The organism is Vibrio sp. 1F255 (assembly GCF_041439145.1).
Lineage (GTDB): Bacteria > Pseudomonadota > Gammaproteobacteria > Enterobacterales > Vibrionaceae > Vibrio > Vibrio crassostreae_C.
Genome location: NZ_JBGONQ010000017.1, coordinates 1 through 57671 on the forward strand (window position 1 = coordinate 1; position 57671 = coordinate 57671).

Sequence of the window (57671 nt, forward strand, 5' to 3'; positions counted from 1 at the left end):
ACATTACGTTAGACGGAATTTACGCTGAGCTTAGTGCTTAAGGTTCTGTCTATGATCGCTAATTATTCTGTATTGAGTGGTTTATTAACTATCAGGACGGGACAGGCGATACAAAAAAGCCCAACAGATCGTCAGTGAACGTGTTGGGCTTTAATCATTGGTGCTATTGGAAAGGCTTAGTGAGTGCGGCGAGGGCCGTTACGTACCAAGTCTTTACCGTTATCAAACACCTCTTTGGTGATCCAGCGAGCAAGCAGAACTTTATGGCTGCTATTGAATACAGCAACGAAGTGACGACCATCTGAATTATTGGTTGCCATGCCTACACCTTCAACGCCTTCAAGGCCTAAACCGCCAGCTTCCACTGAAATTAGGAATTGCTCTAGTTCTTCTAGAGACTCAATAATATCAAGTTCGTTGTTCATTTTTATGCTCTCTTGCTGTGAGCCAACATCGTATTTAGGGCGCTTTAGTGCTGTGCTCGAATGAAGATATTGGCTGGTGTTCTTTGTTGGATGCGTACTCTACAGGTCATAAGAGGGGATTGGAACTCTCAAATATTAGAAGCAGGCTGATAATTTGCGAATTTTTAACATAACATACGTTTAAATGCTTGTTATCCATATTCTTTTTACTACTATTTATAGGGTCAATTTAGACAGTGATAGGAATTAATATGATGAAGGTTTGGCGTTGTCTATTGTTAATGTTGGCGTTTGTCGCATTTGGAAGTTATGCGCAGAGCGTTGAGAAAATCGCAGAAGTACAAGATCAGTTAATGCTCGATCTAGCAACATTAGAAACGGCGCATGATGCTGAGAAGCCCTTTCTTGAAGATATCTTAAGGCGTAAGAATCAGGGCCTACGCGAAGAGATTTTTTCACAGCTATCGTCAGATAAAAAAGAGGGGCTGGATGTCACTCTTGCTCAGCAGGTCGAACTGCTACAAAAATTGCTGTCGTTGAATGAAACTAAAATCGTTTCAATGAGTAAAGAAAACCGTTCAGCTGAAGGTGACGCTAAAAAACGCCTTGAATTGCGTATTCAAAAACGAATCGGAATGATGGATGTCTATTATCAGCAGCTTGCTAAGACCTTAAATTGGTCGAAAGAGCGTGGTGTTGATGTTGCTGTTCCTGAAGGTGAGCTCAAAACGGCACTTGTTTCTCGTTCTCAATATCTTACTAATGCAATTCTATACACGGATACACAACGTCAAGATTTAGAACGCCGGTTATCTTATGTAAGTGAAGAAGAGAAAGCGACGATTAAAACTGAGCTTGAACGCTTCAGTGAGCGAACTAGCGTTATGGTCGCGAGCTTAGAAGAAACCATCACGCTAATGGAACCGTTTGGCGTGGATGTGACTTCGTACAAACGTGTTTTGCTAGCGACGACAGGTGACATTAACGCCGATGTGTTGGATGTTGATGTTGCACTGGAGCTGTTGGATGGTTGGCTTCGTTCGTTCAGTTCATGGGCTTTTGAAAATACCCCTTCTTTTATCGTTAAACTTGCTCTGTTTCTCGGTATTTTGTATGTAACTCGCCTTATTGCTAACGTGGCTCGCAAAACCGTTCGTAAGAGTGTTTCGCACTCTAAAATGGACTTCAGTGTATTGATGCAGGACTTCTTTGTATCCATCGCATCTAAAGCGGTCGTGTTTATTGGTTTGCTTATCGCACTGTCTCAAATAGGGATAGAGCTAGCACCTCTTCTTACTGGTTTCGGTGTAGCCGGTGTCATCATTGGTTTCGCATTGCAAGACACACTATCTAACTTTGCATCGGGTTTGATGATCTTGATCTACCGTCCTTATGACGTCGGTGACATGGTTAAAGTGGCAGGCGTGCAAGGCACGGTAAAAGACATGAGCTTAGTATCGACGACTGTTCAAACCATTGATAACCAACGCTTGGTGATCCCAAACAACAAGATTTGGGGTGACGTGATCAACAACATCACGGCAGAACGTGTAAGACGTGTTGATATGGTTTTCGGTATTGGCTATTCAGATGATATCGATAAAGCGAAAGCGGTATTGAACGACATCATTCTTGCACACCCTCTAGTGTTGAAAAAACCAGAGCATATGATCAAGCTTCATACCTTGAATACGTCTTCTGTTGATTTCGTAGTACGACCTTGGGTTAAGACTGATGACTATTGGGATGTGTACTGGGATGTAACGGAAACCGTGAAGAAACGCTTCGATGAAGAAGGCATCACGATTCCATTCCCTCAACGAGATGTGCATATTTACAATCACGAAGAGAGCTAAGCGAAAGAGCTAGTACGAGAAGTAATTTCGAATAGAGCTATTACGAAAAAAGCTAATACGAAAAAGCTAAGCATGGCTTAGAGCCATCATTCTTAATGTGATATCAAATGGACGCTGAACAAGCGTCCATTTTTATTGGCTGCCGCTTATGTTGAGCTTCATTCTTTTATGTCACTCAACCACCTTAGAATTACGTTATGATGGGGTAGGCTTAATCTGGAAAGTTGAAATCGAATGGACGATTCACAGCAAAAAACGAATACTAGAAATACAACGGTAAGAAAAGCGACGCGAATTGAAAGTGTTATGAACTCTGCGATGTGGCATTTAACTCAGAGAGACATGACGGAAAGCGAGTTAGTGGCGAAGCTCAAAGTGAAAACCGACAATCAAGAATGGATCGATGAAACTCTAGGGACATTGAAAGGCTTCGGGTATCTCAAGTCTGACCAAGTGTTTGCAGAACAATTCGTGGAACAAGCTTTCTCTGGTGAATTCGGTTCTCGATACATTGTCGAAAAACTGAAGAAGAAGGGGCTGACCGATTCAGTGATTTCTGATGCAATCCATAAAGTGTCGTTCGAAAAGTCTATTGATGAACAAACCATCTTGATAGACCGAATCAACCACTACTATTCAAGCTTTACCATGAGCCGTGAAAAGCTGGTTGCGACACTGCAAAAGCGTGGCTTTAGCTATCAACAAGTTAAGGTAGCGATTGACCAGCACCCACAAGCGCATCAACTGAAAAGTAACATTCAAATTAAGGCCGAGAAAGCCGATTTGGAAAAAGAGGTGCTCAAGTATGCTCGTAAAGGCAAGGGCCTGACCGCCATTCAGCAAGAACTTAGACAACGACAAATCGACACAAGTGAGCTGTCATCGCTCATCGACCGATTGATTAATGAAGAGCAGCTAGATTTCTATTCTTCTTGTTTAGAACAGTTGCAGAAGAAGCCTTATGACCTAAACGATCATAAAGAACGCTCTAAGGCTTACGCGATGCTAAGTCGAAAGGGGTTCTCTTCTGACGAGATCAAATTTGCATTGAGTGAAGATAACGAATAACTAAGCCGGAAAAATTTCCTATTGTAGTATGTTGGTTTGTCCTAAGTAACTATTGGACAAAACCTTGCCAGTGTTTTTTCTAAATTAGAAAACCATCAATAACTACAGGTATGGCAAATTTACTTGTGAAGTGCTAGTGCGGTGAGTAGCATCGCGCTAGCAAAAGTATTGGGTTAGGTGCGCACTAAGTGCCGTTATGGTAAATCACCATCAGAAAGATGTCCCATATTAGTACAAGGTGCTACACGCAAAACCTTCGTTAAACATCTGTTTTTATTTGTATATTTTTCTCTTTCAATTTTTGAACGAATGGAGCAAATTTTGTGTTAACTACTGCGCCCGAGTTAGCTGAACCAAACGAAGATACCGAATAAGTATCTATTTGGATGACTTTCATTTTTACATCTTTGCCTTGAGAGACCTTCACAAAATCGGAGAGTGGCATTACAAGTCTACGAGTTGACCAATCACCATACTTAGTTAATTTTCTGGCCTCTTTTACATTTTCGATGATTTGACCATCAACATTAAATGCAACTCCCATGACATTTGTAATGCCACTCACACCGACTTCAAGAAAGACCACATTGGGAAATTTTTGATTCCATTGAAAACCTAAAGTGTGCCATCCTTCAGATAAGCTAGAGGAGGCGCTAACAGGGGGCTGCTCAATACGAAGTGAACCATCAAATTGATCCTGATGGATAGACACAGAAGGTGTCATTTTGTCATTGAAACCTGCACATCCAGAAATCAAAGAAAATACAATTGCGAAAAAAGCTATCTTACTACTCATCTCTCACCTTTATTATAAATCATTGATATTATTAAATATAGCTCAATATCGATTCTAGTTTTTTCTTTGCTAATCCCTCAGCTAAATCTTTACTGACTTTAGCGATAGTAGAAAAACTAGCTTCTTTGAAATCACTTTTGATTGAATTCCAAACACTTTCGTCACGAAGGTTGTCGATGAACTCGTGACCATCCCAAGTTAGCTTATAAATACGAACGAATGGTGGTTCAATTCCTCCTAACTCTTTACTTATCGAACCCTCGACTAGCCCTTTCTCAACAAGTAGAGCCTCATGATATCGAACCACACCACCATCATACTTATCGAGTTTATAGTCATTCGGACTTTCTTCTATCGCGAGTAATAAGCTGCGAATTAATTCCATATCTCGCTTCAAAGTAACTCTCCAGTAATCAAATAAGCGCATATTGTAATGCATTGACACATCAACATAAAGTCGGTGTTCATTATTCCTATTATGTTCAATCGGCGTGACTCCGTAACGAAGAACGGCTCCCAATTGGGAGCCGTTCTTGTGTCTAAATCTGGGTTCGCACACCAGTACAATGTTCAATACTATTCTACTGACATATTCATGTTTTGTTTGTTTTTGGTTTCTGCAAAATTCACAACGACACCATTTTCTAACAAGATATCAATCGTGTGCGTTGTGATATCGGATGTTGTTTTCATTGTAAAAGCTTGGGATGAAGCACTACCTCCAGTATAAGAATACACCCACTTTTCACCAGTTTCGCTGATTACTGTTTTTATAGACGGTTCACCAAAAATTCTGATTAGATCATTCTTAGTTGTCACCTTTTTCTCTATTTGAGAAACCTGTTCTTCAGTAAACTTTGTTCCATAATCTGCATATTTCGGAGCATTCCGCTCAGTCATTTCGGGATTATCCGATCACCCATTTCGGTTTAAACCGATCACTGATTCCGCGATTATCCGATCACTTAGAGTAAAAATAAGAAGAGAGAAAAAAGGTAGGATCTGGTGATCGGAATAAACCGAAACAGGCGATCGCAATCACCGAAATACGCAGCTATCTGGGTGTGGTTTGTGTGGTGTAATGCGCTCTACGTCGATTTTAGAGCCTCTAGCATTGATTTTTAATAGCTAAGTAGCGCATTTAACATAAGGGGCATTTCACGCACTTATTCCCACTGCTTTGTTGATGCCTGATCGAGCATTTTGAGATGACCTATTGCCATTGCTGAGGATGAGAAATATTTTATCGCTCTTTCTCTCATTTTTTTCTTATTTAGCTGATGGGTAAGTGACATCGCTTTGATAAATTCGTCTTCATTCTCACACAGAAACCCTGTTTCACCATGTACTATCAATTCACTCATTGCCCCCCTGTTGTATGCTATTACAGGTGTTCCTGATAGCATTGCTTCAATAATTGTTAGCCCAAAAGGTTCTTCCCAAGATATTGGAACAAGTAATGCTTTTGCGTTTCTTAACAAGTCTTTTTTAAAATCACCATTCACAAATCCAACTGGTGTAATTAATGGATGCCATTTAAACCATGTTTCTGGTGAGCCTAGTCGGTGTCCGCCAGCCACAATCAAATTTGATTTTGTTTTCTTTGCTACTTTTATTGCTGTCTGTATTCCTTTTTTACTTCTTTTTACTTTGGCTAAAAAAAGAAAATATCCTTTTTTTTGTTCGTTATATTCAAATTCTGATTCTGGGATTCCATTATAGATGTAATTAAAATTAATTTTATTTTTATTATATTTAGACTGAGATGCGTGGCTTTTTGATACAAACACAGTATTACACTGAATTCCATCTCCTGCGTGGCAGATAGATATAAAGTTTTTATATCTATCTCGTAACTTAAATATTATTTCCGTGGATAATCCTCCATGATATTCTATGTCTGTAATATCTTTTGGGATTAATGTTGAAAGTTTTTGTAAATTACATTTCGCTTCATCTGTCAATGTAATGTGAGTATATTGTTTTGTTGAGTAACCTTCTGGAGACAATACATATATTTTAAATCCCATATTGGATTGTTCTTTTGCTAACCAATCAACCAATCGGTTTGCACCACCACTATTTTTATTTGGTGGTAATGGCTGGGAGTGTATGTGAAGAATACATCTAGTCATGCTTTTTATCCTCTAACGAAAATAGAAGTCTATCACGTTCATTTTTTAAATAAGAATCCAACATTAATAGGATCTTTTGTTTGTACTCGTCATTTTTTGACATCCTATCTAATACCATCGTCCCTAAAAGAATCTTTCGTCTTGTGTCATTCTTTCTGTTTTGAGCTTTAACTCGTTGTGCCTCTTTTTGTATCTGCTCTTTCAGTTGCTCTTGTTTTCGCTTTAGCTTTTCTAGTTTTGTTGTCATGGTCAAATCCTGTTGTTGATACTTGGGTATTTTACCATCACAATGCTGTGAAAACACATTTCTGATTATGAGGAAATGCGCACTTATACATCGTACCGATGTGTGCGAAATCACTTCGTGATTATCCGATCACCCATTTCGGTTTAAACCGATCACTGATTCCGCGATTATCCGATCACTTAGAGTAAAAATAAGAAGAGAGAAAAAAGGTAGGATCTGGTGATCGGAATAAACCGAAACAGGCGATCGCAATCACCGAAATACGCACATAATCAACATTGGATGTATACACACAAGCTGACAACATCGAGGTTGCTAAGAGTAAAAATATCACTCTGAATTTTGCCATTTTTTTCATATCAGACCTAAAAACGCTAAAAAATTAAGGCATAGATAATAACAAAGTTAGTGCATAAACTAGGTGTTCATTATTCCTATTATGGTAAATGTGCGCGTTTGCTATCAGAAACAGCCCTCAGACCACCTCAAACGCTCTTAGCGAAGATTTTAGACACTTGACAAGGCGGTATGCTTCCATAACGCCTTGTAGGTTTGTGACGCTTTAAGATCGGTTTGTAGAGCAAAAGTCATCGAGTTGCTTTGAACTAAGAACTGCACTCTGATACCCAGTTTACGTTCTTTTTGAGTTTGGGTGTCAGATTAGTTCTATTAGGCCAAAAACCACTCGACTGTGAATGCAGACTTTTTGGCTAAACCAATTTAGGGGCAAAAATGAGTTATGTCACTACTCATTTTTGCCTTTTTCATTAGCATTAAAACTCAATCTATCGACCGTATTGCTCAATAATAAAGTGCTCAAAATCATCACACATTTGGTCATTCGACTTTGCATTATTCGCTAATTCAGTTGCTCCATCAACGATCGATACCTTCGCATTCAAATCCGCGACTGGTGCACGTTCTCTTGTCGACAGCTGTTTGATTTTTTGCTCCTCAATCGCCCAAGCCTCCTCTGGCGATAAGTTACACTCGTCAGCGAGATATTTGGCATTAAAACCTTCCCCAGTCAGGCTTTCGATTGTACCGTTATGGTTCACGCTATTGCCTTTATGCCAATAGTGTTTCGCCAACAAAGGCCCGATCTCTGGGTTATCTGTTAAGTAACCAAACTTGTCGGTGAAATAAGCTCGTGTTTGATACACCGCCATATGAGCCAATAGATAACCTTGGTATGAGCAAGATGCTTCATCAGACAATAAGTGAGGGATCGCCATCAGTGGACGAGGGCTGCAAGACAATCCAAGAATTGCCTTTTCACTGCTACGAGCAAGTGCCGTGATTTTTTCAGGCGTGAGGTCTTCATCAGCTAATTCGTACAGGGCTCGCTCGAAATATGGAACCACAAGAATGCTGCGTTCTTGGTAAGCTCGGAAGGGCTGTTTATTGTCGATGATGGCTTTAATTAGATCATCTGGCACAGGTTGCCCGTCCGCATTTAGAGCGTACTGTTTTAGCCAGTCAGCGTCATTTAACAAGCTGTCGCAGAACATGGATTGTGTTTCAGCATAAGCCATCGAAGTCGGCGCAAACTCTTGAGAGAAACAAGGGGCGTTCATTTTTACATTAGCAAAATGCGCCGCGTGACCACCTTCGTGAAATAGTGTGTTAATCCCATCATAGCCACTGCCTATTTGATCGGGCTTAGCGTTGCTAGTGAAATTAACTTGGGCCGCAACCCAAGCATCTTGGTCATAGAAAGAAGGGATAGGGCCATGGCAGAAGCCATTAGGGTATTTTCCTTTGCGATCAAGTAAATCGAGTTTCAATGTCGCTTGAGAGTATTCAATGTTGAGGCGACCAAAAGACTCTATCCAGCGTCTTAATGATTTTGAGAACGGAACATACGGGTCAAGATCATTCATAACGTCACCTGCAAAAGAGTAGGTAAAGTTATGGGCTTGAAGTGCATTCTCGCCTTTCTGCTCTGCCAAATTGGCTAGGCTTTGCTGATGGCTATCACGCGTGCGTGCTTCGAAGTCATCCAGAATCGTAAACAGTTGTTCTGTCGTCATCTGTTCGGTTTTTACCACCGAGTAATCAAAGAAGGTTTTAAACCCCAGTGATTGAGCAAATTGGTTACGTTTTTTGATCAGCTCAATAAAGCCGTTAGCCAGCAGCCATTGCTCTAAATCTAATAATGCTTGATGTGCAGAAAGCCTAACTTGTTCATTACCATTACTTCTAACGGCTGAACCTAAAACGGGCAGCGATCCTTCTGTTTCATCACCTGTTTCATTTACGTAAGTCATTACATGATTCTGTTTTTTCTCAAACAGTTCAGCCTCAAACTTTATGAGATCGGATTTAAGCTTCTGTGACTGCTCAGACTCAATAGCGTGAGATCTAAAGGTCGCCAACCAACCATTCAAGCCTGTCAGCGTACTCTCTTTTTCGAGAGGATCTTGAATTTCATCAATAGCAGCGAGTTGCGTTTCGATAGCAGTAATCTGTTCGGCAGAGCTTAGAAATTCCGTCCACTGAGTCTGCGCGAGTGTCGAGCCATCGTGGTCGTCATTGATGCCCATATATGTATCCCAAAAGAAGTCTTCTTTCGCTTTATGAGTCGCAAGATACTTTTGATTCAATTGGTTGAGATAGTTCGTTGCAGTCATGACATTCCTTGAAATTTAACCAGTAATTTCAACATTATGACACATTCATTGAATGTATTTTGTGACGATAGATATAACTGAATGCAGTCACAGCCTATCGGTTTACTTTACAGCGTATTAGTGATAATTAACTGTTAATGGTTTGTTGTTTGCTAGTATTAACTAAAGAGAGTGTGCTGATTTCTCCGGCTTTTTATTGAGTAAATTGATGTTCTCAAGGTCAGCGTTTTTGTAAGGAAGAGGTTTAGGATGGATCCTATTTTATATATCGAAGTTGGTGGTGTTGTGTGGCAAGTATTCCCTGATGGGACTTGGCTTCAATTACCTGCTACGCAGCCAAAAGTTGAAGGCGTGCAAGTCGTCAGTATTGAACCTCAGAATTTACAAGAGGCTCAGCCCCTAACCGAACCACAAATCGCCGCAGTTGAACAACAGTTGGAAAAGGTGGTCACCGAACTCGTCAACAACATTGAAAGCGCACCTCAACAGCCTAACTCAGTAAATGACCAACCTAGTTCCAGCGCCTCATTTATTGTTTATGTTCGTTCCACCTTAGATGAAACGCTCGCTGAGGCGGGTTTTGATACGCGTCCTGCAGAATATGCCGACGAAGATACAACCTCGAATGAGGGTAACCTTGATATTCTGTTACCTAGTGCACTATTAACCGTTGATATTTTGGATGGTGGAGACGGTTACGAAAATCAGTTTGAAGTACCAAGTGTCACGATTACGGGCACGGCAGTGGATGTTCGAGACGGGCGTACCGTTGTTCTGACCATCACTGATGTTAACGGAAACACAGTAACCACCACAGCCATCACAAGCGATGAAACGTATGTCGTCAATGGCGTCGACCTCTCTTCATTGGAGGAGGGGGATCTTCAAGTCGATGCTGTCATTGCTGATGATTTTGGCAATAGCATTGCAGCTAACGATTCCACAATCAAAGACACATTAGCCAACATTGAGGTTGACTTCGATGGCTTTGGTGATGAGTTTTACAATCAATTTGAAATATCGAATGGGGTGCTAGTTGGTACGATTGCCAATGTAGAAGATGGGCAAACCATCAACATTTCAATTACCGATAGCCAAGGAACGATACAAGAATACACAACGGAAGTATCCGGCGGAACTTGGACTCTGACTCTTCAAGACTACTCAAGCTTTGCAGAAGGTGAGCTAACCGTTGTTGCCAATACTATCGATATTGCTGGAAACCCTACAACAGCGACCGACACGATCGTGAAAGATACGCTAGCGGACATCACCGCTGCGGTTGATGATGGTGGCGACGGTGTCCTCAATAGCTTCGAAATTCAGTCGGCTAAATTCTTTGGTACGGTACAGAACGTAGAAGATGGCCAAACGGTCAATATTCGTATTTCTGACAGCACAACGAATGTCATTGTTCTGACGGCAACTGTGATTGATGGTGCTTGGTCAGTTGAAGGCGTGGATCTAACCAGCTTTTCCGATGGTGGCATTCAAATTGAGGCTGACACTGTTGACGTTGCCGGTAACCCTGCTTCTGCAATAAATAGCGCAGGGCAAATTGTTATTGATACTGTTTCGCCTGTTATAGACATTGATACGCTAGACGGTTTTAGTATTTTGGCATTTCGTGGCGGCCAACTTACAACCATGCAAGGCACAACCAATGTTGCCGAAGGTCTTCCTGTTTATATTGAAGTTAATGATGGCTCTCAGACTCTTGTGTTTGAGGGTGTTGTTGATGCATCAGGTAATTGGGTTGTTGAAAATATAGATGTCTCGTCCCTAAACTTGGCGTCAGAATGGACGGTTGATGCCAAAGTTTTCAATACGGCAGGCAATCAAGCTATCGATGATATGCCAAGCATTATACTGCCCGAGTCGGTTGTGTTCTCAGAAACTGTTGTCGGGATTTTTGGAAATCAAACTCAGACCTCTGATATTCGCATCGATTATGCGGACTTCTCTTTTAGCGATGATCAAAGCATCGCAGAGTCACTAACTTCTCAAACCCTATCGATAACCGTTGCTGTATCGGCTGATAAACAAAGCCTAATTGGCACACGAAGCGATGGGCAAAAAGTATTCGATGCGTCAATTTCCGGCAGCAACGTAAATATCAATTTTTATAAGGCGATTGATCAGGAAGCTGGGTTAGATTCAATTCTGACGGCTCTGCTCATCGAAGGTTTGCAAACCGATGCTGATGGTACAACGGAGTTAGTGATAGGACGTTTACCTATTGTCATCAAAGATTCTGAACCTCTGGTTTTTGATGAGTCTTATCAAATGATCGAGGGTGAGATTGCGTCAGGGAACGTGTTGAATAACGACATCGATTTGGATACTCAACTTACGATAAAAAGTGTTGAAGTTGATGGTACGACCAAGACGATTGTTGGTGGCTCTCCGGTTTCATTTGCTACTAGCGAAGGCACCTTGACCGTATTTGCGAATGGCCACTGGACGTTCGTCGCCAACAGGAATTTGGACCACACAGTTGATCAGAACATCACCTTCAACTATGTTGCTGGCGACATCAGTAATGATTTCGGAAACGGCACTGCGGTCATTGATATTTTTGATGGTGATGCAGGGCTAGTTGTTGATGGGACAACGACCAGCTCTGAAGGTGATGTGTCTGATGGAATTCAAACTGTAGTCGGCCAGTTTACCGTTTCTGCTGGATCAGATAATCCAGATCCCGCTTCTATTGTATTTAATGCTAATACTCTGGTGCAGTTAGACGACTTGGGCTTGACGACCGGAGATGAGAACTTTCCTCTAACCTACACGTTAGCGAATGATGGTAAAACGATTACCGCACAAGCAAATGGTGAAACGATATTCACGCTAACGTTGAGTGCAGTCGCTAGTGGTATCGATGTTCTAGCAGATGTCACATTAGTGTTAGAACAGCCTATCAACCACCTGTTCAGCAACGACTCCATCACCCTGCCACTTATTATTGATGGAACGGATTTAGATGGCACTTCTTTAAAACAAGGGCAATTCGACTGGATCATCCAGGATGGAGCCGACCCAATATTAACTTCAACTAGCAATGCTGCTGTGGACGAATCAGATCTTGTTCACGGCAGTGTTTCAGATACTGGCACTTTCAATCTCAACGTCGGAAGTGACTTTGTTGAGTCTGTATTTTTTGATGTTGGAGATCAGCCGCAGTTGTTTAGTGGGGGTGTACAGATCATCTATGTGGTCTCTGCAGACGGAAATGAACTTACTGGTTATGTTGGCTCTGAAAGTGCTGAAAATAAAGCGTTCACCTTGAGCTTTACCTCTCTGTCAGGTGAGACCGATACTGATGTCACTTACACCTTTGAACTATTCAAGGGCCTCGACCAAACGAATGGAACCGACCAAATTCCTTTTGTCATCACAGCAAAAGATGATGACAACGATGAAACTCAATTAACCTTGAACGTCTCGATTACGGATGGTGGGGAGCCTACGATTGGCTCTGTCATGGTCGAGTTGAGTGAAAACCCTGTTGCTGATACAACCCCGTCTGGTGTTGGAACAACAGCGAGTGCAAGCTTAGCCGTGAGTGCGGGAAACGATCCACTCGTGTTCTTGGGGTTAGATGTGACAACTGGCCAAGCCGTTCTTGATAGTGACGGTGAGGCGGTGACACGTAATGGTGAAGCATTGTCTTGGCGAGATAATGGGGATGGAACGTTTGATGCGGTATTGTCGAATGGCGATGCTGTTTTCCAAGTGAGACTTCCTGAAGATTTTAGCTTAGAAGCCAATGGTTCCACGAATGTCACGGTTGAGATTGATTTGTACCAGTCAATAGACCACGGAACCGGTGTGAAGGACACAGAGCTGTCGATTCCAGCCTCAATCGTCACCATCGATTCAGACGGTTCACGAGATACACAAGAATCTGATATTAAGATTTACGATGGTGCAAACCCTAAAATTACTGTTATCGGAAGCATTTCTGTTGATGAAGACGGTCTGCTTGGAGACAGCGAACAGGTTGGTGTTGAAGATTCTAGCCCTTCGTTAGGAATAATCGAAGGTTCCGATGATGTTGTCTCTGTGACGGTCGACACCGCTGCGTTTGATGCACTTTCATATTCGAGTGCAGGGAAAGACATTTCACTGCAAGCTGTCGATTCTGATGGTTGGTATTACGGTCAAGATTCTGATGGAAACAATATATTTAGGATTCGTTTTAATACTGATGGGACAACAGAGTTCGACCTTTATGCACCTCTCGATCACGCCAATGCTGATGGAGAGAATAATCTAGCCCTCAATTTTGAACTGGTGGTCAACGATGCGGACGGCGATAGCTCTGATCCTGCTATCTATTCAGTCAACGTTACGGATGCGGTTCCAACTTCACGAAGCGGTTTTATTGAAATGGTTGAGGGTGATGACCTCAATGGACAGTTCCTAACCGAAGAGTTCGCAGGTGCCGATGGCGCAACTATTGTAAGTTTCGATTATCGCGGTACTACCTACACCTTTGTGGATGCTGATACCCCGATAACGATTGACCTAATTAACGATTTTGATAACGGAAGCGTATACGGCCAATTTACCCTTTCACCTGATGGTAGCTATCAACTAACCACGAATCCCAATGTAACGACCAATCCTGCCGATCCTAAGATCGTCGATGATATTGATTATTTGGTTCGCGATGCCGATGGTGATGAGGTCACGAGTACTGCTGAGCTTATTCTGGATGATAACGAAGGTTTTATTCGTTATGAAGATTCTGAAACCACAGAAGACAATGACGCGATTATCGTTGTAAGTGTGGCAACCGGCGATGTCGACCAAAGCGAAACCGTTACTGCTATCGAGTTCTCAGAAGCATCGCTAAACGGTGGTAGCTTGTACCTTGATGGGGTGTTGCTTCAAGTTGTAGACGGCAAGGTCACCTTGTCTGGAAGTCAATTGGCAGCGATTGATAGTCAGTTCACTGGGCCTAATGGACAGTTGACTTATCGTCCCGCGCTTCATGAATCCAATACCACCTCAACGGTTATCCTAGCGATCAACGCAATCATTAGCACTGATACGGATCCTAAAGAACTGACGGCTGATGTTGCAGTGTCTGTTTTACCGGTGGCTGATGCACCGGATTGGTCGGCTTCCGTATTCTCCTATCATTCAGTAGAAGATGACTCAGACCCAGTCAGTTTGGACATAACAGCTCAGCTGGTGGATCAAGATACGTCAGAAACATTGAGCTACCAGATTAGTGGGATTCCTGACGGCTTGAATTTGACGTTAAATGGCAACGCAGTCAAAGAAGGGAAATCTTACACACAGGCTCAGATTGATAAAATGGAAATCAGGGCTGACGACAACCTAGCGGGTCGCTTTGAGTTTGAGATTACTGCGGTTGCAACAGAGTCTGGCAATTCATTCGCTGACCCAGATGATAAAACGGCAAGTATTGTACATACCGTTACTGTCGATATTTCACCTGATGCTGATACTCCTCATGTGTCTGTTAAAGACTACAAGGGACTAGAGGATGAAGCTATTTACCTCAAAGACGTTATTGAAGGCGCTTTGGCGGACACCGATGGTTCTGAATCGTTAAGTTATATTATCCAAGTTCAAGATGGCTGGTCTGTTGAAGGTGATGGTACCGCAAAGATAGGCAATAATTCCTATTCAGTCACTGCCGAAGCTATCGCCAATGGTGTTGCTTATATTCAGCCTAAAGAAGACATCAGTTCCTTTACTGAAGATCTGTCAATAGACGTAACAGCAATAGCGACTGAGTCGACGATCGATTCACTTATTCCTATCAATGGGCAAGCGTCAAGTGATACAAAAACCATCAATATCTTTTTGAAAGGTGTTGTGGATGAACCTATCGCGGTAGACGGTGGTAATGGTCATTGGCAATACGACAGTGACAGTAAAGTCATCAGCAACCAATCGGTCTTGAATGAAGATGGGTTAATACAGCTCGACTTCCTCATACAAACGACGGATGACGATGTTTCAGAAGAGATCAACATACTGCTTACTAACATTCCTGAAGGCACTTTGCTGGTGGATGCGTTGGGTGAACCAGTCTCGCTGACGATTGCGTATGTTGATGATGTGACAGGGCCCGTATTCCAAGTTTCTAACGCTCAACTGGATGATCTGTATCTCAAGCCAGTTCTTGATTTTAGTGGTGAATTAGAACTCACCGTTATTGCTATCTCAACTGAGCCCGATGGTGATTCGGGCGAGTTTCCTATGACACTTAAAGTAGAGCTAGCGCCGGTCGTTGATCAAGAAGACGGTCAAGTGGTCAGTACTCAAGGCATCGAAGACAGTCAAATCGGCCTGAACCTTGAACCTTCAGTGAATCAGGATATTGATGGCAGCGAATCCTTGACGGGATATGTCATTGATAGCCTACCTGCAGATCTCACTCTTTATTTTGATGGGAGTGTTATTCAGGTCCCAGCTTCAGGCTTAGATTTGGATACTCTACTGGACTCAATAACGCCAACGCTTTCGGATCTTCTAAGCAGCGGCAGGCTTTCTGTTACAGCGACAGAAGATTTAAGCGGAACATTCTCAATTCTTATCACCTATGAAGTCACGGATACCTCTCCAACTGGTGCAACGGATATTAAAGATATTACTGGTTCTATTAGCGTGACTGTAGATGCTCGTGTCGAGCTAGATACTCGATTAGAAGGCTCTACAGAGCTGTTACAGAGTACAGACGGCTCGCCTGTTGATATCTCTAACGCCGTGACGTTCGTCGACGCGGATATCGATGGGTCAGAGTACCTCGATTATATTTTGATCGAGATTCCCGACGGCTATTCGTTGATTGTTGAGCACCCTAATGGTGCCGCTCAAGATAGCTCTGGGAATTGGATCATATCTGCGGATGGGTTAACGAGTGACTCTTTCCAAGAACTCGCAGCGTACATTTTAGATAATGCGACGATTTCCAGCCCAAGTGATACTCCGGTACTGGATATTGTGGTTCGTGCTCGTGTGATTGATGGTGATGATGCGAGATATATTGATGCGACTTTCCCGCTGCAAATTACTGGTCATGACGGCGGTGGCGGTTCTTGTGACCCTGTTGGCCCACCAAGCCCGATTCAACCCGATGGCGAAATTAAAACACCTGAAGGGGAAGATATTGATCTCACTGGCTTGCTAAACACCGATGTTGGCAGTGACCCAGACAATGAAATCTCTTTCTATATTCCTGCCGATTCACTTCCTGAAGGCGTTGAGATCTCCGGTGATGGTGTGATTGCTGAATACGATGCTTCTGGTGAGATCGTCGGTTATTCAATCACTGCAGATGGACTTTCGAAACTAACGTTAACGGGCTTGGATGAAGATTTTGCAGGGTGTATTGATTTCACCATAGAGACAATTGAGACCTCACCATGTAGCGGTGATACGGTGACGACGGCCCAAACCATTAGTATCCAAGTTCTGCCTGTGGTCGATGACATTACGGTTGAAGCCGACTCCACAACCATTCAAGAAGACATCGCGACAGACCTTAACCTTGAACTGGTTCTTGGTGATAGCGTTGAAGATGGACAATTAATCACTGGTGAAGGCAATAGCGCTACCGGTAAAGAAACCGTTAACTCTCTAACGGTGAGCATTTCGAATGGAGCGACCTTGTCTGAAACTCCAACTGACACCGGGTTGTTAGTTGATAATGGCAATGGTACTTGGACGGTAACGGATCCTAGCCGCTTGAGTGATGTGTTAGTTACGCCACCTGAGCATTACAGTGGTGAAATTACCCTCACTGTGACAGCAAATATTACCGATGAAGCGGATTGCGTGACAGAAACGGATACGCAAGATAAAACGACGGTCGTGACTATTACTGTTGAGCCAGTCGCTGATGCGGCGAACTTGATAACAGAGGATATTATCGGAGATGAAGATAATTACATTTCGTTGTCATCACTTAGCGCAGAGCTGATTGACCAAGATGGTTCTGAAAACATGTCGCTTTCGTTGAAGGGAGTTCCTGAAGGCGCAGTTGTCGCGATTAAAATCGGAGACAACTATGAGTTGGTTCCAAACAATGGTGCTGATGGCGGTACCTTCGATGGAAACCCTACCTATGAGTGGCAGTTAGATCCAAGTCAGTTATCTAATCTAGTCATTCTGCCACCAAGAGACTTTAGTGGTGACATTAATCTGTCTCTAGAGGCGATTACTCAAGAAATTGGTACGACGGATATCCGTTATACACAATCTGAATTTACTGTAGGTGTTAACCCTATAGGTGACAAAGTTGAGTTCTTCGATTTACCTGAACAGCTCACTGGAAGTGAAGATGATGGCATCGTGATTCCTCTTGATGCCAATAGCTTTGAAACTAACAGTGATGAGTTTTTAGCAATTACGGTAACAGTGAATGGAACTTCGGACCCATCAGGGTTAGTTGGGTTAGACCGAATTCGAATTGGATCAGAAACCAGTTCTTTCACCAGTGTTGGTGGCATCATACAGGCGACGATCCTCGTTAAAGCAAGTTCTGTTGATGAGCTCGAATTCTTTGCAGGCGATGCGTTTGGTAACCTCGATATTACGATTACCGGCCGAACGGTTGATCAAAATACGGTACTCGGTGAGTTAGTGGTCGACACGGGTGACCCGAGCTCGCAAGACATGACGCTTATTATCACACCAGAGCCTGATGCACCGTTATTGAGCGTTGAATATTCTTCGATCGTGGCAGAAGCAAGTGGCACGATTCCTCTTGGTTTAGACCTTTCTCTTGTAAACCCTGCTGATTCAGAAGTGGGCTTCATTACAATTCATGATATTCCCGCAGGTTTGACGTTCTCACATGGCTCTATGGTCTATGGTCAATATGTGGTGGACTTGGCAGATGTGCCTAACCTAGCGATTACCGGGGGCTACAACAGTGGTGATCAATTTGACCTAACGATAGAGCCGTCTGCTGAGATAGGCAACAACCAAGCGGTAGGGTTGCCTCAAACGGTATCGGTTGAATTTGTTGTTGAAGGGGATTCTACGATTACCGCGACAGATGATAACGACCTGCTGATTGGCGGGACGGGCTCAGATAATTTTGTGTTCGCCTCTTCAGGCTTAGGGAGTGCAGAAGCACCAAGCTACGATGTGATTCAAGATTTTGATGCGTCTCCAGATACTGATGCAATTGACCTCTCGGGTATTTTGGGAAGCCTAGGGCTTAATACAGGGCTAGGGGCAACACAATATCTAGATTTAGAAGAATCTGGTGAAGGCGTGACCATTTCTATTAAACCTAATGGCGACGAAGACGTTCAACAAAACATCTTAATAGCCGATGTCACGTACGACGATCTGTATCAAGGTGACAGTAGCAGTGCATTAGAAGCACAAATTTTACAAAAAATGATAGAAGACAATAATTTAACGCTGTAAGTTGGATGTACAGTCTATAAAAGGAAGTTTAGATTGGTAGAACAAAAAGACAGCTGGCTAGGTTGTGTTGAATGGTTATGTGAGCATTTTAATGTTCGCAGCCATCCTTCCAAAATAGTGTCTGGCCTACCTTTAAATGAAGGAAGGCTCAATGAATCCCTTTTCCCAAGAGCCATTGAGAAATCGGGGTTAACGCTGAGCCACGTTAAAAAAGAATTACTGACTCAATGTCAGTTCCCCGTTGTTGCTGTTAATTCCGCGACAGGGAGTCCCGTTGTCGTCACTCAAGGCTCCGGTGGCGACTTTCAAGTATTGGATTGTGAATCCAACTTAAGCCAACAAATTCTCCTTAAAGACTTAGTCATTAAAGTGGATGCATTTGTTTGGCAAGTGGGTGCTCAAGCGCTTGATGACGCCCGTGTTCAGGCACATGAGCGCAATGACAGTAAATCCAACACCCGTTGGTTGTGGCGGGTGGTCAAAGAAGTGAAGCCTTGGTATCGCGATCTGTTTATCGCTTCGTTCTTGATCAACGTGCTTGCGCTAGTGGTTCCGTTATTTACCATGAATGTGTACGACCGTGTTGTGCCAAACCAAGCGTTTAACACGCTTTGGGTATTAGCAGCAGGCGTTGGTATCGTTGTTATTTTTGATTGGGTATTGAGAAGCTCACGAAGCTCTGTGACTGATATGGCTGGGCGCTATATTGATAACAAGTTGTCTTCTCAGCTGTTCTCGAAAGTCCTTGGTATGAAGCTGGAAAATCGACCTCAGTCGGTAGGCGCATTTGCCAGACAGCTTCAAGATTTCGATAGTGTTAAAGATTTCTTCACTTCTATTTCTTTGGTTACTTTAGTCGACCTGCCATTTACCTTGCTGTTCCTGTTCCTTATCGGTTGGCTTGGTGGTGCAATGATGTTTATCCCAGTCGCAATTATGCTGGTATTGATTGTGCTGAGCATTGCGATGAAAGGTAAAGTCGAGAAAACATTCGATGAAACCGCACGTTTGTCGACACAAAGACAAGCACAGCTGTTTGATTGCTTAACAACCCTTCCGGATATCAAGCAAAACAATGCTGAAGGAATCACTCAGAAGCGTTGGGAACAGACTATTTCATCGCTCTCTCAATGGCAGACTCAATCTCGTCACTATTCCAATATCGTGACTCATTCCATTCAGTCGAGTCAGCAGATCGTTACTATCACTCTCATCATCTTCGGCGTGTATCAGATCTCTGAAGGCTTGCTGAGTATGGGTGGTTTGATAGCTGTGGTGATGTTGAGTGGACGTGCTGCGAGCTCAGTGAACCAGCTTTCTCTTCTATTGTTGAGGTTTCAACAAACCCGTTCTGCAGTCGAAGGTTTGAATCAGATCATGGAGTTACCGCAAGAAGAGTCTAAGCATCAAGTGATTGATAAGGGTGACTTTGACGGTGGGGTTAGGCTAGATGAAGTCACGTTTACTTATCCAGAGACTCAAAGCCCTGCGTTGAAAGAGATTTCTCTTGATATTAAGCCGGGTGAGCGAGTTGGCCTTGTTGGTGCCGCTGGTGCAGGAAAAACCACGCTTTTATCGATTGTTGCTCGACAGTATTTGCCTACAACAGGGCAAGCCTTCTATCAAGAGATTGATGGGCAGTTATGGCCAACCAGTGTCTTACGTAGCGGAATGGGTTGGGTAGGGCAAACCACTAATTTGATCTTTGGCAGTGTTTACGACAACGTTACTTTGGGTGCGATCAACGTTGATGAAGAAAAGCTAAGACAAGCTCTTCAACAGTCGGGTTTGAATGGTTACATGGGGCGCCTAAGCAATGGCCTTGAAACACCTGTCGGTGAGGGTGGTCGGTTACTTTCTGGTGGTCAGCGTCAAGCCGTTGCCATCGCGAGAGCTCTGTATCGTTGTCCAAAGTTATTGATCATGGATGAGCCCACCAGCGCGCTAGACAAGAAGGCCGAGATTCAGTTCTTTAATGCACTTCAAAGTATGCCGAGAGAAACCTCAATGCTAATCAGCTCCCATAAGTCTTCATTCTTGATGATGTGTGATCGAGTGATTGTATTGGATAAAGGTCAAATCGTGGCAGAAGGTGAACCTAAAGAAATTCTCTCTTTACAGAAGAAAAGTGTACCTAAAGGTACGAGCCGGTTTAAGACGGTATCTGTGGTGAAGGGAGGTCGTCATGAGTAATGATATTCAATGGACCAACAACCACTTAGCATTCCGCTCTCGAAAGCTGATTTGGTTGAGTGCTCTACTCATTGTATCAATTATCGGTTGGGCTACGTGGGCAACATTAGAAGAAGTCGTGATCGGTGAAGGTAAAGTCGTTCCAAGTCTTTCGGTGCAAACCATTCAGAGCTTAGAAGGTGGACTGGTTCAAGAGATCATGGTGCGACAAGGCCAATCTGTAGTGAAGGGGCAACCTCTAGCTAAGTTAGAAGACACACGTTTTAAGGCGGCGTTTTTAGAGTCGGCTCAACAAGCGGATACCTTGCTTGCTCAGCAATTAAGATTAAAGGCTGAGCTGTCGACGGTCGTTTTAAATAACGATGCGAAAGAGTGGTATGAGCGAGTGGTCTTGGTGCCTCAAGATATTGCGGTTGATGTATCAAGCCACCCTGCGTTAATGAATGCCAAGGCGAACTACCGAGAACGTTTAGGACAGTTGAAGTCTGAACTGGAAGAGGCGGCACTTCGTATCGAGCAACAAGACCAAGCTCGTGTCGATACGTTTAATAATATCCAGACTCTTGAAAGCAGCCTCGAGATTGTGATTCGTGAGCGCAACATGCTGAAAGACGTGGTAGCGAGCGGTGCTGTTGCGGAAGTTGAGCTACTTAAACTCAACCGTGATGTAGTCAAACTCAAAGGTGATATTGCTAGCTCAAAAGTAGCAGCGCAGAAGCAGATAGCTGCCTACTCAGAGTCGATAGCGGATCATCGAAGTATCGCTTTAGATTTTCGTACCAAAGTGCAAGGCCAGTTGAATGAAGTGGCGAGCAAGATAGCGCAGCTGAACGAAAGCCAGCAGGCGATTGCCGACCAACTCAAGCGTACTGAAATTGTCGCGCCCGTTGATGGCACAGTCAAAGAGATCTTTGTGCGTACCATTGGTGGTGTAGTTCGTCCCGGCGAGCCGATCATTGAGATCATTCCATCAAACAGTGACCTGATTGTTGAAGCGAGAATCTCTCCGCAAGATATTGCGTTTGTTCATAACGGGTTAGGTGCAACAGTGAAATTCACGGCCTACGATTTCGTCATTTATGGCGGACTTAAAGGCGAGGTGATTTACGTGAGTGCCGACGCCTTACAAACGGAAGACGGAAACGCCTATTATCGTGCCCATATTCAGTTAAACGAAGACCAGCAACAAAACTCTGCCTTTAGCATTATCCCAGGGATGCAAGTCGCGGTCGATATATTAACCGGAGAGAAAACAGTATTGAGTTATTGGTTAAAACCTATTTTACGAGCTAAGGAAAACTCACTTCGTGAACGATGAAGTGGGTTAAAGCATAAATATAAAAGGAAGTGTAATGCATTCAAAATTCTTACTCTCTTCTTGCTTGCTAATGAGTGGGCTGTCTCAAGCAGCTTCATTAGAAGAGTCCGTGGCCTTTGCCATCGACTATAGCCCAGAGATATTGGCGCAATACTCCCGATACCAATCGGTGGTCAGAGACGGAGACGCGGCGAGTGGTTTGTATATGCCGCAAGTGAACTTGTACGCGGCAGCAGGTTATGAAGAAACGCGCTACAACAGTGGTAGCAAACTTGATACCGATGATCGAGGCCTAACGAGAACGGAAATTGGCGTTAAAGTATCCCAGTTACTATTTGATGGTTTTAAAACCACATCGAATGTCGATCGACTGACGTTCGAAGCAGAAGCTGAGCGTCTAACTCTGATTTCGCGAGCTGAAAACGTATCGTTAGATGTGGTGAGAAATTACCTCGATATCCTAAAAGCAGAGACGCTACTTGAATTGTCTAAGCGTAATGTAAAAGAGCACCAAGAGATCTATCAAGATATCCAAGATAAAAAGAGCAAAGGCTTGAGTAGCAACTCGGATCTGGCTCAAATCTCCGCCCGTGTCGCGACCGCGCAGTCTTCACTTATCGCCGCTCAGAACAACCTGTTTGATTTGCAAACTCAGTATCTACGCTTGGTTGGCAAACCTGCGGTGAACTTGGTTTACCCCCGGTTTGATTACGCTCTATTACCAAGCTCAGCACAGGTCGCACTTGAACAAGCTGTCGAGAATCACCCTGAAATCAAAGCCTCTTTGCTTGATATCGACGCGGCTCGTAAAGAGATGCGCCGCGAGAAAGGGGATTACTACCCAGAACTAAAACTTGAGCTTCATGCCAATAAGAATGACAACGTATCTAACCCGCCAGGCGGTGTCGATGAAGATGCACGTATCATGTTGACGATGGATTATGACCTGTTTAATGGCTTCTCTACCGACTCCAGGGTTGAATCGTCAGCTTGGCGAGTGGAAGAGGCAAGGGCGATCCGATTACGAACAGAGCGTGAGGTTCGAGAAGGTACACAACTGGCTTGGAACGCTTACAAAATGCTTGAGCAGCAAAAATCCTTACTTCAACAGAATGTTGATGCAGCGAAAATTGCAGAGCTTGGCTATATCCAGCAATTCAATGTTGGCAGACGAAGCCTTCTTGATGTACTGGATGCAAAAGTAGAAGTGTTTTTGGCTCGAAGAAACTTCATCAGCACTGAATATGATCAAACGTTAGCGGCTTATCGAGTGTTAAATGCGATGGGTATGTTGACGTATGCGTTGAGGATTGAACATCCAGAAGAGTGGCAAGGGGAGAATAAGTAATGAGATATTTTAAACTAGCGCTACTTAGCTCTATCTTGCTAATGGGATGTGCAGAAACGCCTGATACGACAATGACACGCCACCAAATTGATGACTTAGCGGATAATGACCGAGATGGTGTGATTAACCAGCGAGATTTATGTGCCGATACGCCAGAAGGTGTAACGGTAGACATTAAAGGGTGTGCCAATTGGAAAATTGTCGAAGACGTTGAAGTATTAAGTGTGGCATTTGATTTTGATAAGTATGACCTTAAACCTGATCATACCGCTGTATTAAATGAGTTGGTGCGTTTACTAGGAGAGCAGCCTGATGCTTCGGTTACCTTGGTCGGAGATACCAGTGCTGAAGGTACAAACGTGTATAACAAAGCATTGGCCAAGAAAAGAACGGGCGTGATTCGAGACGCATTGATTGATAGAGGCATCAATGGTGAGCGAATCTTTGAACAAGAGTTTACTCAGATAACCAGCTTAACTCAGCATCTTCACAAGCGTAAGCGTAGAACGATCGCGGTGATTAAAACAGAAAGCATGGAAGTGAACCCATCTTGGAACATCTTCACTTCAGAAATGCAGCTCGATAGTAATAGCGATGTTGAGTCTAAAACGTCGATTGATCCAGTAGGAGGCCAGTAATGAAATGTCTAGCTAATAAATCGGGCTTGCTGCTTGCTGCTGTACCTGCGTTGTTCTCTGTATCGACATTTGCGAATGATGCCAGTGACATTGGTTTGGTCGCGATTGAGCCGAATATGCAGGGGCTTGTAGAAGATCTGCTTAAGAGCCAAGAGATCGACTTAGAAATCTTGTTGAGTGACAGCGTCCCAGAACAGATGATCATGCAGCGCTCGCGTGTTGGTATCACTTCCAAAAAGTGGACTGACAAAGAGATGGCAAGGTTTGATATGCGTTACGGTTATAGGCCAACAGAGCTGATGTTTACCGCTGACGTGATTGCGATTCTAGCCAATGAAAATAACCCTGCGACATCAATCACCGTCGCTGAATTAATTGATGTGTTTGGTTGTTCTAACGATCCTAAACATCCAAAATGGTCAGCAAGTAGTGATATTCGTAACGGTGAAAGCCTAGATACTCATATGTTGCCCTTTGCCATTGATCACAACCTGAAAGGCCATACTACCTTTTCAAGTTGGGTCGAATGTGGAACAGAAGGAGAATATGCCCATACTCAGTTCTTAGCGGATTTACCTGATCTGATTAATAAGATTGAAGACGAAGATGCCGCCATTGGTTACACCGTTTACTCAGATCAGATCTCTGATGTGAAATGGTTGAGCGTGGTTGATAACCTAGGTGTGAACTACGACCTAAACAAAGAAACGATCCTCTCTGGTCGTTACCCGTTAGCAACGGTTTATTACATGTACTTGAATATTCCAGCGCATCGCAAAGGCTTTACGGAACAAGAGGAGTTTTTTGTTGGGCTTACCTTGTCACAAGATCATCAAGTCGTTTTGAACCAATACGGCTTCATCAGCTTGCCGCCAGAAGCTATTCAACGTAACAAAGTCAGATTGTCGCTTGAAGAGCCTGCTATTGAAGGTGGCTACAAGTAATGGGTATGTTATGTTGTAACTGTTGTGGGAGAGTGATATTCTCTCTTTCGTAATGGTTCTCAACGTGACGGATTACGTTATTCGGTGATGAAATTATCTAGCGGGCATGTATGCCCGTTTTTTTTTCGCCTAAAATTTTCGACTCGAGCAGTTGTTTGTCGTTTGGTCACGTATAATGGACACTTCATATAGCGCTAAATAAGCCCAGTCGATGAAAATCTTTCAAGTTCTAATCTTGCCTCTAATGCTGTCCCTCAATGCTATTTCATTTTCAGCGCAAGCAACCGAAAGCTGGTGGCTAAGAACAGTATTTAACAGCAGCCCAAGTCTGCCGAATTCTCAAAACTATATTAATGATATCGAGTTGATGGATTGTGGTGAGATCGAAGGTACTTTGTTGTGCAGTGACTTAACCCAATATTACGACCTGGATGTGTATGTTGAACTGGAGTTGGGGGACTCAAGTGTCGAAACGGTTCGCTTAAACCTGCCATATTCGGACCTAAGTTACACAAAGCTTCAGGCATACCTTCGCCAAGATGGCTTTGCTCTCAGTTCAATTCGTATTGGTGAAGATGAATTCGATGTTACAGCTCAACTCGAACAAGCTCGAAATGAAGGTGTTGGTTTCGATAAGGTGGATAAACAGCTGGTCGAATTCATCAACGCGCCTCACGGTTCAGCAGAGCAACTGAGTGTGTGGAATGTGCCTAGCTTATCTTCTTCTAGCTCTACTTCTCCTTGGATTCAGTTACAGAGTGATGGTGACAACTTAACGGTTGAACTTAATCGTTTTTAATTGCTCAAATTTATAGATAGTTTCGTTATTTATTAGGCTAAACAAGCCTTTCAGGAGAACGGCTCGCGGGCAGACAGCAAGTTATAATTCATTTAAGTGTTCGTTTTTCTGCGGCTCTCACATTTTTAATAAGCGTTTAGCTTTGCCATTTGTTATACGTTGAGCCTTCGGTAAAACGAGCTTAGGATACGTTCAGTATTGATAAAGGAGACAACCCATGGTTGCAAGAGTAACGATAGCGCCACAAGGCCCAGAACTTTCTGAGCTGGTGCAAGGATACTGGCGTACAGCAGAGTGGGGCATGACCCCGCAACAACGCCTGACTTTCCTGAAGCAACATATTGATCTTGGCATCACAACTGTTGATCACGCGGATATTTACGGTAACTACCAATGTGAAAAGTTGTTTGGTGAGGCGTTAGCGCTTGAACCAAGCCTTCGTGATGATATTCAAATCGTCACCAAGTGCGATATCAACCTATGTGGTGACCACACTCCAGATCGTAAGATCAATCACTATGACACCAGCGCGCAGCATATTTACCAATCAGTAAATAACTCATTAGAGCACTTAGGTGTTAACGATATCGATGTATTGTTGATTCACCGCCCTGACGTGTTAATGGATGCCGATGAAGTAGCAGAAGCGTTCGCAGAGCTACACAAAGTAGGTAAAGTTAAGCACTTCGGTGTTTCTAACTTTTCACCGCGTCAGTTCGAACTGCTTCAATCTCGACTCGGTAAGCCGTTAGTGACCAACCAAGTTGAAATCAACCCATTGAACTTCGAAGTGGCTCATGATGGCACGCTAGATCAACTGCAGATGAACCGCATTCGCCCGATGGCGTGGTCTTGTCTCGGTGGTGGTAGCATCTTCAGTGGTGATTCAGCGCAAGCGGTTCGCGTTCGTGATGAGCTAGAGGCGATTCGTCAAGAAGTCGGTGCAGACAGCATTGATCAAGTGATTTACGCTTGGGTTCGTCGTTTACCATCTAGTCCAATTGCAATTATTGGTTCTGGTAAGATTGAGCGTGTGAAGACGGCCGTTGATGCACTGAAAATCGAGCTGACGCGCGAACAGTGGTATCGCGTATGGGTTGCATCTAAAGGTCACGGTGTGCCATAGAAAGCAATTCGTATAGAAGTTAAAGCCAGCTAACAAAGCTGGCTTTTTTGTGTTCGCCTAACATGTTTCTCCAAAACTGTGATTAAGGTGGAATAATTTTCAAAAACACTCATAATGCACTCTGTTTTTCACCAGTTGGATATTTCCATTGAGCACTTCAAAATTCTCTTCAATCGCCCTTAAACCAGAGCTTCTAAATACGTTAGATTCTCTTGGTTATACTGAAATGACGCCGATCCAAGCGTTAAGTCTTCCTACTATCCTAAATGGCAAGGACGTTATCGGTCAGGGTAAAACGGGTTCAGGTAAAACAGCTGCTTTCGGTTTAGGCGTGCTGCAGAACCTACGCGTTAAGCGTTTCCGTGTTCAGTCTTTAGTGTTATGTCCGACTCGTGAGCTTGCAGACCAAGTAGCAAAAGAGATTCGTACTCTTGCTCGTGGTATTCACAACATTAAAGTGCTGACACTATGTGGCGGTATGCCAATGGGCCCACAGATTGGTTCACTAGAGCATGGCGCACACATTCTTGTGGGCACACCTGGTCGTATTCTTGATCACCTAGAGAAAGGCCGCATTGACCTGTCTGAGCTGAACACACTTGTGTTAGATGAAGCGGATCGCATGCTAGAGATGGGTTTCCAAGACGCTTTGGATGCTGTGATTGAAGCGGCGCCAAAAGAACGCCAAACTCTGCTATTCAGTGCGACTTTCCCTAAACAGATCAAATCTGTTGCAGACCGCATTATGCGCAATCCAGAAATGGTGAAGGTTGAATCAACACACGATCACTCAAGCATCCAACAACACTTCTACAAGTTAGAAGGTTCTGAAGCTCGTGATGACGCTCTAGAGTTGCTGTTACTTCATCACCAACCGGAGTCTGCGGTTGTGTTCTGTAACACTAAGAAAGAAGTGCAGAACGTAAACGATGAGCTAAGCCACCGCGGTTTCAGTGTTATCGAACTTCATGGTGACATGGAACAGCGTGAACGTGACCAAGCTTTGGTTCAGTTCTCAAACAAAACCATCTCGATTCTAGTGGCGACAGACGTTGCGGCTCGCGGTCTTGATGTTGATAACCTAGATGCTGTGTTCAACTTTGAATTGTCTCGCGACCCTGAAGTTCACGTACACCGTATTGGTCGTACTGGCCGTGCAGGAAGCAAAGGCGTAGCGATCAGCTTTTTTAGTGAAAAAGAGATGTACCGTGTTGCTCAAATTGATGAGTACATGGACATGCCAATCGAGCCATCTGAACTGCCAGCAAAACCAATTGCTAAGCCGTACTACTCAAACATGGTTACCATCCAAATTGATGGCGGTAAGAAAGCTAAGCTTCGTGCTGGTGATATTCTTGGCGCACTGACGGGCCAAGGCGGCATTGATGGTAAATCAGTAGGTAAGATCAATCTGTTTGCAATGCGTGCTTACGTAGCGGTAGAAAGATCTGTGGCTAAAAAAGCACTGAACAAAATCGAATCAGGTAAAATGAAGGGTCGTCAATTCCGCGCCCGAATCCTGAAGTAATTCGAGACTGAATCCCTTTGCTGCGATATGTCTAATTAACGACATTGCTAATTAATGGCATTGCAGTAAAGGGTGTTCCACAAAATGCCACTTAAGTTTCTTATCTTAGGTTTATCGACCTAGTCCTCTATACCAAAGCATTATTCATCGGGTCTTATCGAATAAAGATCGTTGATATGTTTTCCTTCGCTAAGATACCAAGTCATCGCTTCCTGTCGATTGTGAACCAATATCGTGATTGTGGTTATTGAACCATCATCAAAATAACAAAGCTCATATTCTAAATCGCTTGGATGATCAGGAATAGCGGCCATAGCTTCCCTCCCAAATATCAATCATTTTAAATGCGTCAACCCAACTCATTTATAGGGCTCGTATCACGTAAAATGAGTAATAAAATCAAGTTACATCACTGCCATTAATTATTTTTAGTTTAATCATTTGCCTAAATAGCTAGATTAGCAAGTTTGGATCTCAATTTATCTCAAAGTTTTTACGACCACTGTTTATTAAGACTACTTTTATAAGAGCTAGAATTAGCGTTATAAAAACTGGGCTAACCTTAAAGGGATGAGTTAATCGGTTTGTGGCTTTGTTGAATGTCGTGAGAGGGTAGAATGAGAAAGTGCCGGTGGTTAGTTTTAGTGATCTGTTTTCTATTTACTGGGTGCGGGACCAAGTTCGCCTATAACAATATAGGTTGGTTTGTCGTTAGCTATATAGAAGATTTTGTTTCCCTCTCAAATAGCCAAGAATCAGAGCTTGAAGAGCGATTAGATATATTACAAAAATGGCATAAAGAAACTCAGCTACCTCTGTACATCTCGCAATTAGAAGCGATTCAAAACGTAGATCGGTCGGATATGAATCCCGCTTTTATTGTGGGCCAAAGTGAACAAACGAAAGAGCATATTCGCACAATCGTCAATAAGTTCGCTCCAGATATTTACGCCTTGAGTATGCAGCTTAGCCCTAAGCAAGACAGGGAGTTTTTAAAGAACTTTCGTGAAAAGCAGCAAGACTATTATGAAGAAAGGTTGTCGTTGAACGATGCCGATTCGAGAGAGCGATACCGAAGCAGAATAGAAGAGCGCGCAGAACGGTGGTTAGGTTCAGTATCGAAAGAACAAAAACAGATTATTTTGGCTTGGTCTAAAGAGTGGGTAAATACCAATAGCAGTTGGCGACAATATCAAAACAACACCTATCAAGAGCTAACGACGCTGATGGCAAAGAAGAGCGATCTGCATATTGCTCAGCCGATTATCATGAAGTTGCTTTTAAACAATGAAGCTTATTATCCTGATGAACTTGAGTCACAACTCAACCAAAATATGGAAACATCAGCCAAGTTTTTAGTAGATATGGCCGCGACCAGCAGTAACAAGCAGTGGGCGTATTTTATGAATGAGTTAGAAAGCCTCAAAGGAACGTTGGAGTCATTGCAAGAGTAGAGCGTTCTTTTTAAAGGCTAGCGGTCATTATCGAGCTAGCCTTTCATCAAACTGAATTTCGGAACCTAACCCCTGTTGCTCATCAGTAGTTTTGGAATCGAACCTTTGGCTGTCCTAGATATTTTCTGCATCAATTGAAAGCTTGGCTGTTGAATGCCGTGATCACTTTGCAATTCATCAATCATCAATAACCACAACCTTGCTGTCATTTCTGAATCGGCTAATGCTCTGTGGAAAGTGCCGTCGTTATCTATGCGCTTGAATCGAACTAGGTCGCCCAACTTATGGGTCGGAGCGTCTTGGATTAGCCGACGAGCAATCAACATTGAGCATGCAAACTGTCCATTGTAATCACGTCCAATATTGTCTAATTCTGCGTCGAGAAAGCGTTTATCAAACGAGGCATTATGAGCCACAAGCTGACTGCCTTGGATAAAGTCTGCAAACTCATCCATCACTTCGCTGCAACTGGCCGCAGTGCTTAACATACGGTTACTGATCCCGGTATAGCTTTCAATGAAGCCACTCACACGAAACCCTGGATTCATGAGTTGTTGGAAGGTGTCGACGACTTCGCCGTTAACGAGTTTTACCGCACCGATCTCAATCGCTCGGTCGCCCATATTGGGTGATAAGCCTGTGGTTTCGAAATCGAGAACGATAACGGAATCTGCGGAGTTTGGAGCCATCGTGTTTCCTAATTGCTGTTTGGTAGTATCGCTTTGTATGGGGCGTTTGGTGTTGCTATGGGTAAATCAGTTATTTGCTATTGCTGATAGTAAGTTCAGTGTAACCCGTCGAATCGTCATGCTCTCTGTTGAAGGTCAAGGTATCGTAGCGGTGAACAATCAATTCAGCCGTGGTCGCGATAATCGTCCCTTCAAGCAAATGCCCACCAATTACATTGCCATTCTCATCAGCAACGGAGATATGAATATGCTGGTGGTTTGGGGTTAGCGTTGCCATCACCGAGACTATTTCGAACGGAGCTTGAACTAGCTTGGTGTTGTTGGCATTAGCTAAGCGAATATTGAGTTGAGAAACACATCCGACACAAGACGCAATAGAGCCCGCGGAGATATTGTGCGCTGTCACTAGCCTCTGGATCTCAAGCTTTAGGTCTTGGCCGCGGGTTAATCTCGTTGCGATAGGAGTAATCATCTCATACCTCTGTTTTATCTGTGTATCAAAGAACAAAACGAAGCCGCATAGGGCTTCGTTTTATTTTCATTTTGGCTAATGCGACTTTTCTTTTGGTTAATGCAACTTTGCATTTTCTGTCGCTGAAATTACTTAGTCTTGTTGCTGTTCTCTTTTCTTCTTAGGAACGAAGTTCAATACTGAGATTGGCACTTCTTTGCGTGGTTCGAAACCTTCAACAACGCGACGTTCAATCAAGTGACCCAGACGCTTTTCAATAATGCACAGGTTTTTGAAGTTATCTTTCGATAGGAAAGATATCGCTTCGCCAGACGCATCAGCACGGCCTGTACGACCAATACGGTGAACATAGTCGTCCGCTGGGAAAGGCATGTCGTAGTTTACTACGCGGCTTAGGTTGTCGATATCGATACCACGAGCAGCAACACCCGTCGCGACTAAGTACTTTAGACGACCTTTCTTGAAGTCAGCCAGAATCTTTTCACGAATCGCTTGGCTACGTCCACTATGGAAAGCTTCCGCTTGAATACCACGTTTCTCAAGTTGAGCAACCAACTTAGCAGCGCCGTGCTTGGTTTCGATAAAGATAAGCGCTTGGTCCCAGTTGCCTTCGGTAATCATGTGGCTCAATAGTGCTGACTTACGGTCTTTATCTACGGTAACTAACCATTGCTCAATGTTCGCTTTAGACGCATCTGTCTTGGCAATCGAAATCTCTTCCGCTTCGCTGATAGCACTTTTCGCTAGCGCGCGCACTGGCGTTGAAAGCGTTGCTGAGAACAGTAGATTTTGGATGTCTTGTGGTAGACGCGCGATGATCTTGTTGATGTCTTCAATGAAACCCATGTCTAGCATGCGGTCAGCTTCATCTAGAACCAGTACTTCCACTTCATCAAAGTGAACGGCACGTTGTCCGTACATGTCGATCAAACGACCTGGTGTTGCCACAAGAATATCCACGCCTTCAATAAGACGATCTTTCTGGTGTTGGTAAGACACGCCACCGTACATCGCTAGTGATGTTAGGTTTAGGAACTTCGCGTACTTAGTGATGTTCTGTTCAACCTGAACTGCCAGCTCACGCGTTGGTGTCAGGATAACTGCGCGGATACGTTTTTTACGCTGCGTTTCACCTTTGCTTAGCATTTCTAAGATAGGGAGAACAAAGCTCGCAGTTTTACCTGTACCTGTTTGTGCTGCAGCAATAAGGTTCTTACCAGAAAGAACAATCGGAATTGCTTTTTCTTGAATAGAGGTTGGCTTTTCATAGCCTTGTTTTGCAACGGCTTTAACAATAGGTGAGCTTAATCCAAGCTTGGAAAATGGCATAAGTTTCTCGGTATGATTTGGCTAAATAGCGATGGAAAGGTTTAACAATCTTATACAAGGATAAGATTAATGGCGGCATTCTACCATGTTGCTTGCTCACCGCTAGTCACATGCACATAAAAAAATCCAGTGTCGACAAGGCACTGGATTTTTAGTTTTGGTTGATCGCGATCTAGCTTTGCTTTATCGAAAGCGCTTAAGCGATCTCAATCTTCTCAGCTTGGTTCTGCTCTACCATTGATAGTGCTAGCGCTTCTGCGGCCTTAATGCCGTCGATACCAGCAGACAGGATACCGCCTGCGTAGCCTGCACCTTCACCAGCCGGGAAGAAGCCCTTAAGGTTGATGCTTTGGAAGTCTTTGCCACGTTTGATGCATACAGGAGAAGACGTACGTGTCTCAACACCGGTAAGTAGGCCGTCTGGCGTAGAGAAACCTTTGATCTTCTTCTCGAACGCTGGGATTGCTTCACGAATCGCTTCGATAGCAAAATCAGGCAGCGCTTTTGAAATATCAGTCAGGTGGATACCCGGCGTGAATGACGGTTGTACTTCACCGATTGCACTTGGATCGCGACCTTTCAAGAAGTCACCGATTTTTTGAGCTGGTGCATCGTAGTTTTCACCACCAAGAACATAAGCGCCGCTTTCTAGTTCACGTTGTAAACGGATACCAGCCAGTGCGTCACCTGGGTAATCACGCTCTGGGTCGATACCTACAACGATCGCGCTGTTTGCGTTACGTTCTGCACGAGAGTATTGGCTCATGCCGTTCGTTACTACGCGGCCTTCTTCAGACGTTGCAGCAACCACAGTACCACCTGGGCACATACAGAAGCTGTATACAGTGCGGCCATTCTTACAGTGGTGAACGAGTTTGTAGTCCGCAGCACCTAGGATTGGGTTGCCTGCGTTCTTACCGAAACGAGCTTCATCGATCATCGATTGCTTGTGTTCGATACGGAAACCAACAGAGAAAGGCTTCGCTTCCATGTAAACGCCACGATCGTACAGCATTTCAAACGTGTCACGAGCACTGTGGCCAACAGCCAATACCACGTGACGAGATTTGATCTCTTCACCGTTAGAAAGCGTTAGGCCAGTGATTTGACCATCTTCCATATGAACGTCGTCAACACGAGTGCTGAAACGGATTTCGCCACCAAGTTCAATGATAGAAGCGCGCATCTTTTCGATCATCGTAACCAGTTTAAAGGTACCGATGTGCGGCTTACTTACGTATAGAATTTCTTCTGGTGCACCCGCAGCAACGAACTCTTCAATTACTTTACGGCCGTAGTGCTTTGGATCTTTAACTTGGCTGTACAGCTTACCGTCAGAGAAAGTACCTGCGCCGCCTTCACCAAACTGTACGTTTGATTCTGTGTTCAGCGTACGCTTACGCCAGAAACCAAAGGTATCTTTCGTACGCTCACGAACTTCTTTACCACGCTCAACGATGATTGGGTTGAAACCCATTTGAGCAAGCACTAGGCCAGCGAATAGACCACATGGGCCAAAACCGATAACCACAGGGCGCTCAGTTTGGTTCTCAACCGCTTTAGCAACAAACTTGTACTCCATATCAGGAGTCACTTTTACGTGCGGGTCGCTAATGAATTGTTCTAACAACTCAGCTTCGTTTTCAACGAGAACGTCAAGCGTGTAGATAAGTAAGATCTTTGATTTCTTACGAGCATCGTAGCCACGTTTAAAGATATTAAAAGAGAGTACCTGATCAGAGTTAATACCAAGTTTCGCTTCAATAGCGTCTTGAATAGCAGACTCTTCATGGTCTAGTGGGAGTTTAATTTCGGTTAAACGTATCATTTCGATGTCTCGTTTTTATAGGTGTCTTAGCTAGATCGTTTCTTAATACAGAGTTTGATGGAAACGCTGATGTTCAAAGAAGCGATAAGCTCACAATGGCGCGCATTTTACGAGAAATTGATTTATCTGTCATACTAATTTGGAAACATGGAGCAAATAGACACGATATTAGAGCCGTATGATGTTGAATTTTGCTTTGGGATGAGTATTATCCCCATTCTTCAATTTTGACTAACTTATAGAGCAGAGCATCATGGCATTTGTCGTAGGCGATAATTGTATTCAATGTAAATACACAGACTGTGTGGCAGTGTGCCCCGCAGATGCGTTCCATGAAGGCCCAAATTTCATGGTAATCAACCCAATCGAATGTATTGATTGTGGTTTATGTGTACCTGAATGTGATGCTCAAGCGATCTTCCAAGAAGATGAGCTACCAGAAGATCAAAAAATCTTTATCGAAGTGAACGCAGAGCTTGCCGAAATCTGGCCGGTACAAACGGAAGTAAAAGCACCAATGGATGACGCTGAGAAGTGGAATGGTGTCGCTGATAAGTTGGCAATGCTAGAAAAGTAATTGTTGAAAAGAACTTAGATAATAAGGCGTACTGATTTAATCAATACGCCTTTTTTAATATTTGAACATTGTCGATTGGCTAGTTAGCTTAGAGGTCTAGCTATGCTGACGACGCATGTTGTCGAGAATAATGCCTGTCGCCATTGCAACGTTCAAAGACTCTGCGCCACCGAATGCTGGAATCGTAATCTTATCTGTCACGTATTTAGCGGCGTGTTCACGAATACCGTGAGACTCGCTGCCCATCAGCAAAATGCCATTTGCAGTGAAGTCAGTCTTATGAACACTTTCGCCTTCCAAAAATGCACCGTAAACCGGTAGATTCGCTTGCTCTAAGTAAGCTGGTAAGTCAGTTTGACTTACGTGTACTCGGCCAAAGCTGCCCATAGTCGCGCTGATAGTTTTAGGGTTGTATGGGTCTGCGCAATCACTGCTCGCAACGATATGCTTGATGCCATACCAGTCTGCTACGCGAATAATCGTACCTAGGTTGCCAGGGTCTGAAACGCCATCAAGTGCAATCATCAGTCCTGTCGCTTCTGGTAGTTCAAACGTTGGGATCTCAACAACCGCAATCGCTGCATTGTTACTTACCAAAGTGCTCGCTTTGGTTAGGTCATCCAGTGAGGCTTCAACACAATCAAACTCAATCAGTGATGCGTGATTTTCAGATAAGAAATCAGCGGTAGCAAAGACGTTCTTCACGACTAAGTCACTATTGAACAGCTCAAGAACGTTCTTTTCACCTTGAACTAGAAACAGGCCGTGGGCTTTACGTTGTTTCTTTTGGCCCAAAGCACGAAGGAGTTTTAATTGGTTTTTTGAAATCATGTTTTTATCCTAGATATAAGCCCGCGCATTATAGAGCAAAGGTTAGCGAACCAAAAGCGTGATGACTCAATGCGATCTACATAAAAAGCAAAAGCAACTCACTTAAAAAAGAAAAGCGCACTAAATAGCGCGCTCTTATGGGATTTACTCACCTAAGTTAAGCTGAACTGACAGCCTAATACGGAGCAGGATAGCGTTTAAATACTGTGTTGATATCAGTCAGGATCTCTTCTGATAGCGGTTTACTAAAAGCGGCTACGTTCTCTTTTAATTGCTCCATGGTCGTTGCACCGATGATGGTGGACGTCACCCCATCAACTTGATTACACCATGCCAATGCCAGTTGGCTCGGAGTAAATCCATGAGCGTTTGCTACTTCAACATAGCCTTTAACCGCTTCGTTGGCAGATTCAGTGTCACGGAAAATGCCTTTACGTTGCATGTAAGTCCAACGGCTGCCTTCCGGTCTTGCGCCATCAATGTACTTTCCACTCAACATGCCTGCAGCTAAAGGTGACCATGGCAGGTAAGCTACATCTTCATGCACACAGTTCTCAATCAGATATGGCCAGTCTTTTGCGTGCAGCAAGCTAAATTCATTCTGAATCGAAACCATACGTGGCAAATCGTGTTTCTCGCTCAGCTTGAGGTATGTGTTAATGCCCCAAGTAGAATCATCTGAAAGCCCGACATGGCGAATTTTCCCCGCCTTAATGCAGCTTGCCAGTGCTTGTAGGATTTCCAACATCTCAGCTTCATGCTGCTTTCGGTCAATATCACTGAATCGAATGTGATTCGGGAAATGCTTACCAAAGTGAGGCGTTGTACGATTTGGCCAATGAAGTTGGTAAAGGTCGATATAGTCTGTTTGTAGGCGTTTTAATGATGCGTCAACGGCTGCGATCACCGCTTCACCCGTTATCGGGCCGCCATCTCGAACCCAAGGAAGCCCTGGCCCGGCAATTTTGCTCGCAATGATCAACTCTTGTCGACGCTGTGGGTTACGCGATAACCAGTTACCAATGATCGCTTCTGTTTTTCCGTAGGTATCTGGAGAAGGTGGAACCGCGTACATCTCTGCAGTATCGATAAAGTTAATACCTTGGCTTAATGCGTATTCGATCTGTTGGTCGGCTTGCTGTTGCGTATTTTGTAGCCCCCAAGTCATGCTGCCAAGACAGATACGGGAAACGGGAATTTGACTACTTCCTAGCTTTGAATATTCCATTGAATTCGGGGTTCCTGTGGTTAGGTTCTCTGGTACTCGCATTATAGTTTTGAAAAGAGGGCGAGTGAGGAATGAAAACGAATATGAATTATTAGCACAAAATGACACGACAAGGTATGGCATCGGGGAGTTTAGTGAGTCATTTCTCAGCGCTGCAAGCTAGTGTGTGCAATGCGTGAAAATACATTCGCGAGAAACTATGAGCCAATTGGTGATCGAGAAGTGAAGAACAACAAGCAATGAGCGAAGGTTTAATGTTCAGCTTGTTTGGGAGTGGGGGAGAGGAGAACAGATCAAAAATAAAAAAAAGCTCTACCGGATAGAGCGTAGAGCTTTTTTATAGGGGTCTTAATAGTGCTAGGTATTCATTGAGTTACGAGGTCGCGTTTGTGTCTAATCCACCCTGGATCTGCGCCTGTCTTAGAGCTTCCTGCCTTTGAACTTCTTTCTCAGTTAATACTGGTCGAAGCGTTTCCTCAGAGGCTTGAGGAGAGAAAATGAAATATTTATTAATCGTCATAACTGTGTCTCCGTGTAACGTATGACAGATTCTGCATCAAGGATAAATTGTGATCATCATCCACTTTGTACTTTTGTTAGGCTGAGAGCGGAGGGCGTAGAATGCGTACAAAGCGATCTCTTATCATCCGTATGCAATGTTGAACTGACGAAACCCTCTGTTTTCAAGTATAGGAAGCGCATCTAATTTCGCACAATAATGATTTAGAGCAATTACATACATGGTCAGGGGCGTAAGATGAAAACCCTCGCTACTGACTCTGTGCTCGTATTTATTTAACGATGTATCACTTATCGACATAATAATTAAGTCAGTAAATCAATTACTTAATCCATGGTGAGATGAATTATGGAAAAGCTTGTAGAACGTTTTCTGAATTACGTTACTTTTGATACCAAATCCGATCCTTCTAATCAGCAATGCCCAAGTTCACCGGGTCAAATTACCTTTGCTGAAGCCTTAAAGTTAGAATTGGTGGCATTAGACTTAGTTGATGTGTCTTTAGATGACAATGGATACTTGATGGCGAAACTGCCGTCGAATGTCGATTACGATGTGCCTGCGATTGGCTTTGTGGCGCACATGGATACCGCTCCTGACGCATCAGGCGCCAACGTGAAACCACAAGTGATTAAAGATTACCGAGGTGGAACGATTGAATTAGGGGAAAGTGGCGAGAGTTTGAACCCAAGCCAGTATCCAGATCTTGATTCTTTACATGGTCACGACCTGATTACGACTGACGGCACAACTCTGCTTGGTGCCGACAACAAAGCGGGCATCGCTGAAATCATCAGTGCAATTGCTTACCTGAAAGCGAATCCAGACATCAAACACGGCGACATCTGCATTGGTTTCACGCCGGATGAAGAGATTGGTCGCGGTGCGAACCTGTTTGACGTTGAAAAATTTGGCGCCGAGTGGGCGTACACTATCGATGGTGGCCCAGTAGGGGAGTTGGAATTTGAGAACTTCAATGCCACGAGCGCCGATGTTATCTGTCATGGCGTGAACGTTCACCCGGGCACCGCAAAAGATAAAATGGTGAACTCGATGAACATTGCAGCGCAATTCCAATTGATGATGCCTGCGCAAGAAACACCAGAGTGCACAGAAGGTTATGAAGGCTTCTACCACCTGAAATCGGCGGAAATGGGTGTGGCTCGCTCTGAACTGGGATACATCATCCGTGATTTTGAACGTGAGGGTGTAGAAGCGCGTAAAGCATTCATGCAGCAGAAAGTCGATGAGCTGAATGAGCGCCTTGAGAAAGGCCGTGTTGAGCTGGTGCTAACCGATAGCTACTTCAACATGAAAGAGATGGTTGAACCGCATCAACATATTATTGAATTGGCCAAGCAGGCGATGATTGAGTGCAATGTCGAGCCAATGGTTAAACCAATCCGAGGTGGTACAGACGGTGCTCGCTTATCTTTCATGGGGCTACCATGTCCGAATATCTTTACTGGCGGTTACAACTTCCACGGTATTCATGAGTTCATTACCATTCAAGGCATGGAGCAAGCGGTAAAAGTGATTGTTGAACTGTCACAACGTACAGCAACGCATTACCAAAAATAGAACATCAGAGCGTTATATCTCTTTGTATTTTTGAGAGTATTCAATAATACTCTCTTTAAGCATAAGGGAGTACGCGATGAAAAAGTTAGTTTTACTTTGCACCCACTTAGCCGTGGGTGCTGTTGGTTTTGGGCTAGGCGTTTACGCATTGCCTATCTTGATTGAGCCTGATTCTCCTTCCTCAAGTTCTGTTGAAGCGATCAGTGAGCAGGCTATCTACACGGGCGAGTTCACTAAAGATCGACAAGACAGTGACTTCTTGCACTGGGGAGAAGGCATCGTCTCAGTATCCGAAAGTGCGATCGCTTTTGAAGGTGAATTGGCGCCGGGACCTGATTACAAGGTTTATCTCTCGCCTAAGTTCATTGAAACCGAGCACGCTTTCAATGACAGCAAGAACGAGTTATTGAGAGTCGGAGATGTGAAAACATTCGACCGCTTTATGGTTGAGCTTCCCGAAGGTACTGATCTTAATCGATTTAATACGGTTGTGATTTGGTGTGAAACTTTTGGCCAATTTATTACTTCTGCCAAGATAAAATGATAGCCTTACCAATAGCTGATTTAGGCACGTAAAAAAGCGCTCTATTTTTGAGCGCTTTTTCATAGCGAAGTCTCCGCTAATCGTTGTAAAGCTCGTCGTTGTAATGCTAAGGAATAAGTAATGGAAAAAGTGTGGCAAGTAATTGATTTTCTACTCGCTCATAAGTTTATTTTTAGTGCGTTGATTATCACTATTATTTTAATCATTCGCCGAATCACCTTATCTCAAATAAGAGGTGATGTTGCTTTCCTTAGTGAAGACCAACGTAACTGGATGTCACGAACCAAAAACGGCACATTCGCGATTATTGTTGTGACGTTATTTGTGCTGTGGAAATCCGAAATCAGCGAGTTTGCGCTATCTGTCACGGCCATTGCTGTTGCGATAGTAGTGGCTTCAAAAGAGATCATTTTGTGTTTCACCGGTTCTATTCAGCGTGCGAGTTCTCGTTCATTTAGAATCGGCGACTGGATCGAAGTGGGTAAAATCAGCGGTGAAGTGATTGAGCACAATCTGATGGCGACCGTGATTCAAGAAATCGATTTGTATCATGGGCAATATCACTTCACTGGCAAGACAGCCACGCTGCCTAATAGCATGTTCTTCACTTATCCGGTTAAGAACCTCAACTTCATGAAGCGTTATGTTTATCATAACTTTTTTGTGACGGTGAAAGACTTTGTAAACCTATACCCTATGCTGTCGGGTCTTATTGTGAAAATTGAAGAGCATTGCGAAGAGTTTATCGATGTTGCTCGCCGTTACAACGGTGTGATCGAAAAGCACGCTGGTGTTGACCTTCCGGGTTCTGAGCCTCACATCCATATCACAAGCAGTTCGACAGGTGAGCAAGAAGTCCATTTTATGATTTTCTGTCCAACCGAGAAGGCGGTTCATCTAGAGCAAGAGATTCGTAAAGATTTCATGGAAGCATACGCTGAAGCATTTCCTGTCAGTGCTTAATCCTGCAGTCCGCTGAGCCCCAAACAAAAGAAAGCCGAGAGCGATAATATCGACTCTCGGCTTTTTTGTTCTAACTATCTGTTCGTTTAATCTAGGTCAGCCAGTGGCAACCAATCGACTTTTACGCCTGCTTGTTCAAACATATCTTGGCTCACTTTGATTTTGTCTCCCCAGCGAGAAAGAAAGTCTTCACTTTGCTCTGGGCAGTGAACCGCAGAAATACCGGTTTGGATGATTTTCGCTGCGCAGTTTGGGCAAGGGAAATGCGTCACCCAGATCTCACAACTGTCCAAATCACGCTTGGCGAATAAGATCGCATTTTCTTCAGCGTGAAGTGTCTTGAGGTACTTCATCTCTCTGTCATCAGTATCCGCACTATCAGACACGCCATGTGGGTAGCCATTAAAACCAACAGAAACAATGCGGTTGTGCTTAGTGATTACGGCGCCGACTTGAGTTGAAGGATCTTTACTCCAAGAACCGACCAATTCCGCCATTTGATAGAAACGTTTAGCCCATTTTGAAATCATGAGAATTCCTTAACAATTAAATGTGAATGCTTATCTGTCTGACAATACATTATGTTAGACAATATCCATAGAGAACAAAAGCTGAGAGATTGATTTACTTAGGAATTGTAGCGTGTTTGTAATCACTTTATAAGCACTTGGTTTCAATTAACATATTGATACACTTTGGCCAGTTATAATTGATATTCCTCGGACAATGGTAACAGAGGTGTTACGTAAATTTTATGCTGTTCAAATACTAATAAGTGACGGTATAACCATGCGTAAAAAGTTGATCCTTACTGCTCTTGCAAGCTCTCTTATTCTTGCTGGATGTGGGCAAGATGCTCAGAATGCCAAGCAAGCGCCTTTACCTCTCGTAGCTGTACAGGATGTTAGCGTCGTTTCTCACCAACAAAGTAAGTCGTACATCGGTCGTATTGAAGCCGTTGAAGACACGGCAATTACTGCACAAGTTTCTGGCTACCTGCAAAGCCGCCATTTCAAAGAAGGCCAAATGGTCGAGAAGGGGCAATTGCTTTACTCAATTGAGCCTTCATCATTTGAAGCAGAAGTAGCAAGCGCGAAAGCGGCTGTTGCTCAAGCGAATGCCAACCTTAAAAAAGCCGAACTTGATTTCAATCGTGGTAAGAACCTACTTCCTAAGGGCAGTATTTCTCAATCTGAATTTGATGCATTAACGGCAAACCTATTAGGTTCTCAAGCACAGTTAGAAGCAAGCCAAGCTCAGTTAAACGCCGCGAATGTCCAACTTTCTCACACCAAAATTATCGCGCCTTTCTCTGGAAGAATCAGTGACACTAAAGTAAGTAAAGGTGACCTAGTTTCACCGTCTTCAGGTGTTCTGACAACTTTGGTTAGCCTAGACCCAATCCATGCATCGTTCAGCATCAGTGAGCGTGAGCGTATTGAGTTAGGTATGGACCGAATTGAAGGTGACGGCAGCAGCGATTCTGATCGTGTTGAAGTGCAAATCATGCTTGAAAATGGCGAAGCATTCGAACATCTAGGTCAGCTCGATTTCTTGGGCAACCGTATCAACCTAAACACTGGTACGATCGCGATGCGCGCTATTGCCGATAACCCAGACCAGCAATTGCTTCCTGGTCAGCACGTTCGTGTTGATCTGCGTGAGAAGCAATCTATTGATGTCGTAACCATTCCTCGCCGCGCGGTTCAAACCGACCTTGAAGGCGACTTTGTTATGGTGTTAGTTGAAGGCGAAGCTGCTCCTGTGGCTGAGCGTAGAAACATCGAAATGGGTCGTCAGGTTGAAGGTGGTGTGATTGTTCATTCTGGATTAGAGAAAAACGACGCAGTCATCACTCAAGGCCTACAGCGTGTACGTAATGGTATGTCTGTTCGTATTCAAGCTTCTGCTGAACAAGCTGAGTAAGGGGACTATTTATGTTAAGTCGTTTCTTTATTCAAAGGCCTAAGTTCGCCCTTGTTATATCCATAATCTTAACGCTGGCGGGTGCGATTTCTCTCGCTATCTTGCCAGTGGCTGAATATCCAAAAATTAGTCCACCGTCGGTCAGTGTGTCGGCATTCTACACGGGCGCAAGTGCTGAAGTGGTGGAACAGGCGATAGCCGACCCCATAGAAACGTCGGTTAACGGCGTTGAAGATATGATCTACATGTCTTCTAAAAGCGCTAACGATGGTTCATACAACCTTAATGTGACCTTTGATGTTGGTACTGACCCAGATATGGCTCAGGTCAACGTTCAGAACCGAGTTGCTCAAATCGAATCGAAGCTTCCGCAAGAAGTTCGAATGGTGGGTGTCACCGTTAAAAAGCGTTCACCAGACCTTTTGATGGTATTGAACTTCTATTCGCCAAACGGTGAGTACGACGATCAATTCTTGATCAACTACGTTAACCTAAACATTAAAGACCAACTGGCTCGTGTGAAGGGCATCAGTGAAGTTAACGTGTTGGGTGGTGGTGAATACGCGATGCGTGTTTGGTTAGATCCTGAGAAAATGGCTAACCTCAATATCACCACTTCAGACGTGAATCGCGCGTTGGCAGAGCAGAACGTTCAAGTTGCTGCAGGCCGTATTGGTGCTGCACCTTATAACAACGCACAAGAAGTGCAGTTCAACTTGGTAACAAAAGGCCGATTAGAAACAGCTGATGAGTTTGAAAATGTTGTTCTTCGTGCAACTCAAGACGGTTCAACGGTTTACTTAAAAGACATTGCACGTGTTGAGCTTGGTAAAAAGTTCTACGACGGTAATGGTAAATACCGTGGTCAAGATGCGTCGATCGTAACGCTGTCACTTCAATCAGACGCTAACGCGTTGGAAAGTGGCAAAGCTGTGATGGCGATGCTGGAAAACTTAAGCAAGAACTTCCCAGAAGGCGTGGCGTATGAAGCAAGTTACGACACTACACTGTTTGTTGCTGAGTCGATCAAAGGGGTAGTAAAGACCTTAATCGAAGCCATCTTGCTGGTTATTGCGGTAACGTACCTGTTCTTGGGTAGTGCGCGTGCAACCTTGATTCCTGTAGTTGCGATTCCGGTATCTTTGATTGGTACGTTTGCCATCATGCAGATGACGGGTTTCACCATCAACACGGTAACCCTGTTTGGTTTGATACTAGCGATTGGTATCGTAGTAGATGATGCGATCTTGGTTATCGAGAACGTTGATACCACAATGGCTAAAGACCCAACCATTTCACCGCGTAAAGCCACGCTTATTGCGATGAAAGAAGTAACGGGGCCGATCATTACGTCGACCTTGGTTCTACTTGCGGTATTCATCCCTGTTGCAATGCTTCCTGGTATTACTGGCATCATGTACCGTCAGTTCGCTCTGACTATCTGTATCGCGGTTGTTATCTCTTCAATTAACGCATTAACGCTATCACCTGCATTGTGTTCACTGGTTCTTAAGCAGGGTGGTGGTAACACGGCGCGTTGGTACCAAGCATTTAACCGTGGTCTAGAGTCTGTTACTAACAAATACGGTCAAGTGGCTGGCTTCTTAGTTAAGAAAGGCGTTCTGCTGTTCACTTTCTTCTTTGTGGCTTTGGCGGCTGTGACTTATTTTGCGAAGACAACGTCTACGGCGTTTGTACCTCAAGAAGATAAAGGCATTTTGCTGGTTAACGTTCAGCTTCCTGACGCGGCATCCTTGTCTCGAACCGAAGAAGTGACTAAGCAGCTGCTTGAAATGGTTGAACAAGAGCCGGGTGTTGATGGCGTAACACTGGTTAACGGCTACGCATTTATGACGGGCGCTTCTGCGTCGAATGGTGCGTCAATGTTCATCAAGCTTCACGATTGGGACATGCGTAATGCACTGGATGGTCAACACTCTGCTCAGGCTATCTCACAGCGTATTAATGGTCGTGCTGCGACTGAACTTCCTCAAGCTGTCGTGTTTGCGATGGGGCCTCCTGCAGTTCCGGGCATGGGGGCCGCGTCTGGTTTCGAGTTTGTACTTGAAGATACGCTAGGCCGAAGCCGTACTGATCTTGCTATGGTGATGAATGACGTGATAGCTGAGGCGAGCAAACAGCCTGAGATTTCACACACATTCAGTACTTTCCGTGCGAACGTACCTCACTACTATGTCGATATTGACCGTGAGAAAGCGCAGCAATTAGGTATTCCGTTGTCGGAAATTTTCCAAACACTACAAGGTAACCTTGGTTCGTTGTACGTGAACGACTTCACCATGTTTGGTAAGAACTTCCGCGTAACCATGCAAGCTGACAGTGAACACCGTAGCAGCATGGACGACCTACAACGATTCCACGTTCGTTCGTCTAATGGCGAGATGATCCCGTTAAGCACATTGGTGACTTACGACCAGATCTTTGAACCAGATGTAGCATGGCGTTACAACATGTACCGCAGTGCCGTGATTCAAGGTCAACCTGCAGAAGGTTACTCAAGTGGTGATGCGATTGCGGCAATGGAACGCGTAGCTGCAGAAGTATTGCCTCAGGGGTATCAGTACGAATGGACAGGCATGGCTTACCAAGAAGTACTAGCAGGTAACCAAGCGATCTTTGCTTTCGCACTGGCTCTGATCTTCATCTACCTGTTTATGGTGGCTCAATACGAGAGTTGGACAATTCCGATTGCGATTATCCTCGTGGTACCTGTCGCAACCTTAGGCTCCTTCTTGGCATTGAATCTAACGGGCACTCCGCTGAACCTTTATGCACAAATAGGTTTGGTTCTCTTGATAGCCTTGGCCGCGAAGAACGCAATCTTGATTGTGGAATTCGCAAAGGTAGAGCGTGAAGAGAAAGACGCACCGATTGAAGATGCGGCGGTGAAGGGCGGTACTTTACGTTTCCGTGCTGTGAACATGACGTCTTGGTCGTTCATCTTAGGTATCTTCCCGCTTATCTTTGCTGCGGGCGCAGGTCACGTGAGTCAGAACTCTTTGGGTATTTCACTGATCGGCGGCCTGTTATGTGTGTTACTGGCGGGTACGTTCCTAATCCCTGGCTTCTACGCATTCGTGCAACGTAAGCGTGAGAAAGCACACGGTGGTAATACCAAGCTGGTTCCGCTTGATGACGAATAGGGGATTGAGTGTCTTGTAAGATTCGTCTCTTACAAGACCAACCCTCGGAAAACTAATTCCTTGTAAAAACTAAGGTTTAGCATTGCGCTAAGCCTTTTTTTATTCCACTTATGAATAAAAACGCCTTTTATATAAACAAATGTTTGTCATGTGATAGAGCTAACACTCTAATTTGGGTTTTGTAATAAAATGATGTTTTATTGGTAAGTGTATGTTTAATATGATTTTAACAAGGTTCAGCTAACGGTTGTATGCTCGAAAACATTTGCACAATAGTGTGAAGTGTTTCAAAATTACGAAGTTATATTGAAATTTTTTGTGCATTGAGGTTCTTATGAAAGTCATTGATTTATTTAAACACCGAGGCGATAGCATGTCTTCGCAACACTCAGAGTTTATGCAATGGATGTCTCCAGCTCTTAGAGATTACTGGGGCGACTTTCTTAATCGTACGCAAAATAGCCATTTCTTTGCGTGGGTTCGTGATCACCACAAACCTGCTGTCAATGAAGATGCACCAGAGATGCCGGTGGAACAGCCGATCGTACTTAAGCCAGAAGCACAACTTGTGTTTGATGAGCTTAATCAACAGATCGGTGAAGTCATCCATACTGGCGACTGGATCAATGTAAGTCAAGACCGTATTAACCAGTTCGGCCTTGTTACTGAAGATATGCAGTGGATTCACACTGAGCCTGAAAAAGCGGAAACAGACTCTCCGTTCAAAACAACCATCGCACATGGTTTTTTAACTTTATCTCTGCTTCCTCGATTGACTGACAGTGTTGACCCTGACAAGTCTCAATTCCCAACAGCGAAGATGGTCGTAAACATTGGTCTTAACCAAGTACGTTTCCCATACCCTGTTAAATCGGGCAGTAATGTTCGTGCTAAAAGTACGCTAACAAAAGTAACGCCAATTAAGAAAGGCCTAGAGATTGAACGCGAAATTCGCGTCGAAATCGAAGGTATTCGTCGTCCTGGCGCTGTGATCGTTTCAGTGATTCAACTTCACTTCTAAACGAACCATATAGATTCCAAAAAAAAGAGAGAGCTTAATGCTCTCTCTTTTTTTTCATAAGATAAAACTCACTCACTTATTTAATGCGAGTGTAGCCGTACTCTTCGATAAGGTCTTGCCCTTGCTTTGACTTCACGAACTTGATGAAGTCTTTGCTCTCGTCAGAAACTGAGTCTGTCTTGTGCAGCAACAAGAATGGGCGAGCCAATTCATAGCTGTGGTTAGCAATGTTCTTAGATGTTGGCTCTACGCCTTCAAATGTAATTGCTTTAATCGAACGGTCGATTGAACCAACAGAGATAAAACCAATCGCGTGTGGGTTATGGTTAACAATCGTTTTAACCATGCTGTTGCTGTTTACAACCAAGTTATTTGGGTTGATGTCAGACACTAGACGGTCATTAATGATCTTCGTTAAACCAAGCAAGCTTTCGAAGCTATAGCGTGAGCCAGAAGACGCTTCGCGAGTGACAACTGCGATAGGCTGATCTGCGCCACCCACAGCTTTCCAGTTCGTGATTTTGCCTTTGTAGATATCGAACAGCTGCTCACGTGTAACGTTGCTTACAGCGTTTGAGCGGTTAGTTACTACAGCTAGGCCGTCAAAGGCAATTGGAAATACCTTCAACTTCTCGTCTTGTTCGCGGTCGGTTAAATAACGCGAGCTCATACCGATGTCAGAGACACCTTTATTAACCATGGTAATACCTGCTGTAGAACCAATGCCCTGAACCGCAATATAGTTATCAGGGTGAGTCTTGTTGTACTCCTCAGCTAATACATCCATCACTCGTGATACTGAAGTGGAGCCCGAAATAGTGGTTTCTTGTGCTAAAGCAGCATGAGAAGACAGGGCTAAGGATAAAAGAGAGGCAAGCGCGACTCGTAACATAAACAACTCCTAGTTAATAACATTTGTCGCATATGATAGGTCGGTTATATGACACTTTTGTGAAATTCCATACTCTCGATGTATAGCTGTTCGCTTGATGAGTCGTAGCTTTCTGGGTTTCCGAAAGCAAGATTCGTTTCTGGGAGCAGGGCAGGTATTTTGATTACGCTTGTTCGCTAAAATGTTTGTTGAGTCCTAAGCTAAGTAGAGGAATTCACTACTTAGAAGTTTCTATGAAGTTTCTATGAAGTTACAAGGGGTGTTATGTCCGTCATTCATATCGAGCTGAATCGTCTTTTAATTGGGGCCGAGAGGCTCTGTACATCTCGAAATCGAAGTTTACCTGTCGAGCTAGGCAAATCCCTATATGAAGAGTGTGAGGGTGGTGTGCTGTTTTCTCAGGCGCATTATCTACTCGACTCATCTCACAGTGATTATACAAACGAGATCGTCTGCGTGACTTTTGATGAGTCGCTGTCTTGTTGGTTAGTGATGGTGCCGCTTGAAGGGGATGTCGAAACCGACTCTGTGAATTGGGGGCCGTATCCGTACCTTCCTAAATCGAAGGATCTTGATGCTATTTTGGCGGAAATAGAAAAAGACCCTAAATCGTACTTCTGGTCATAGTCACTCTGTTTTCACGTTTGCTGGTGGCCTGCTCGCAAAGCTGAATCAATGAGTATCAAAACTCAACCACTGAATCCCAAAGCCAAATCATCTCATCCCACACCCAAGTGGCTTAATATTGAAGCCACTTGGTTTACACCAGTTCCCAACTAAGACGTCCACATCAATCTATCGCTTTGTTTCTTTAAACTTGCGGCTTTACGCTCTGCAGTTGTGCTTGTGCCACTAGCGATCGGAAGTCTTTTGGTGTTTTTCCGTGATACGTTTTAAAGGCCGTGCTGAAGTGAGCGGCACTTTTAAAGCCTGACTCATACGCGATTTGAGTGATCGACTTATCCGATGTTCTTAGCTGAGTGGCTGCATGAGCAATACGTTTTATCTTTAATAAGTTTGAGAACGACAGATCTTCAGCCGATAAGCGACGTTTAAGTGTAGCCGGTGACATTCCCATGTAACTGGCGAGCGTATCCAAAGAGATATTGTTTTCAATGTTTTGCTCGATGTAATGAATGACTCTTTGGGTCACGGTTAACCTTGAAGCTCGAGCAATAATAGCCAATAGAGCTGGGTACTGTTCCACCATCAAAGACAGCAAACTTAAGCCTAATTGAGTGAGTGCGTAGTCATTCTGAGTAGAAGAGTTGGCCAGTGACATGATGAGATCTTTCAACTGACAGAGCTCAGTATCCGTTTGATTGAACTTAATGTACTTGTCTGGGATTCGAGCGGACTCTAAATCGCTGAACTGATTAATGAACTTTTGAAAGATAGCCAAATCAAAATCTAAGCAGGTTGCGCTGAATTCGCCATTTTCAGTGTTAACCGTGATGTCTTTAATCTGACCAGAATTGTAAAGGGTGAAATCTCCCGCTTGCAACGAGGCTTGAGTACCATTGGGCAACACAAAAGAAATGCTGCCTTTCGACACTATAAAGATACCGTTTTTAGAAGCAGGATAACGTTCTCGTCTCCTGGGAATGAAGTTTCTGAACTGAGTAACTGTGATTGATGACATAGTGAGCTTCTTTGACGTTGTAAATTGATTGCTTATTGATTGTTTTTTTTAAGTATTGTTTAAGCATGAGACATTTACAAAAAAGGCGCTAATAATTAGCGCCTTTAGAAGTGAACCTTTGAAGCTTTTGACCTTGATAGCTTTGACCTTGAAAGCCGTAACCTTGAAAGCTGTAGCTGTTAAAGCCTTTAAGCTTCGGTTTCGTTTGTCGTTTCAGGCTCGCTAGGCAAGTCCGCAAATACTTGAGTAGGTTTTGCTACTAAGTTACGGTTTTCCTGATTAACTTCAGAGAGAACTACTTCTAAAACGTCTCCCAGTTTGTATACCATTTCTTTATCGATAGATACAGTACCCATATCACCGTTGCACTCTATTCTTTCTTTATTATTAAGAATGAGAGATCCAGGGATAAATGCAGCAGCACCATTTTCAAGTAAACGTACACGCATACCTGCACGGTTAATATCGAAAATCTCAGCTTGGAAACGAGTTTCTTCTGCTGGAGCATTGGCTAGAGTGCGAGCATACAACCAATCGCCAACATTGCGCTCAGCCATACCGTGGTGACGGCGGTGCAGGGCAAGTTCATCACCAATAGTTTCGTCTGGTGTTTGAATTGGCGCTTTACCTAAGATGTGTGCTTTAAGCATACGGTGGTTAATCATGTCACCGTATTTACGAATTGGAGAAGTCCACGTCGCGTAAATGTCTAATCCCATCGCGTAGTGCGGCGCAGGTTCATTGCTGATCTCGCTGTACGCTTGGAATTTACGAATACGGTTGTCGTAGTAGCTGTTGTCTAAAGAACCTAACCAACGACGCAGAGTAGCAAAACCTTCCAGAGATACGATCTGCTCTTCTGTAAACGGTGTTTCGGCTTCTGGATTAACCAGTTCTAGAACGTCTGTTAATTTCTCAGCTTTAAAACCAGAGTGACAGTTAAAGACACCTTGGTTAAAGCTTTCTTTTAGTACTCGGCCCGCACAGATGTTCGCGCTGATCATTGATTCTTCAACCAGCTTGTTTGCGCTACGACGCATGTCAGCGTGGATAGCGACAACATCGTTATCTTCGCTCAGTTCAAAGCGGTAGTCAGGGCGATCTGGGAACACAACAGCGTTTGCTGAGCGCCATTGTGAACGTGCTTGAGCAAATTGGTGAAGATCAGAAACAATTGCAGCAATCTCTTCTGATGGTTGCCATTTCTCTGATGCACCTGTTTCTAGCCAGTCTGATACGTTGTCGTAAGCAAGACGAGCATGAGATTTGATGTTTGCAGCGAAGAAGTTAATGTCATCACCGATAACGCCATCTTTAGATACCGTTACTGTGCAGCAAAGTGCAGGACGAACTTCGTTCTCGATCAGTGAACATAGGTTGTCAGCAAGATCACGAGGCAACATTGGGATGTTGCGACCAGGAAGGTAGATAGTGAAACCGCGCTCGCGTGCCACTTTATCCATCGCATCATCTGGAGAGATGTAAGCCGTTGGATCAGCAATTGCGATAGTCAGTTCAAAATCACCGTTCTCTTTCTTCTTCGCGTAAAGCGCGTCATCCATATCTTTTGTGCTTTCGCCATCGATAGTCACAAAAGGGACGTGCGTCATGTCTACACGTTCAAGATCGGCGTCATCGTTGATTAGCCAGTTGTCGATGCCTTCAGGCTCGCTGTTTGGTAGATCGTTTTGTGCCAGCGTTACCCACCAAGGTGCGATCTTGTCGTCAGCGTCTGTGATTTTTTCAGAGATTTGAGCCAAGAATCCGTTGTCACCTTTTAACGGGTGTTGAATGATATGAGCAACAACCCAGTCACCTTCTTTAAGCGTTTCAGGGTTTAGACCCTTCATTGCTTTCGCTTTAAGTTGCAGTTTTTTGAGCTGCGGGTGATCAGGAACAACGTTCAATCGGCCTTTGAAAAGCTTAACTCGTGCAATAAAGCGAGTAAGACCTTGTTCAACCAATTCCTCAGGCTCTGCTACTTCGCGCTCTTTCTCTGTGCGAATGATGGCAATCACCTTGTCACCGTGCACACATTTCTTCATGTACGGAGGCGGGATAAAGAAGCTTGTTTTGCTATCAACTTCGAGAAAACCAAAACCTTTTTCAGTGGCTTTGATGGTACCTTCCTTTTTAGGGAGGGTTTCTTGGATTTGCTGCTTGAGCTGAGCGAGTAGAGGATTATCTTGAAACATTTTGACTTTTATCTATCGAGGACAATTGAGCACACTATAATCATTGCGAGGCTTGATTACTACTTAAAGGCGAAGTGAGCGTTAATTAATTGCCCTCTTATTTAACTAGGTCAATTTGCTAGGAGATGGGTGCTGTGACGAGATATTCATCAAGTTTTGACGATATGATAACCAGTATTGATGTAAAAGCGAAAAATATGTGATGTATTTCAATTTTTTCTGGATTTTTTTATGCATTTAGGGAATAATCCGCCTCCCTTAGACGTCCCTAATGGCTTGAAGTGTTTTATTACTGCTTCGTAACTCTGAATGGAATCAGTATCTGATTGGATCAGTATTGGAATTGATAGAGCTCCCGGGACCTTTTGTTTACTTATATATAGTGGGATCCCAATGTCCGAATCTGTAATTCAATTTAATGAATTAGCCCTAAACGATAACATTCTTTCAGCTCTTGATAGCATGGGTTTCGTTTCTCCGACTCCAATCCAAGCAGCAGCTATTCCTCTTCTTCTTGAAGGCCGTGACGCACTAGGTAAAGCACAGACTGGTACTGGTAAAACAGCAGCATTCTCTCTGCCTTTACTTAACAAAATCAACCTGAACCAACACAAACCACAAGCAATCATCATGGCTCCTACTCGTGAGCTAGCGATTCAAGTTGCTGCGGAAATCAAAAACCTTGGCCGTGATATCAAAGGTCTTAAAGTTATTGAAATCTACGGTGGTGCTTCAATTGTTGACCAAATGCGTGCTCTAAGCCGCGGTGCTCACATTGTTGTTGGTACTCCAGGTCGTGTTAAAGACTTACTAACTCGTGACCGTCTACACCTAGATGAAGCACACACATTTGTTCTTGATGAAGCAGATGAAATGCTGAAAATGGGCTTCGTAGATGACGTTACTTGGATCCTAGAGCAAGCTCCAGAATCTGCACAACGTGTACTTTTCTCTGCAACTATGCCTCCAATGGTTAAGACTATTGTTGACCGTTACCTACGTAACCCGGCTAGAGTTGACGTTGCTGGTACTAACCACACAGTTGATAAAGTAGCGCAGAACTTCTGGGTTGTTAAAGGCGTAGAAAAAGACGAAGCAATGTCTCGTCTTCTAGAAACCGAAGAAACTGACGCGTCAATCGTATTCGTACGTACTCGTCAAGACACTGAGCGTCTAGCTGATTGGCTATCTGCACGTGGCTTCAAAGCTGCTGCACTGCACGGTGATATTCCTCAGTCTCTACGTGAGCGTACTGTTGATCACATCAAACAAGGTGTTATCGACATCCTAGTTGCAACTGACGTTGTAGCTCGTGGTCTTGATGTTCCACGTATCACTCACGTATTCAACTACGACATCCCATTCGATGTTGAATCTTACATCCACCGTATTGGTCGTACTGGCCGTGCTGGACGTAAAGGTAAAGCGATCCTACTAGTTCGCACTAACCAAATTCGCATGCTTCGCACAATCGAGCGCGTAACTAAGTCTCAAATGGAAGAAATTCAACTTCCTCTACGTGACCAAGTTGCTGCTGCACGTGTTGCTAAGCTTGGCGCTGAACTTGAAACTGAGAAAGAAAGCAAAGCACTAGAAAACTTTGCAGGTCTTATCTCTACTCTTCAAGAGTCTCTAGAAGTTGATGCTGCTACTCTAGCTGCAATGCTTCTTAAGCGTCAGCAAGGTAAGAGCCCACTATTCTACGTTGGCGAAGACCCAATGATCGCTGCTATTGAGCGTGATAAGAACCGTCGCAAAGAGCGTCGTGAAGATCGTGACAACGGCCGTGACGGTGGTGGTCGCAACTTCAATACTCAAGATTGGGATACTTACCAACTACAAGTTGGCCGTGAGCAAGGCGTTCAGGTTAAAGACATCGTTGGCGCACTAGCAAACGAACTTGGCCTAACTAAAGGTTCTATCGGTGCTATCAAGCTAGACCAAGGTTCTACTTACGTTCAACTGCCAAAAGCAATGAACTCTGAAACTGCTGGTAAGCTAAGCAAACTTCGCATTCGTCAAAAAGAAGCTGGCGCTGTAGTTGTTGATTTCAATGACTTCCGTGAGCCTCGTCGTGGCGGCGGCGGTCGTGATGGCAACCGTGGTGGCAACCGTGGCGGTCGTGATGGTGGCGGCTACCGTGGTAACCGTGAAGGCGGCAACCGCGAAGGTGGTAACCGTGAAGGCGGTCGTGGTGGATACCGTGGCAACCGTGATGGTGCTCGCGATGGTAACTCTGCTGGCGGACGTGATGGCGAACGTCGTTTCGACCGTAACCGTGGTGGCGATCACCGTGGTAACTTCCGTGGCGAACGTGGCCATGGTAACGGCAATGGCGGTGGTAACCGTGGTCGTCGTCCAGAGCGCAACGAAGGTTAATCAACCTGTCGCTTAGACGCTTTAGGTCTAGACACTGAATTTAAAAGCCGAGCGTAATGCTCGGCTTTTTTGTGCCTGTTATTTGAACTTAAGCTTTGGTTGGCTCGATATTCGTAGCTAACTTACTTTAATCAAGCTTCGTTCCTGTAACTATGCTTCGTCCATGAAACTAAGCATCGCGCCTAGAACGAATGTTAGTGCCAAAACTTAGCTGTATCGCGTTCTAAGCCTATACCAAAAGAACGTGCTACAAGATGCTGAAGCAAAGAGTGAAGGCTATCTAAGCGTCGTTACAGTGCATCTATTCGTAGAGTTGTGCTCGAAGGCAATCAAAATAAGATCAGATCACTATTCTCAACTTCAGTGAGCTTTTTGATGCAAACACTGAGCAATTGAGAAATCGAGCAAAAAGTTATCGGTAATGATAAGCAGACGACAGGGAAGGGTGGTTGTTTTTCAAGCGGATCACCTGCATTTGTTCGAGTCGCTTTAATTAACTGAATCAAGTTAAAAATAACGTGAGCACTCGTTTGCGTCACCTGTTCACTAATTTTCTTATTCAACTATTTTTTAATTCCGCTCTCGAAATAAATAATTTAATGACCAAGATCAACTTAATTGTGTTCATTTAGTGATTTTTTCAAAACAAAAGTTGAAAGATTCAAAAATTATTGAATAATGGACTTAACTAAAATTGAAGTAAACACTTCATCCAATTCGTACTGAAACAGGATCCATATCCAATGTCTAATTCGTTTGTTCTGGTTATTAACTCGGGTAGTTCATCCCTAAAATTTGCTGTAATCGATTCTGTTTCTGGTGAAGCAGTATTAAGTGGCCTAGGGGAGTGTTTTGGTCTTGAAGATGCTCGTATGAGCTGGAAATTCCAAGGCGAGAAAACTGAAATTGCCATTCAAGGTGAAGATAACCACCACAAAATTGCCATTGGCAAATTGGTTGGCCTGATGGAAGACCTAGGCTTCACGGCTGATATCGTGGCTATCGGTCACCGTATCGTACACGGCGGTGAGAAGTTCACTCAAACGGTTCGCATTACTGAAGAAGTAACGAACGAAATTGAAAGCCTATCTGACCTAGCTCCACTTCATAACCCAGCAGGTGCTATCGGTATCCGTGCTGCAATTGAAGCTTTCCCTTCTCTACCTCAGTTCGCTGTATTTGATACTGCTTTCCACCAAACAATGCCTCAACGTGCATTCACTGGTGCAATCGCAAAAGAGCTATACACAGACTTCGGCGTACGTCGCTACGGTTTCCACGGCACTAGCCACTACTTCGTTAGCCGTGAAGCTGCGAAGATGGTTAACAAGCCAATCGAAAAATCGGGCTTCATCTCTGTTCACCTAGGTAACGGCGCATCTGTATGTGCTATTAAAGATGGTAACAGTGTTGATACTTCTATGGGCTTCACACCACTTTCAGGCCTAATGATGGGCACACGTTGTGGTGACCTAGACCCAGGCATCATCGAATACCTACTTAAGAAAGGCTGGTCACAAGAGCAAGTATTTAACTCTCTAAACAAGGAGTCTGGCTTCCTTGGCGTGTCTGGTCTTACGAGCGATGCTCGTGGCATCTTAGAAGCAATGGAAGAGGGCCACGAAGGCGCTAAGCTTGCGTTTGAGGTGTTTACTTACCGCGTAGCGAAATACGTTGCTTCTTACCTAGCAACGCTAGATTCTTTAGACGGTATCATCTTCACTGGTGGTATCGGTGAGAACTCTCTACCAATTCGTCGTGAGATCTTAAACAACCTTAAGATTCTAGGTTTCGTTGAAGATGTAGCAGGTAACGAATCTGCTCGCTTTGGTGCTGAAGGGATCATCGCTAAGTCTGAAATGTTAGACGCAGTAGCAATGGTTATCCCAACCAACGAAGAATTCGTGATCGCCCAGCAGTCGGTTGAACTGCTGTAATTTTTTCAAAAACAGATAGTTAAAAGCGAGCTTAGTGCTCGCTTTTTTGATCTTATATGTTGGATAGACCATCGCTAAGTGGCCTTATAGCGAGATAGTCAAAACTCATTCTATTGATTTCGGCAAATCATTTTGTAGCTTCAAACTAGTGATGTTAGGGCTGGCTTGTGATGCCCCAAAAACGCCTAGAATTGAACTTGCAAGGTTTCAGATACAAAAAGTAATAGATGCGACGATCTAGCCCCATCGCCCTCAATGAAATTAAGACTATTGCTTGAATGTAGTGCGCCACTGAATCGGCGATACATGAAAAGCCGATTTGAAGTGCTTTCTGAATACGCTGTCAGAACCAAAACCCGCTTTCTCTGCAACTTGAGGAACAGATAACTTAGTGGTTTCTAGTAGGCGTTGGCTGAGCACCAAGCGTTTATTTTGCAACCATTCACCAAATGTACAGCCATAGGTAGCTTTAAACTGGCGTGTGAAGGTTCTTTTGCTCATCGCACAGCGCTCAGCGACTGCATCTAGTGAGTGAGGCAGATGGACGTTTTGTTCGACATGCTCAATCACAAGGCTGATGCTTGTTTCTGCGAGTGGCTTTACGCTAATCGGTGCAGGTATGTACTGTTGCTGTCCACCAGTACGAGATGGCGCAGTCACCATCTTACGTGCGAGATCATTCGCAAGCTCACTACCACACAAACGGCGCACTATATGTAGACAACAATCGAGTGAAGCTGCTACCCCTGCTGAGGTAATGATAGTCTCATGTTCAACAAATAGAGGGTTTGGGTCAAAATCCACCTTAGGAAATTGCTGCTGAAATTGTTCGGAAAACGCCCAATGGCTTGTGGCACGTTTTCCATCGAGAACGCCAGCACATGCAAGTACATAAGACCCGAGGCAGAGTCCTACTAGTAGCTTACCTTCCCCATGATGCTCTATTAGCGCCTCTATAAGTCGCTCACTTGGCTCTGGCAGGTCATTTGGCCAGCTTGGAACAATCACAATATCCGCCTCTTTAATAGCGCTCAAATCTCTATCGATCACCACACCAAATCCAGAGCTTGTTTCAAACTGCAAGCTGTTTTCGCAACAGATCCTCAAGTCAAACCGAACCGGCTGACCGAAAAAGATATCTTGAAACACCAGACAAGGCACAGAGAGATGAAAAGCACTGATGCCTTCAAAGGCTACCATCGTAATTTTAATTAGCTCGGTTGATTTGTTCACAAGTGTCTCGATTTGCGCGAATGTTGACTTTCAAGACAGTATCACAAGAAACTAGAAAGAAGCATACTAAATCTCATAGAGAACATGGCTTGTTAGTGAGTTTAGAGAGGCATTATGAAGATCCACCACCTACGTAGCGCAACATTTATTATTGAATCTGGCGAAAAATTTATCCTTATTGATCCTATGTTGGGGAAAAAAGGCTCTATGCCTCCGTTTTCAGTCATTAAGGCTAAGGCCGCGAAAAATCCAACCGTTGAGATGCCAAGTAATGCCGATGAGCTACTAAACAAGGTTACTCATACCTTAATTACTCACAGTCAAACACTTGGTATCAAGGCATTACAACATGGAGATCACCTAGATCCGGCAGGTGAGACGTTTTTAACAAGTCGTAATATCCCAGTTGCGACACCAGCCAAAGATAAGGCTTACCTAGAAAAATATGACTTAACGGTAAATTGGGGAATTGAAGACTGGCAAACTATCGACTTTCTAGACGGAAAGCTCACCGCGGTTCCGGCTTTGCACGGCCATGGATGGATTCACAAGGTAATGGCTAATGGTGTTGGATTTTTCTTGGAGCTCCCCAATGAGCCTTCTATTTACATTAGCGGTGATACAGTTCTAACCGATGATGTAAAACGAGCGTTGACTGAGTTGAAACCTGATATCACCGTAGTCGCGGCAGGTCGTGCTCGTATGGACGTTGGTCAACCGTTATTGATGTCTATTGATGAGGTCATGGAGTTTATTCGCCTTTCCCCTAATAAGGTGGTTGCGAAC

At 44.0% G+C, this 57671-nt stretch carries 43 protein-coding genes (1 of these 43 running past the window's edge); 23 read left to right on the top strand and 20 right to left on the bottom strand.

Features of this window, described 5'->3' with window-relative positions; all coding sequences use genetic code 11:
- Window positions 1–176 precede the first annotated feature (176 nt).
- Window positions 177–425, bottom strand: a complete 249-nt coding sequence (locus ACED41_RS11095; RefSeq protein ID WP_017062732.1) for a hypothetical protein — start codon at window positions 423–425, stop codon at window positions 177–179.
- A gap of 251 nt (window positions 426–676) precedes the next feature.
- Between ACED41_RS11095 and ACED41_RS11100 the strand changes: the two genes are divergently transcribed.
- Window positions 677–2281 (top strand): mechanosensitive ion channel family protein, encoded by a 1605-nt coding sequence (locus tag ACED41_RS11100; RefSeq protein ID WP_065583709.1) that lies wholly within the window; start codon window positions 677–679, stop codon window positions 2279–2281.
- 234 nt (window positions 2282–2515) lie between these two features.
- Window positions 2516–3349: a RecX family transcriptional regulator gene (locus ACED41_RS11105; RefSeq protein WP_371724962.1), complete on the top strand. Its 834-nt coding sequence runs from the start codon at window positions 2516–2518 to the stop codon at window positions 3347–3349.
- Window positions 3350–3608: 259 nt separating this feature from the next.
- On the opposite strand, the gene ACED41_RS11110 is transcribed toward ACED41_RS11105, so the two are convergent.
- From ACED41_RS11110 to ACED41_RS11135, 6 genes are all read right to left on the bottom strand, one after another.
- The gene (locus ACED41_RS11110) at window positions 3609–4145 is read right to left on the bottom strand and encodes a hypothetical protein (protein WP_371724963.1); all 537 of its coding nucleotides are present in this window, start codon (window positions 4143–4145) and stop codon (window positions 3609–3611) included.
- A gap of 31 nt (window positions 4146–4176) precedes the next feature.
- Complete coding sequence (locus tag ACED41_RS11115; RefSeq protein ID WP_157938691.1) at window positions 4177–4530, bottom strand: DUF2513 domain-containing protein; 354 nt, start codon at window positions 4528–4530, stop codon at window positions 4177–4179.
- 191 nt (window positions 4531–4721) lie between these two features.
- A complete protein-coding gene (locus ACED41_RS11120; RefSeq protein ID WP_240799474.1) occupies window positions 4722–5045 on the bottom strand; it encodes a hypothetical protein in 324 nt (107 codons plus the stop codon).
- Between the two features lie 266 nt (window positions 5046–5311).
- Window positions 5312–6280 (bottom strand): glycosyltransferase, encoded by a 969-nt coding sequence (locus ACED41_RS11125; protein ID WP_017065029.1) that lies wholly within the window; start codon window positions 6278–6280, stop codon window positions 5312–5314.
- A complete protein-coding gene (locus ACED41_RS11130) occupies window positions 6273–6527 on the bottom strand; it encodes a hypothetical protein (protein WP_017065030.1) in 255 nt (84 codons plus the stop codon). The genes ACED41_RS11125 and ACED41_RS11130 overlap by 8 nt, the downstream gene beginning before the upstream one ends.
- A 785-nt stretch (window positions 6528–7312) precedes the next feature.
- Window positions 7313–9160 (bottom strand): M3 family metallopeptidase, encoded by a 1848-nt coding sequence (locus ACED41_RS11135; protein WP_371724964.1) that lies wholly within the window; start codon window positions 9158–9160, stop codon window positions 7313–7315.
- Window positions 9161–9409: 249 nt separating this feature from the next.
- Here ACED41_RS11135 and ACED41_RS11140 point away from each other — a divergent pair, with 249 nt between their 5' ends.
- From ACED41_RS11140 to dbpA, 9 genes are all read left to right on the top strand, one after another.
- Window positions 9410–18586 (top strand): RTX toxin, encoded by a 9177-nt coding sequence (locus ACED41_RS11140; RefSeq protein WP_371724965.1) that lies wholly within the window; start codon window positions 9410–9412, stop codon window positions 18584–18586.
- A gap of 33 nt (window positions 18587–18619) precedes the next feature.
- A complete protein-coding gene (locus ACED41_RS11145) occupies window positions 18620–20779 on the top strand; it encodes a type I secretion system permease/ATPase (protein WP_371724966.1) in 2160 nt (719 codons plus the stop codon).
- Entirely contained in the window at window positions 20772–22097 is a 1326-nt protein-coding gene (locus ACED41_RS11150) for an HlyD family type I secretion periplasmic adaptor subunit (RefSeq protein ID WP_017059471.1), read from the top strand. Before ACED41_RS11145 ends, ACED41_RS11150 begins: the two co-directional genes overlap by 8 nt.
- 34 nt (window positions 22098–22131) lie before the next feature.
- A complete protein-coding gene (locus ACED41_RS11155; protein WP_017059472.1) occupies window positions 22132–23445 on the top strand; it encodes a TolC family outer membrane protein in 1314 nt (437 codons plus the stop codon).
- The gene (locus ACED41_RS11160) at window positions 23445–24083 is read left to right on the top strand and encodes an OmpA family protein (protein ID WP_017059473.1); all 639 of its coding nucleotides are present in this window, start codon (window positions 23445–23447) and stop codon (window positions 24081–24083) included. Before ACED41_RS11155 ends, ACED41_RS11160 begins: the two co-directional genes overlap by 1 nt.
- Window positions 24083–25027, top strand: coding sequence for a PstS family phosphate ABC transporter substrate-binding protein (locus tag ACED41_RS11165; protein WP_017059474.1), 945 nt, complete (start codon window positions 24083–24085; stop codon window positions 25025–25027). The genes ACED41_RS11160 and ACED41_RS11165 overlap by 1 nt, the downstream gene beginning before the upstream one ends.
- Window positions 25028–25238: 211 nt before the next feature.
- The gene (locus ACED41_RS11170; protein ID WP_017071598.1) at window positions 25239–25826 is read left to right on the top strand and encodes a hypothetical protein; all 588 of its coding nucleotides are present in this window, start codon (window positions 25239–25241) and stop codon (window positions 25824–25826) included.
- Between the two features lie 217 nt (window positions 25827–26043).
- The gene (locus ACED41_RS11175) at window positions 26044–26952 is read left to right on the top strand and encodes an aldo/keto reductase family oxidoreductase (protein ID WP_017064347.1); all 909 of its coding nucleotides are present in this window, start codon (window positions 26044–26046) and stop codon (window positions 26950–26952) included.
- A gap of 148 nt (window positions 26953–27100) precedes the next feature.
- Entirely contained in the window at window positions 27101–28480 is a 1380-nt protein-coding gene (dbpA, locus tag ACED41_RS11180; protein WP_017064348.1) for an ATP-dependent RNA helicase DbpA, read from the top strand.
- A gap of 140 nt (window positions 28481–28620) precedes the next feature.
- Here the strand turns inward: dbpA and ACED41_RS11185 are convergent, their stop codons facing one another.
- The gene (locus tag ACED41_RS11185) at window positions 28621–28794 is read right to left on the bottom strand and encodes a hypothetical protein (protein ID WP_017064349.1); all 174 of its coding nucleotides are present in this window, start codon (window positions 28792–28794) and stop codon (window positions 28621–28623) included.
- Window positions 28795–29097: 303 nt separating this feature from the next.
- On the opposite strand from ACED41_RS11185, the gene ACED41_RS11190 reads away from it, so the two are divergent.
- A complete protein-coding gene (locus tag ACED41_RS11190) occupies window positions 29098–29934 on the top strand; it encodes a DUF6279 family lipoprotein (protein WP_371724967.1) in 837 nt (278 codons plus the stop codon).
- 65 nt (window positions 29935–29999) lie between these two features.
- On the opposite strand, the gene ACED41_RS11195 is transcribed toward ACED41_RS11190, so the two are convergent.
- The 4 genes from ACED41_RS11195 to ACED41_RS11210 form a co-directional block, all read right to left on the bottom strand.
- Complete coding sequence (locus tag ACED41_RS11195; RefSeq protein ID WP_371724968.1) at window positions 30000–30623, bottom strand: PolC-type DNA polymerase III; 624 nt, start codon at window positions 30621–30623, stop codon at window positions 30000–30002.
- Window positions 30624–30693: 70 nt separating this feature from the next.
- Window positions 30694–31095, bottom strand: coding sequence for a PPC domain-containing DNA-binding protein (locus tag ACED41_RS11200; protein ID WP_017059481.1), 402 nt, complete (start codon window positions 31093–31095; stop codon window positions 30694–30696).
- Between the two features lie 132 nt (window positions 31096–31227).
- Entirely contained in the window at window positions 31228–32424 is a 1197-nt protein-coding gene (locus tag ACED41_RS11205; protein ID WP_017064352.1) for a DEAD/DEAH box helicase, read from the bottom strand.
- A 196-nt stretch (window positions 32425–32620) separates the two neighbouring features.
- Window positions 32621–34252, bottom strand: coding sequence for an NAD(P)/FAD-dependent oxidoreductase (locus tag ACED41_RS11210; RefSeq protein ID WP_048606003.1), 1632 nt, complete (start codon window positions 34250–34252; stop codon window positions 32621–32623).
- A 253-nt stretch (window positions 34253–34505) separates the two neighbouring features.
- Between ACED41_RS11210 and fdxA the strand changes: the two genes are divergently transcribed.
- Window positions 34506–34829 (top strand): ferredoxin FdxA, encoded by a 324-nt coding sequence (gene fdxA / locus ACED41_RS11215; protein ID WP_010431058.1) that lies wholly within the window; start codon window positions 34506–34508, stop codon window positions 34827–34829.
- A 96-nt stretch (window positions 34830–34925) separates the two neighbouring features.
- On the opposite strand, the gene ACED41_RS11220 is transcribed toward fdxA, so the two are convergent.
- The 3 genes from ACED41_RS11220 to ACED41_RS11230 all read right to left on the bottom strand — a co-directional run bounded on the left by ACED41_RS11220 (window position 34926) and on the right by ACED41_RS11230 (window position 37408).
- Window positions 34926–35660: an RNA methyltransferase gene (locus ACED41_RS11220; protein WP_065584752.1), complete on the bottom strand. Its 735-nt coding sequence runs from the start codon at window positions 35658–35660 to the stop codon at window positions 34926–34928.
- A 175-nt stretch (window positions 35661–35835) separates the two neighbouring features.
- Window positions 35836–36888 (bottom strand): aldo/keto reductase, encoded by a 1053-nt coding sequence (locus tag ACED41_RS11225; protein WP_032545660.1) that lies wholly within the window; start codon window positions 36886–36888, stop codon window positions 35836–35838.
- Window positions 36889–37261: 373 nt separating this feature from the next.
- Window positions 37262–37408, bottom strand: coding sequence for a hypothetical protein (locus ACED41_RS11230; protein WP_017059486.1), 147 nt, complete (start codon window positions 37406–37408; stop codon window positions 37262–37264).
- 348 nt (window positions 37409–37756) lie between these two features.
- Here ACED41_RS11230 and pepT point away from each other — a divergent pair, with 348 nt between their 5' ends.
- The 3 genes from pepT to ACED41_RS11245 all read left to right on the top strand — a co-directional run bounded on the left by pepT (window position 37757) and on the right by ACED41_RS11245 (window position 40496).
- Window positions 37757–38989 (top strand): peptidase T, encoded by a 1233-nt coding sequence (pepT, locus tag ACED41_RS11235; RefSeq protein WP_017059487.1) that lies wholly within the window; start codon window positions 37757–37759, stop codon window positions 38987–38989.
- A gap of 76 nt (window positions 38990–39065) precedes the next feature.
- The gene (locus tag ACED41_RS11240; RefSeq protein WP_017064357.1) at window positions 39066–39533 is read left to right on the top strand and encodes a DM13 domain-containing protein; all 468 of its coding nucleotides are present in this window, start codon (window positions 39066–39068) and stop codon (window positions 39531–39533) included.
- A 120-nt stretch (window positions 39534–39653) separates the two neighbouring features.
- Window positions 39654–40496: a mechanosensitive ion channel family protein gene (locus tag ACED41_RS11245; protein WP_017064358.1), complete on the top strand. Its 843-nt coding sequence runs from the start codon at window positions 39654–39656 to the stop codon at window positions 40494–40496.
- A gap of 86 nt (window positions 40497–40582) precedes the next feature.
- Here the strand turns inward: ACED41_RS11245 and ACED41_RS11250 are convergent, their stop codons facing one another.
- Window positions 40583–41026 (bottom strand): dCMP deaminase family protein, encoded by a 444-nt coding sequence (locus ACED41_RS11250; RefSeq protein ID WP_017059490.1) that lies wholly within the window; start codon window positions 41024–41026, stop codon window positions 40583–40585.
- Window positions 41027–41285: 259 nt separating this feature from the next.
- On the opposite strand from ACED41_RS11250, the gene ACED41_RS11255 reads away from it, so the two are divergent.
- The 3 genes from ACED41_RS11255 (at window position 41286) to ACED41_RS11265 (ending at window position 46607) form a co-directional block, all read left to right on the top strand.
- Window positions 41286–42422 carry an efflux RND transporter periplasmic adaptor subunit gene (locus tag ACED41_RS11255; protein WP_017067488.1) on the top strand — a complete coding sequence of 379 codons (1137 nt, stop codon included), beginning with the start codon at window positions 41286–41288 and terminating at the stop codon, window positions 42420–42422.
- Window positions 42423–42433: 11 nt separating this feature from the next.
- Window positions 42434–45586, top strand: coding sequence for an efflux RND transporter permease subunit (locus ACED41_RS11260; protein WP_017064360.1), 3153 nt, complete (start codon window positions 42434–42436; stop codon window positions 45584–45586).
- Between the two features lie 334 nt (window positions 45587–45920).
- Complete coding sequence (locus ACED41_RS11265) at window positions 45921–46607, top strand: MaoC family dehydratase (protein WP_017059493.1); 687 nt, start codon at window positions 45921–45923, stop codon at window positions 46605–46607.
- A gap of 76 nt (window positions 46608–46683) precedes the next feature.
- Here ACED41_RS11265 and ACED41_RS11270 read toward each other — a convergent pair whose 3' ends face one another.
- Window positions 46684–47499, bottom strand: a complete 816-nt coding sequence (locus ACED41_RS11270) for a phosphate ABC transporter substrate-binding protein (RefSeq protein ID WP_017064361.1) — start codon at window positions 47497–47499, stop codon at window positions 46684–46686.
- 264 nt (window positions 47500–47763) lie between these two features.
- On the opposite strand from ACED41_RS11270, the gene ACED41_RS11275 reads away from it, so the two are divergent.
- Window positions 47764–48126, top strand: a complete 363-nt coding sequence (locus tag ACED41_RS11275) for a DUF3024 domain-containing protein (protein ID WP_017059495.1) — start codon at window positions 47764–47766, stop codon at window positions 48124–48126.
- 184 nt (window positions 48127–48310) lie between these two features.
- Here ACED41_RS11275 and ACED41_RS11280 read toward each other — a convergent pair whose 3' ends face one another.
- Both ACED41_RS11280 and rnb read right to left on the bottom strand, forming a co-directional pair.
- A complete protein-coding gene (locus ACED41_RS11280; RefSeq protein ID WP_371724969.1) occupies window positions 48311–49141 on the bottom strand; it encodes a helix-turn-helix domain-containing protein in 831 nt (276 codons plus the stop codon).
- 188 nt (window positions 49142–49329) lie between these two features.
- Window positions 49330–51336: an exoribonuclease II gene (gene rnb / locus ACED41_RS11285; protein WP_371724970.1), complete on the bottom strand. Its 2007-nt coding sequence runs from the start codon at window positions 51334–51336 to the stop codon at window positions 49330–49332.
- 309 nt (window positions 51337–51645) lie between these two features.
- On the opposite strand from rnb, the gene ACED41_RS11290 reads away from it, so the two are divergent.
- Together ACED41_RS11290 and ACED41_RS11295 are read left to right on the top strand one after the other, a co-directional pair.
- Window positions 51646–53715, top strand: a complete 2070-nt coding sequence (locus tag ACED41_RS11290) for a DEAD/DEAH box helicase (protein ID WP_081325397.1) — start codon at window positions 51646–51648, stop codon at window positions 53713–53715.
- A gap of 743 nt (window positions 53716–54458) precedes the next feature.
- On the top strand, window positions 54459–55652 hold the full coding sequence (locus ACED41_RS11295) for an acetate/propionate family kinase (protein WP_371724971.1): 1194 nt from the start codon (window positions 54459–54461) through the stop codon (window positions 55650–55652).
- Window positions 55653–55919: 267 nt separating this feature from the next.
- Here the strand turns inward: ACED41_RS11295 and ACED41_RS11300 are convergent, their stop codons facing one another.
- Window positions 55920–56885, bottom strand: a complete 966-nt coding sequence (locus ACED41_RS11300) for a GlxA family transcriptional regulator (RefSeq protein ID WP_371724972.1) — start codon at window positions 56883–56885, stop codon at window positions 55920–55922.
- 114 nt (window positions 56886–56999) lie between these two features.
- On the opposite strand from ACED41_RS11300, the gene ACED41_RS11305 reads away from it, so the two are divergent.
- Window positions 57000–57671: the 5' portion of an MBL fold metallo-hydrolase gene (locus ACED41_RS11305; RefSeq protein WP_017068423.1), read on the top strand. Its footprint extends 120 nt past the window's final position; the window shows 672 of its 792 coding nt (coding positions 1–672); it begins with the start codon at window positions 57000–57002; its stop codon lies off the right edge, out of view.

Excerpts from the sequence above, each read along its gene's own strand:
- ACED41_RS11295 (WP_371724971.1), top strand. The coding sequence starts at position 54,459 with ATGTCTAATTCGTTTGTTCTGGTTATTAACTCGGGTAGTTCATCCCTA.
- ACED41_RS11185 (WP_017064349.1), bottom strand. The coding sequence starts at position 28,794 with ATGGCCGCTATTCCTGATCATCCAAGCGATTTAGAATATGAGCTTTGT.
- ACED41_RS11250 (WP_017059490.1), bottom strand. The coding sequence starts at position 41,026 with ATGATTTCAAAATGGGCTAAACGTTTCTATCAAATGGCGGAATTGGTC.
- ACED41_RS11095 (WP_017062732.1), bottom strand. The coding sequence starts at position 425 with ATGAACAACGAACTTGATATTATTGAGTCTCTAGAAGAACTAGAGCAA.
- ACED41_RS11260 (WP_017064360.1), top strand. The coding sequence starts at position 42,434 with ATGTTAAGTCGTTTCTTTATTCAAAGGCCTAAGTTCGCCCTTGTTATA.
- ACED41_RS11150 (WP_017059471.1), top strand. The coding sequence starts at position 20,772 with ATGAGTAATGATATTCAATGGACCAACAACCACTTAGCATTCCGCTCT.
- ACED41_RS11175 (WP_017064347.1), top strand. The coding sequence starts at position 26,044 with ATGGTTGCAAGAGTAACGATAGCGCCACAAGGCCCAGAACTTTCTGAG.
- ACED41_RS11120 (WP_240799474.1), bottom strand. The coding sequence starts at position 5,045 with ATGACTGAGCGGAATGCTCCGAAATATGCAGATTATGGAACAAAGTTT.
- ACED41_RS11270 (WP_017064361.1), bottom strand. The coding sequence starts at position 47,499 with ATGTTACGAGTCGCGCTTGCCTCTCTTTTATCCTTAGCCCTGTCTTCT.
- ACED41_RS11130 (WP_017065030.1), bottom strand. The coding sequence starts at position 6,527 with ATGACAACAAAACTAGAAAAGCTAAAGCGAAAACAAGAGCAACTGAAA.
- ACED41_RS11155 (WP_017059472.1), top strand. The coding sequence starts at position 22,132 with ATGCATTCAAAATTCTTACTCTCTTCTTGCTTGCTAATGAGTGGGCTG.
- ACED41_RS11190 (WP_371724967.1), top strand. The coding sequence starts at position 29,098 with ATGAGAAAGTGCCGGTGGTTAGTTTTAGTGATCTGTTTTCTATTTACT.
- ACED41_RS11205 (WP_017064352.1), bottom strand. The coding sequence starts at position 32,424 with ATGCCATTTTCCAAGCTTGGATTAAGCTCACCTATTGTTAAAGCCGTT.
- ACED41_RS11245 (WP_017064358.1), top strand. The coding sequence starts at position 39,654 with ATGGAAAAAGTGTGGCAAGTAATTGATTTTCTACTCGCTCATAAGTTT.
- ACED41_RS11110 (WP_371724963.1), bottom strand. The coding sequence starts at position 4,145 with ATGAGTAGTAAGATAGCTTTTTTCGCAATTGTATTTTCTTTGATTTCT.
- ACED41_RS11290 (WP_081325397.1), top strand. The coding sequence starts at position 51,646 with ATGGAATCAGTATCTGATTGGATCAGTATTGGAATTGATAGAGCTCCC.
- ACED41_RS11115 (WP_157938691.1), bottom strand. The coding sequence starts at position 4,530 with ATGGAATTAATTCGCAGCTTATTACTCGCGATAGAAGAAAGTCCGAAT.
- ACED41_RS11240 (WP_017064357.1), top strand. The coding sequence starts at position 39,066 with ATGAAAAAGTTAGTTTTACTTTGCACCCACTTAGCCGTGGGTGCTGTT.
- ACED41_RS11125 (WP_017065029.1), bottom strand. The coding sequence starts at position 6,280 with ATGACTAGATGTATTCTTCACATACACTCCCAGCCATTACCACCAAAT.
- rnb (WP_371724970.1), bottom strand. The coding sequence starts at position 51,336 with ATGTTTCAAGATAATCCTCTACTCGCTCAGCTCAAGCAGCAAATCCAA.
- ACED41_RS11140 (WP_371724965.1), top strand. The coding sequence starts at position 9,410 with ATGGATCCTATTTTATATATCGAAGTTGGTGGTGTTGTGTGGCAAGTA.
- ACED41_RS11230 (WP_017059486.1), bottom strand. The coding sequence starts at position 37,408 with ATGACGATTAATAAATATTTCATTTTCTCTCCTCAAGCCTCTGAGGAA.
- ACED41_RS11280 (WP_371724969.1), bottom strand. The coding sequence starts at position 49,141 with ATGTCATCAATCACAGTTACTCAGTTCAGAAACTTCATTCCCAGGAGA.
- ACED41_RS11200 (WP_017059481.1), bottom strand. The coding sequence starts at position 31,095 with ATGATTACTCCTATCGCAACGAGATTAACCCGCGGCCAAGACCTAAAG.
- ACED41_RS11210 (WP_048606003.1), bottom strand. The coding sequence starts at position 34,252 with ATGATACGTTTAACCGAAATTAAACTCCCACTAGACCATGAAGAGTCT.
- ACED41_RS11100 (WP_065583709.1), top strand. The coding sequence starts at position 677 with ATGATGAAGGTTTGGCGTTGTCTATTGTTAATGTTGGCGTTTGTCGCA.
- ACED41_RS11165 (WP_017059474.1), top strand. The coding sequence starts at position 24,083 with ATGAAATGTCTAGCTAATAAATCGGGCTTGCTGCTTGCTGCTGTACCT.
- ACED41_RS11225 (WP_032545660.1), bottom strand. The coding sequence starts at position 36,888 with ATGGAATATTCAAAGCTAGGAAGTAGTCAAATTCCCGTTTCCCGTATC.
- ACED41_RS11105 (WP_371724962.1), top strand. The coding sequence starts at position 2,516 with ATGGACGATTCACAGCAAAAAACGAATACTAGAAATACAACGGTAAGA.
- pepT (WP_017059487.1), top strand. The coding sequence starts at position 37,757 with ATGGAAAAGCTTGTAGAACGTTTTCTGAATTACGTTACTTTTGATACC.
- ACED41_RS11265 (WP_017059493.1), top strand. The coding sequence starts at position 45,921 with ATGAAAGTCATTGATTTATTTAAACACCGAGGCGATAGCATGTCTTCG.
- ACED41_RS11195 (WP_371724968.1), bottom strand. The coding sequence starts at position 30,623 with ATGGCTCCAAACTCCGCAGATTCCGTTATCGTTCTCGATTTCGAAACC.
- ACED41_RS11160 (WP_017059473.1), top strand. The coding sequence starts at position 23,445 with ATGAGATATTTTAAACTAGCGCTACTTAGCTCTATCTTGCTAATGGGA.
- fdxA (WP_010431058.1), top strand. The coding sequence starts at position 34,506 with ATGGCATTTGTCGTAGGCGATAATTGTATTCAATGTAAATACACAGAC.
- ACED41_RS11170 (WP_017071598.1), top strand. The coding sequence starts at position 25,239 with ATGAAAATCTTTCAAGTTCTAATCTTGCCTCTAATGCTGTCCCTCAAT.
- ACED41_RS11275 (WP_017059495.1), top strand. The coding sequence starts at position 47,764 with ATGTCCGTCATTCATATCGAGCTGAATCGTCTTTTAATTGGGGCCGAG.
- ACED41_RS11255 (WP_017067488.1), top strand. The coding sequence starts at position 41,286 with ATGCGTAAAAAGTTGATCCTTACTGCTCTTGCAAGCTCTCTTATTCTT.
- ACED41_RS11135 (WP_371724964.1), bottom strand. The coding sequence starts at position 9,160 with ATGACTGCAACGAACTATCTCAACCAATTGAATCAAAAGTATCTTGCG.
- ACED41_RS11220 (WP_065584752.1), bottom strand. The coding sequence starts at position 35,660 with ATGATTTCAAAAAACCAATTAAAACTCCTTCGTGCTTTGGGCCAAAAG.